Source organism: uncultured Brevundimonas sp., from assembly GCF_963977465.1.
Lineage (GTDB): Bacteria > Pseudomonadota > Alphaproteobacteria > Caulobacterales > Caulobacteraceae > Brevundimonas.
Window position 1 is genome coordinate 226,528 of record NZ_CAXBOQ010000002.1, and the last position, 55,688, is coordinate 282,215.

Annotated in this window: 57 protein-coding genes, 2 tRNA genes and 1 riboswitch (2 of these 60 only partly in view); of the genes, 14 read left to right on the forward strand and 45 right to left on the reverse strand. The window is 66.3% G+C overall.

Translation table 11 applies throughout. The features are described from left to right. The 12 genes in view from hemN to AAC067_RS05065 are tightly spaced (at most 31 nt apart) and all read right to left on the reverse strand, a layout consistent with a single transcriptional unit that may run on beyond the window. A protein-coding gene (gene hemN, locus AAC067_RS05010; protein WP_339930198.1) for an oxygen-independent coproporphyrinogen III oxidase crosses the window boundary here: on the reverse strand, positions 1–633 show its beginning. Its footprint begins 726 nt before the window's first position; 633 of the gene's 1,359 nt are visible here — the first part of the coding sequence; it begins with the start codon at positions 631–633; its stop codon lies off the left edge, out of view. Further along, entirely contained in the window at positions 630–1,211 is a 582-nt protein-coding gene (locus AAC067_RS05015) for a molybdenum cofactor guanylyltransferase (protein ID WP_339930200.1), read from the reverse strand. Before AAC067_RS05015 ends, hemN begins: the two co-directional genes overlap by 4 nt. Then, positions 1,208–1,879, reverse strand: coding sequence for a carbonic anhydrase (locus AAC067_RS05020; protein WP_339930202.1), 672 nt, complete (start codon positions 1,877–1,879; stop codon positions 1,208–1,210). The genes AAC067_RS05015 and AAC067_RS05020 overlap by 4 nt, the downstream gene beginning before the upstream one ends. Continuing rightward, positions 1,876–2,466, reverse strand: a complete 591-nt coding sequence (locus AAC067_RS05025) for a hemerythrin domain-containing protein (protein ID WP_339930204.1) — start codon at positions 2,464–2,466, stop codon at positions 1,876–1,878. The genes AAC067_RS05020 and AAC067_RS05025 overlap by 4 nt, the downstream gene beginning before the upstream one ends. Before the next feature lie 31 nt (positions 2,467–2,497). Then, on the reverse strand, positions 2,498–3,724 hold the full coding sequence (locus tag AAC067_RS05030) for a hypothetical protein (protein WP_339930206.1): 1,227 nt from the start codon (positions 3,722–3,724) through the stop codon (positions 2,498–2,500). Between the two features lies 1 nt (position 3,725). Next, positions 3,726–4,838: a peptidylprolyl isomerase gene (locus AAC067_RS05035; RefSeq protein WP_339930208.1), complete on the reverse strand. Its 1,113-nt coding sequence runs from the start codon at positions 4,836–4,838 to the stop codon at positions 3,726–3,728. After that, a complete protein-coding gene (gene narI / locus AAC067_RS05040; RefSeq protein WP_339930210.1) occupies positions 4,835–5,554 on the reverse strand; it encodes a respiratory nitrate reductase subunit gamma in 720 nt (239 codons plus the stop codon). Before narI ends, AAC067_RS05035 begins: the two co-directional genes overlap by 4 nt. A gap of 11 nt (positions 5,555–5,565) precedes the next feature. Continuing rightward, complete coding sequence (narJ, locus tag AAC067_RS05045; RefSeq protein WP_339930212.1) at positions 5,566–6,276, reverse strand: nitrate reductase molybdenum cofactor assembly chaperone; 711 nt, start codon at positions 6,274–6,276, stop codon at positions 5,566–5,568. Between the two features lie 2 nt (positions 6,277–6,278). Continuing rightward, positions 6,279–7,802 carry a nitrate reductase subunit beta gene (narH, locus tag AAC067_RS05050; protein WP_339930214.1) on the reverse strand — a complete coding sequence of 508 codons (1,524 nt, stop codon included), beginning with the start codon at positions 7,800–7,802 and terminating at the stop codon, positions 6,279–6,281. After that, positions 7,799–11,542 carry a nitrate reductase subunit alpha gene (locus AAC067_RS05055; protein WP_339930216.1) on the reverse strand — a complete coding sequence of 1,248 codons (3,744 nt, stop codon included), beginning with the start codon at positions 11,540–11,542 and terminating at the stop codon, positions 7,799–7,801. Before AAC067_RS05055 ends, narH begins: the two co-directional genes overlap by 4 nt. Before the next feature lie 2 nt (positions 11,543–11,544). Further along, positions 11,545–12,939 (reverse strand): MFS transporter, encoded by a 1,395-nt coding sequence (locus AAC067_RS05060; protein ID WP_339930218.1) that lies wholly within the window; start codon positions 12,937–12,939, stop codon positions 11,545–11,547. Positions 12,940–12,951: 12 nt separating this feature from the next. Beyond that, positions 12,952–14,292, reverse strand: coding sequence for a nitrate/nitrite transporter (locus tag AAC067_RS05065; protein ID WP_339930220.1), 1,341 nt, complete (start codon positions 14,290–14,292; stop codon positions 12,952–12,954). Positions 14,293–14,597: 305 nt separating this feature from the next. On the opposite strand from AAC067_RS05065, the gene AAC067_RS05070 reads away from it, so the two are divergent. Continuing rightward, complete coding sequence (locus AAC067_RS05070) at positions 14,598–15,377, forward strand: cyclic nucleotide-binding domain-containing protein (RefSeq protein ID WP_339930891.1); 780 nt, start codon at positions 14,598–14,600, stop codon at positions 15,375–15,377. Here the strand turns inward: AAC067_RS05070 and moaA are convergent, their stop codons facing one another. After that, positions 15,378–16,370, reverse strand: a complete 993-nt coding sequence (moaA, locus tag AAC067_RS05075; protein ID WP_339930222.1) for a GTP 3',8-cyclase MoaA — start codon at positions 16,368–16,370, stop codon at positions 15,378–15,380. Further along, positions 16,360–16,496, reverse strand: a riboswitch (molybdenum cofactor riboswitch). (Overlaps the previous gene by 11 nt.) 204 nt (positions 16,497–16,700) lie before the next feature. Here moaA and modA point away from each other — a divergent pair. The 3 genes from modA to modC are packed head-to-tail and all read left to right on the forward strand — an operon-like array spanning position 16,701 to position 19,238. Next, positions 16,701–17,468 (forward strand): molybdate ABC transporter substrate-binding protein, encoded by a 768-nt coding sequence (gene modA, locus AAC067_RS05080; protein ID WP_339930224.1) that lies wholly within the window; start codon positions 16,701–16,703, stop codon positions 17,466–17,468. Positions 17,469–17,478: 10 nt separating this feature from the next. Next, positions 17,479–18,174 carry a molybdate ABC transporter permease subunit gene (gene modB, locus AAC067_RS05085; RefSeq protein ID WP_339930226.1) on the forward strand — a complete coding sequence of 232 codons (696 nt, stop codon included), beginning with the start codon at positions 17,479–17,481 and terminating at the stop codon, positions 18,172–18,174. Further along, positions 18,171–19,238: a molybdenum ABC transporter ATP-binding protein gene (modC, locus tag AAC067_RS05090; protein WP_339930228.1), complete on the forward strand. Its 1,068-nt coding sequence runs from the start codon at positions 18,171–18,173 to the stop codon at positions 19,236–19,238. Before modB ends, modC begins: the two co-directional genes overlap by 4 nt. Before the next feature lie 7 nt (positions 19,239–19,245). Here the strand turns inward: modC and AAC067_RS05095 are convergent, their stop codons facing one another. From AAC067_RS05095 to AAC067_RS05120, 6 genes are read right to left on the reverse strand one after another with little or no spacing between them, the layout of a single operon-like run. Continuing rightward, positions 19,246–20,430: an NnrS family protein gene (locus AAC067_RS05095; RefSeq protein ID WP_339930230.1), complete on the reverse strand. Its 1,185-nt coding sequence runs from the start codon at positions 20,428–20,430 to the stop codon at positions 19,246–19,248. Continuing rightward, a complete protein-coding gene (locus AAC067_RS05100) occupies positions 20,427–20,819 on the reverse strand; it encodes a chorismate mutase (RefSeq protein WP_339930232.1) in 393 nt (130 codons plus the stop codon). The genes AAC067_RS05095 and AAC067_RS05100 overlap by 4 nt, the downstream gene beginning before the upstream one ends. Next, on the reverse strand, positions 20,816–21,718 hold the full coding sequence (locus AAC067_RS05105; protein WP_339930234.1) for a U32 family peptidase: 903 nt from the start codon (positions 21,716–21,718) through the stop codon (positions 20,816–20,818). Before AAC067_RS05105 ends, AAC067_RS05100 begins: the two co-directional genes overlap by 4 nt. A gap of 8 nt (positions 21,719–21,726) precedes the next feature. Beyond that, a complete protein-coding gene (locus AAC067_RS05110) occupies positions 21,727–22,740 on the reverse strand; it encodes a peptidase U32 family protein (RefSeq protein WP_339930236.1) in 1,014 nt (337 codons plus the stop codon). Next, on the reverse strand, positions 22,737–23,261 hold the full coding sequence (locus AAC067_RS05115; protein ID WP_339930238.1) for an SCP2 sterol-binding domain-containing protein: 525 nt from the start codon (positions 23,259–23,261) through the stop codon (positions 22,737–22,739). Before AAC067_RS05115 ends, AAC067_RS05110 begins: the two co-directional genes overlap by 4 nt. Beyond that, positions 23,252–25,498, reverse strand: coding sequence for an adenosylcobalamin-dependent ribonucleoside-diphosphate reductase (locus tag AAC067_RS05120; protein ID WP_339930240.1), 2,247 nt, complete (start codon positions 25,496–25,498; stop codon positions 23,252–23,254). The genes AAC067_RS05115 and AAC067_RS05120 overlap by 10 nt, the downstream gene beginning before the upstream one ends. A gap of 201 nt (positions 25,499–25,699) precedes the next feature. On the opposite strand from AAC067_RS05120, the gene ric reads away from it, so the two are divergent. Next, positions 25,700–26,344 (forward strand): iron-sulfur cluster repair di-iron protein, encoded by a 645-nt coding sequence (gene ric, locus AAC067_RS05125; RefSeq protein ID WP_339930242.1) that lies wholly within the window; start codon positions 25,700–25,702, stop codon positions 26,342–26,344. A gap of 5 nt (positions 26,345–26,349) precedes the next feature. Here ric and AAC067_RS05130 read toward each other — a convergent pair whose 3' ends face one another. From AAC067_RS05130 to AAC067_RS05190, 13 genes are all read right to left on the reverse strand, one after another. After that, complete coding sequence (locus AAC067_RS05130) at positions 26,350–27,537, reverse strand: molybdopterin molybdotransferase MoeA (protein ID WP_339930244.1); 1,188 nt, start codon at positions 27,535–27,537, stop codon at positions 26,350–26,352. Then, positions 27,534–28,025 (reverse strand): cyclic pyranopterin monophosphate synthase MoaC, encoded by a 492-nt coding sequence (gene moaC / locus AAC067_RS05135; RefSeq protein ID WP_339930246.1) that lies wholly within the window; start codon positions 28,023–28,025, stop codon positions 27,534–27,536. The genes AAC067_RS05130 and moaC overlap by 4 nt, the downstream gene beginning before the upstream one ends. Continuing rightward, positions 28,022–28,558, reverse strand: a complete 537-nt coding sequence (moaB, locus tag AAC067_RS05140; RefSeq protein ID WP_339930248.1) for a molybdenum cofactor biosynthesis protein B — start codon at positions 28,556–28,558, stop codon at positions 28,022–28,024. Before moaB ends, moaC begins: the two co-directional genes overlap by 4 nt. Then, positions 28,558–29,028, reverse strand: a complete 471-nt coding sequence (locus AAC067_RS05145; RefSeq protein ID WP_339930250.1) for a molybdenum cofactor biosynthesis protein MoaE — start codon at positions 29,026–29,028, stop codon at positions 28,558–28,560. The genes moaB and AAC067_RS05145 overlap by 1 nt, the downstream gene beginning before the upstream one ends. 1 nt (position 29,029) lies before the next feature. Beyond that, positions 29,030–29,317 carry a MoaD/ThiS family protein gene (locus AAC067_RS05150; protein ID WP_339930252.1) on the reverse strand — a complete coding sequence of 96 codons (288 nt, stop codon included), beginning with the start codon at positions 29,315–29,317 and terminating at the stop codon, positions 29,030–29,032. After that, complete coding sequence (locus AAC067_RS05155; protein WP_339930254.1) at positions 29,292–31,067, reverse strand: pyridoxal-dependent decarboxylase; 1,776 nt, start codon at positions 31,065–31,067, stop codon at positions 29,292–29,294. Before AAC067_RS05155 ends, AAC067_RS05150 begins: the two co-directional genes overlap by 26 nt. A 492-nt stretch (positions 31,068–31,559) precedes the next feature. Continuing rightward, a tRNA-Ser gene (locus tag AAC067_RS05160) sits at positions 31,560–31,649 on the reverse strand. A gap of 91 nt (positions 31,650–31,740) precedes the next feature. Beyond that, positions 31,741–32,679, reverse strand: coding sequence for an NAD regulator (locus tag AAC067_RS05165; RefSeq protein WP_339930256.1), 939 nt, complete (start codon positions 32,677–32,679; stop codon positions 31,741–31,743). A 4-nt stretch (positions 32,680–32,683) separates the two neighbouring features. After that, positions 32,684–33,277: an HD family hydrolase gene (locus AAC067_RS05170; RefSeq protein ID WP_339930893.1), complete on the reverse strand. Its 594-nt coding sequence runs from the start codon at positions 33,275–33,277 to the stop codon at positions 32,684–32,686. A gap of 250 nt (positions 33,278–33,527) precedes the next feature. Continuing rightward, positions 33,528–34,397 carry a methyltransferase type 11 gene (locus AAC067_RS05175; RefSeq protein WP_339930258.1) on the reverse strand — a complete coding sequence of 290 codons (870 nt, stop codon included), beginning with the start codon at positions 34,395–34,397 and terminating at the stop codon, positions 33,528–33,530. A gap of 92 nt (positions 34,398–34,489) precedes the next feature. Further along, positions 34,490–35,362 (reverse strand): MoxR family ATPase, encoded by an 873-nt coding sequence (locus AAC067_RS05180; RefSeq protein ID WP_339930260.1) that lies wholly within the window; start codon positions 35,360–35,362, stop codon positions 34,490–34,492. 79 nt (positions 35,363–35,441) lie between these two features. Then, positions 35,442–35,639 (reverse strand): hypothetical protein, encoded by a 198-nt coding sequence (locus AAC067_RS05185; protein WP_339930262.1) that lies wholly within the window; start codon positions 35,637–35,639, stop codon positions 35,442–35,444. Positions 35,640–35,651: 12 nt separating this feature from the next. Next, on the reverse strand, positions 35,652–36,098 hold the full coding sequence (locus tag AAC067_RS05190) for a hypothetical protein (RefSeq protein ID WP_339930264.1): 447 nt from the start codon (positions 36,096–36,098) through the stop codon (positions 35,652–35,654). A gap of 157 nt (positions 36,099–36,255) precedes the next feature. On the opposite strand from AAC067_RS05190, the gene flbT reads away from it, so the two are divergent. From flbT to AAC067_RS05205, 3 genes are all read left to right on the forward strand, one after another. Next, entirely contained in the window at positions 36,256–36,681 is a 426-nt protein-coding gene (gene flbT / locus AAC067_RS05195) for a flagellar biosynthesis repressor FlbT (RefSeq protein WP_339930266.1), read from the forward strand. Beyond that, a complete protein-coding gene (gene flaF / locus AAC067_RS05200) occupies positions 36,641–37,006 on the forward strand; it encodes a flagellar biosynthesis regulator FlaF (RefSeq protein ID WP_339930268.1) in 366 nt (121 codons plus the stop codon). The genes flbT and flaF overlap by 41 nt, the downstream gene beginning before the upstream one ends. Before the next feature lie 197 nt (positions 37,007–37,203). Beyond that, entirely contained in the window at positions 37,204–38,034 is an 831-nt protein-coding gene (locus tag AAC067_RS05205; protein WP_339930895.1) for a flagellin, read from the forward strand. A gap of 57 nt (positions 38,035–38,091) precedes the next feature. Here AAC067_RS05205 and AAC067_RS05210 read toward each other — a convergent pair whose 3' ends face one another. The 7 genes from AAC067_RS05210 to AAC067_RS05240 all read right to left on the reverse strand — a co-directional run bounded on the left by AAC067_RS05210 (position 38,092) and on the right by AAC067_RS05240 (position 43,795). Then, positions 38,092–38,733, reverse strand: coding sequence for an exopolysaccharide biosynthesis protein (locus AAC067_RS05210; RefSeq protein ID WP_339930270.1), 642 nt, complete (start codon positions 38,731–38,733; stop codon positions 38,092–38,094). Between the two features lie 102 nt (positions 38,734–38,835). After that, a complete protein-coding gene (locus tag AAC067_RS05215) occupies positions 38,836–39,024 on the reverse strand; it encodes a DUF3008 family protein (protein WP_339930272.1) in 189 nt (62 codons plus the stop codon). 48 nt (positions 39,025–39,072) lie between these two features. Further along, positions 39,073–40,236, reverse strand: a complete 1,164-nt coding sequence (locus AAC067_RS05220; protein ID WP_339930274.1) for an isovaleryl-CoA dehydrogenase — start codon at positions 40,234–40,236, stop codon at positions 39,073–39,075. Positions 40,237–40,275: 39 nt separating this feature from the next. Further along, positions 40,276–41,736, reverse strand: coding sequence for a glycoside hydrolase family protein (locus AAC067_RS05225; RefSeq protein ID WP_339930276.1), 1,461 nt, complete (start codon positions 41,734–41,736; stop codon positions 40,276–40,278). A gap of 100 nt (positions 41,737–41,836) precedes the next feature. After that, a complete protein-coding gene (gene mgtE, locus AAC067_RS05230; protein WP_339930278.1) occupies positions 41,837–43,258 on the reverse strand; it encodes a magnesium transporter in 1,422 nt (473 codons plus the stop codon). Positions 43,259–43,319: 61 nt separating this feature from the next. Next, a tRNA-Leu gene (locus AAC067_RS05235) sits at positions 43,320–43,404 on the reverse strand. A gap of 139 nt (positions 43,405–43,543) precedes the next feature. Beyond that, positions 43,544–43,795: a FliM/FliN family flagellar motor switch protein gene (locus AAC067_RS05240; RefSeq protein ID WP_300447895.1), complete on the reverse strand. Its 252-nt coding sequence runs from the start codon at positions 43,793–43,795 to the stop codon at positions 43,544–43,546. A 74-nt stretch (positions 43,796–43,869) separates the two neighbouring features. Here AAC067_RS05240 and lipB point away from each other — a divergent pair, with 74 nt between their 5' ends. Continuing rightward, positions 43,870–44,586, forward strand: coding sequence for a lipoyl(octanoyl) transferase LipB (lipB, locus tag AAC067_RS05245; protein WP_339930281.1), 717 nt, complete (start codon positions 43,870–43,872; stop codon positions 44,584–44,586). A gap of 204 nt (positions 44,587–44,790) precedes the next feature. Further along, the gene (locus AAC067_RS05250; protein WP_339930283.1) at positions 44,791–46,362 is read left to right on the forward strand and encodes an ATP-binding protein; all 1,572 of its coding nucleotides are present in this window, start codon (positions 44,791–44,793) and stop codon (positions 46,360–46,362) included. A 27-nt stretch (positions 46,363–46,389) separates the two neighbouring features. On the opposite strand, the gene AAC067_RS05255 is transcribed toward AAC067_RS05250, so the two are convergent. From AAC067_RS05255 to AAC067_RS05270, 4 genes are all read right to left on the reverse strand, one after another. Further along, positions 46,390–47,574 carry a patatin-like phospholipase family protein gene (locus tag AAC067_RS05255; RefSeq protein WP_339930285.1) on the reverse strand — a complete coding sequence of 395 codons (1,185 nt, stop codon included), beginning with the start codon at positions 47,572–47,574 and terminating at the stop codon, positions 46,390–46,392. Positions 47,575–47,638: 64 nt separating this feature from the next. Beyond that, positions 47,639–48,184 (reverse strand): DUF805 domain-containing protein, encoded by a 546-nt coding sequence (locus tag AAC067_RS05260; protein WP_339930287.1) that lies wholly within the window; start codon positions 48,182–48,184, stop codon positions 47,639–47,641. Between the two features lie 152 nt (positions 48,185–48,336). Beyond that, positions 48,337–48,894 (reverse strand): fasciclin domain-containing protein, encoded by a 558-nt coding sequence (locus AAC067_RS05265; protein WP_339930289.1) that lies wholly within the window; start codon positions 48,892–48,894, stop codon positions 48,337–48,339. Positions 48,895–48,917: 23 nt separating this feature from the next. Then, a complete protein-coding gene (locus AAC067_RS05270) occupies positions 48,918–49,844 on the reverse strand; it encodes a hypothetical protein (protein WP_339930291.1) in 927 nt (308 codons plus the stop codon). 240 nt (positions 49,845–50,084) lie between these two features. On the opposite strand from AAC067_RS05270, the gene AAC067_RS05275 reads away from it, so the two are divergent. Further along, positions 50,085–50,429, forward strand: coding sequence for a TraR/DksA C4-type zinc finger protein (locus AAC067_RS05275; RefSeq protein WP_339930293.1), 345 nt, complete (start codon positions 50,085–50,087; stop codon positions 50,427–50,429). 6 nt (positions 50,430–50,435) lie between these two features. Here the strand turns inward: AAC067_RS05275 and AAC067_RS05280 are convergent, their stop codons facing one another. Beyond that, entirely contained in the window at positions 50,436–52,430 is a 1,995-nt protein-coding gene (locus AAC067_RS05280) for an acetyl/propionyl/methylcrotonyl-CoA carboxylase subunit alpha (RefSeq protein ID WP_339930295.1), read from the reverse strand. Positions 52,431–52,620: 190 nt separating this feature from the next. On the opposite strand from AAC067_RS05280, the gene AAC067_RS05285 reads away from it, so the two are divergent. The 3 genes from AAC067_RS05285 to AAC067_RS05295 all read left to right on the forward strand — a co-directional run bounded on the left by AAC067_RS05285 (position 52,621) and on the right by AAC067_RS05295 (position 55,399). After that, positions 52,621–54,099 (forward strand): hypothetical protein, encoded by a 1,479-nt coding sequence (locus tag AAC067_RS05285; protein ID WP_339930297.1) that lies wholly within the window; start codon positions 52,621–52,623, stop codon positions 54,097–54,099. 157 nt (positions 54,100–54,256) lie between these two features. Then, positions 54,257–54,751 carry a peptide-methionine (R)-S-oxide reductase MsrB gene (msrB, locus tag AAC067_RS05290; protein WP_339930897.1) on the forward strand — a complete coding sequence of 165 codons (495 nt, stop codon included), beginning with the start codon at positions 54,257–54,259 and terminating at the stop codon, positions 54,749–54,751. Between the two features lie 51 nt (positions 54,752–54,802). After that, a complete protein-coding gene (locus tag AAC067_RS05295) occupies positions 54,803–55,399 on the forward strand; it encodes a hypothetical protein (RefSeq protein WP_339930299.1) in 597 nt (198 codons plus the stop codon). 91 nt (positions 55,400–55,490) lie between these two features. On the opposite strand, the gene AAC067_RS05300 is transcribed toward AAC067_RS05295, so the two are convergent. Then, positions 55,491–55,688: the 3' portion of a hypothetical protein gene (locus AAC067_RS05300; RefSeq protein ID WP_339930301.1), read on the reverse strand. 156 nt of this gene lie beyond the right edge of the window; 198 of the gene's 354 nt are visible here — the last part of the coding sequence; its start codon lies beyond the right edge, outside the window — the gene reads right to left on this strand; it ends in the stop codon at positions 55,491–55,493.

A 55,688-nucleotide genomic window follows, 5' to 3' on the forward strand; every position in this document is an offset into this window, starting at 1 on the left:
GCCGTACATCATGTCGAAATTGATGGCAGCGACACCGCCGCCGCGCAGGTCCTCGACCGCGGTGGCGACCTGTTCGACGGGCTGGATGCGGTTGACCAGACGCTGGACCCCGGGATCGAAGGTCTGCACGCCCAGACTGGCGCGGGTCGCGCCCGCCGCCCCCAGACCCCGGGCGAACTCGCGATCCAGATTGCCGGGATCGAGTTCGACCGCAACCTCGGCGCCCGGGCGCAACCGGAACCTCAGCGCCAGCAGCGCCAGCAGTTCGGCGAAGTCGCTCGTGTTCAGGCTGTTCGGGCTGCCACCGCCGAAATGCAGATGGGCCGTGCCGGCATGGTCGGGCAGGGCATCGCCCCACAGGTCGATCTCGCGCTTCAACTGGTCGAAGAACCGGGCGATCCGGGCGTAGCCGTTGGGCACACTGGTATGGCAGCCACAATACCAGCACAGCCGCTCACAGAAGGGGATGTGGGCATAGATCGACAGGGTGTCGTGTGACTGGATTTCGCCCAGCCAGCGACGGGTGTCTGCGTCATCGACCGCCGGCTGAAAAGCCAGGGCCGTTGGATAGCTGGTGTAACGCGGCAGAGCCCGGGTCGCGTAAGCCAGCAGGCGGTCGGACAGGGGGGTCATACCGCCAACCCTTCGGCGAGGGCGAGGTCATCGAGGGTGTTGATGTTGAGGAACGGATCCCGCTCGTCGATTGGCCAGTCCACGACGACCCGGCCCACCGCTTCGCTGAGACCGTTCAGGGACAGCTGTCCCCGGTTGGCCCGGTGGACGAGAACGGGCAGGGCAGACGTGCACCACAGGGCGCACACCGGATGCAGTCGCCCATCGCTGGCAGTGACGGCGACGCCTGCGTCGCGGGTCAGGGCCTGATCAAGGCGGACCCGCAGGTCGGCGGGCAGGAAGGGCATGTCGCACGGGATGGTCAGGACGCGGTCCGCGCCGTTGACGGCGGCCCAGGCCAGCGCCGAGGCGAGGCCGCCGAGGGGGCCCGGGATGCCTGGATCATCAAGGATCACCGGATCATGGACCTCGCTGACCTGCTTCGGGTCACGCAGGACCAGGACGGTCGGCGCTCCCCATCCATGGGCCGCGTTCAGCGCGTGGGTCACAAGGCGTGTCCCCGCCAGTTGCCGCTCAGGCTTGGCCCCGCCGATCCGCAGTCCGGCTCCACCGGCGAGAATTGCCGTGACGATACTCATGATAGGCGACCCCTGCCCGGGGTCCGCGGGCGCGAACGGGTTTGCGGGCGGACATGGTCAAGGCGGCGCACATCCTCGGGGCCGGTGATCGTGGTCTCCATATCCCGGACCAGACCGTCGCGAATGGAGTAGATCCAGCCGTGGATCTCCAGCGGCTGGCCCCGCTTCCAGGCATCGGTGATGAAGGGGTTGCGCGACAGGGCCCGGACCTGGGCCAGCACATTCTTCTCGCAGATAAAATTGACGCGCGCGTCAGGGTCGTGGATGGCCGCGAGCTCGCTGTCATGATCCTCGCACAGCCGCTGGACGCGCTGCATCCAGTGGTCGAGGATTCCATGGCGCTGTCCGTCGAGCACGGCGCGGACCCCGCCGCAGCCATAGTGGCCGCAGACGATGATGTGCCGAACCTTCAGCGATTCCAGGGCGAATTGCAGGACGGCCAGCAGGTTCATGTCCTGGGCCGGGGCCAGATTGGCGACGTTGCGGTGAACGAACAGTTCGCCCGGTTCCATGCCGACGATCTCGTTGGCCGGGACGCGACTGTCAGAACAGCCGATCCACAGGTATTCGGGTGACTGTTGCGCGGACAGACGCCGGAAATACTCGGGGTCGATCCGGGCCTTGGCTGCCGCCCATTTCAGATTGTTGCGAAGCAGTTCCTCGATCACGGCGCTCGTCCCGATGACGCCGGGCCATCCGCAGGCATTTCGTCCTCTGTCCTGTCCAGAACGACGCCCCGGCGTGCCGCCATCCGGGTGCTGAGCGCGCGCAGATCCCGCGGTGTCAGGCGCAGGCGGGCGATCGGCAGGATGATCGCATTCTCCAGCGCGATATGGCGACGCTCATGCAGCGCGAACTCCGTGAACAGGCGACGCGTTTCCAGATCATGCCCGGGGGGCTGCCCCTCGCTCAGGGCCCGCTCCAGCAGGGCGGTCAGCACCCGGGTCTGCTCCATGTCGTCGCGGTGCTCGGCGGACAATGACCCCAGCAACGGACCCAGTTCATCTTCCGGCAGGCAGCGGCGGCGGAGCAGGGGGAACAGGTCCTCTTCCTCGTCGATGATGTGCAGGGCCATGTCCTGACGCAGGAAGGTCAGGATCTCTTCTGCCTCTTCACGCAGCAGGACGGTCGCGGTGCCGACGCGTTCGATCAGGCGGCACAGCTGACGGTGGCGATAATGCTCGGCGAACAGCCAGTTCAGTGGCTCATGAACAAGACCCTGGGGTAGCGCTTCGATCTGCGGCTTCTGGCTCATCCGGGATGACCTTCCTGCCCTGCCATACGCTCTAGAACCGATAGTCCATGGCGACCCAGACCTTGGTGCGATCGGCGAACGCGACCTGCGCACCGTCGAACCGGGCTGCCTTGATCTCGATGGCCCGGCGCGGGTCCAGCACCAGACGGCCTGTCAGGTCCAGCTCACGGCCGTAACGGTTGGCTCCGTCGGCGTCACGAATGTCGCGCCACGAGGCGGCGAGCGTGGCGCTGCGTCCGACCGGCGGATGGGCGATCGCATAGCTGACCGTGGCGGAGACATCGCGCAGTCCGTCGCGGGGGGTGTTCAGAAAGATATCGGCCCAACCCTGAAAGGCGTGCAGGGTCGCCAGCGGCGTCTGGAAGGCTTGGGTTCCATTGCCGTCCAGCCGTTCCACGGCCAGGGTTCCGGTCAGAGGCCCGTGCTTCAGTCCTGCGGAGATCAGCCCGTAGTCCAGGTCGAAATTGGCCGGGTTGGCTCCGTATTCGGACTGGCGCGCATAGTCGACGGCGTACAGGGCTGACCAGTCAGGGGACAGGGCATGACTGCCCTCAAGCCGCGCGCCCCACGTGGATGAAGACTGGGCCGGGGCATTGGCGAAATCGAGCAGATAACCATAGGTCGTCAGCCGTCCCATCGGCGTCGGGATGTCGACATTGATCAGGTGGCTGTCGGAATTCCACTCCCCGACCGGACTGTCGTCGCCGAAGATCCGGTGGACCCGGTCGATCCAGACATAGGTCACCGTCACCGGTTTCAGGGCCCGGGTGGTCACCTTGACGGCGTCGAACGTCTGTTCGTTCTGGCGAAAGCCGACATTGCCGACGAAACGCGCGTTGCCGAGGATGATGCGCTGGCGGCCGAGGACGACCTCGGTTTCCGGCAGGCCGGTCCAGGTCAACTGCAGCCGGTTCAGCTCGACCCCTTCCGGGTCGGCCACCACCGGATATCGGGCCGGGCCGTGGATGGTGTCGTTGTAGTCGTCGACCAGGGCCACGACGCCCTCACCCTCGACCAGCAGACGGAAACCGGACCAGTCCGGGCTCTGCCAGCCCAGACGGGCACGCAGGGTCACCGCCGTCGCATCGTCCAGTCCGTCCTGGTTGACGCCTTCATAGCGCAGGCGGCTGTCGAACAGGACGTCGCCCGCCGTCGTCGACGCCGCGGCCGGACCGGGAGGCGTCGACTGGGCGAAGGCCGTGACGGGGGCCACCGTCAGCGCAAGGGCCAGCAAGGTGGAAGGGGTGAGGGGCTTCATCTCAGTTCCTGCGAATGAGGGTGAACGTCTTCTTCTGAGACGTCAGTTTCGACTTCAGGATCGCCTGAACGCAGGCCAGGGCCGGATCGCCGGAGCCCTGGGCGGCCGAGATCAACCGGGTCCAGCTTTCGTCGCCCGCACCCAGCGCAAAGTTGGAGATTTCCCGCTGCACGAAGGCGGCGAAACCGATGCCTGCGGCTTCAGCGACCTCACGGGCCCGGGTGGCCAGGGCGGGGTCAGCCTCGTCCAGCCAGGTTTCAAGGCGGGCCGCGACAGCAGACTGGTTGTTCAGCAGGTCGCCCAGCGACAGGGCCCCGTTGGACACGGTGCCGTCGATGGTGACGGTGAGGGCCACACCGCGCTCACGCGCCTCCGCCGCCAGCCCGGACACATAGCGGGTGGCCGCCGCGGTCCAGGCGCGGCTCTCCAGATGCAGGGCGATCTGCGGCTGGACATGTTCGAACGGCAGCCGCTGACCGTCGATCCGTCGGTCGAGACGCAGGATGTGCCAGCCGAAGCGGGACCGGACCGGCTCGGAGGCGGTCTCTCCGGCCTGAAGCCTGTCGAGTCCGGCCTCGACCTCGGGCGCGAGGTCGCCGGGCGACAGCTGGCCGAGGGAGCCACCGACGCCCTTGGACGGGCAGTCCGAGAGCGTTGCCGCCAGAGCGGCGAACCGGGACGGGTGGTCCGCCAACTCGGCGATGGCCGCCATGGCCACGGCGTGGGCCGAGGCCCATGCCGTGTCGTCGTCACCCTTGGGGGCGCACAGAATATGCGAGGCCTGGGTCAGGCGAGGTGTGCGGAACCGATCCGGCGCACCATCGTAGACCCGGCGGCATTCGCTCTCGTCGGGGCGTTCAATCGAGATCTCGGCGTCGAGCACCGCGCGGACGAGCGCTTCCTCCGGCGTCTCTTCACGACCGTCCTCGTCCAGCTCCGGCTCGGCGATCAGGCCCATCTGGTGGGCACGATCCAGAAGCAGGGCCTTGATGGCCAGGGCGTGGCCCGCGGCATTCCGGGCCGCCTCGATCGTCGGACCGGGATGGTTCTGGGCCTCTTCGGCAACGAGACTTTCCGGCAGTTCAACGCCGTCGACAACGATGACGGCACTCATTTTGTCCGCTCCACGGTGCGGCGCGTTGGCGGCATCGGGCGCTTGCTGCGCACTAGCTGCCAGCCGCGGCGGTTCAGGTACCAGATCGGTGCCGACAACATGTGCACCAGCCGGGTGAACGGGAAGATCAGCAGGATGGTCAGGCCGAGGGTGATGTGGGCCTTGAAGACCCAGCTGACGTCGGTGATGTAGCTGGCGCTGTACGGGTTGAAGGTGAAGATGCCCTGGGCCCAGTTCATGAATTTGATCATTTCACTGCCGTCGCGATGTCCCAGGGACAGCGGGATGGTCGCCAGGCCGAGGCCCAGCTGGACCAGCAGGATCACCAGGATGGCGATATCGCCGAAGCTGGAGGTGTTGCGGATGCGCGCGTCGAACAGTCTCCGGTGCAGTAGCAGCAGGCCGCCGGCCAGGCAGAAGATCCCGGCGACGCCGCCCGCGACGATGGCCAGCATCTGCTTGAAACCGTGGGTAACCATGAAGAAGTCCCACACGATAACGGGCGTCAGCAGGCCGACGAAATGACCGGCGAAGATGGCCAGGATGCCGAGGTGAAACAGGATCGACCCGAGCACGAGTTGCTTGCGCCGCAACAGCTGGGAGGAGCCGGTCCGCCAGGTGTATTGCTCACGGTCGAACCGCACGATCGATCCGATCGCCAGCACGGCCAGGGCGATATAGGGGTAAACCCCGAACGCGATGAAATTCAGGTCCATAGCGGAATTCCTCAGGCGGCCGCGCCGGAGCGACGGCTTTTTTCGGGGGGCGGGGCGGCGTTCATCGCGGAGAGCATTGAGTCCGCCTTGGGACAGCCGGCCTCGCCGGGTCCGAAGGTGACGGCGGTCTCTTCCCACGACTTGTCGAGGGCCTCGAGATCGTCGGGGTCCTCGTCCGGCTCCTCCAGCAGGGCCGCCACGGCGTCGGTATCGGGTGCGGCATCGGCCAGGTTCGACAACGCCCCGAAGACGGCGCGATAGGGACTGTCCCGCTTGTGCAACCGCTCGGTCAGGGCGGCCAGAACATGGGCCCCCTCACCGAGCAGTGAGGCTGCCTCAGCGTCCGGCAGGGTCGACAGGAAGTCGAGGAAGACCGGCAGGTGGTCCGGCAACTCCTTGGCCGACAACTCCAGCCCGTAGGAGGCATAGAGCTCGATCAGGGCGGCCATGGCCTGACCCCGGTCCCGGCTTTCGCCATGGATATGCTCGTACAGGTTCAGCGACAACGACCGGGTCCGGTCGAACAACTGCACAAAGCCCTCCTGCAGTTCATAGAGGTCGTCGTGTTCCAGCATGCCGGCCAGCTTCTCCAGCGACCGGACGATCGGCTCGGGGATCAGACCTTCCGAGCGGATGGCGTCCATGGCCGCCGGGGCGGCTTCCTGGATATCCGCCGTCGGATAGCTGAGCATCAGGGCCAGGGCGCGATAGGTGAGGGCCATGATCAAGCCACCTCTGCTGTGGGTTTTGCGGTTGAGCGCTTGTTGGGCCCGAACAGGCCCAGTTCGGTGCGGCCGCCGGAGCAGCCGTTGCCGAAGGTGAAACCGCAGCCGCCCCGGATGTCGAAGGCGTCCTCGGCGGTCTCGCGGTGGACCGAGGGGATGACGAACCGGTCCTCGTAATCGGCGATGGCCATGATCTTGTACATGTCGTCGATCTGGGCCGCGGTCAGGCCGACCTTGGCCGCAAGGGCGTGGTCGATGCGGCCGTCGATGGTCTTGGCGCGCATGTAGGCGCGCATGGCCAGCATGCGCTGCAGCGCCAGGGTCACCGGGGCCTCGACGCCCGCCGTCAGCAGGTTGGCGAGGTATTTGACCGGGATGCGCAGCGCGTTCACGTCCGGCATCTCGCCGTCCATCTCCAGCGCCCCGACAGCCGCCGCGTTCTGGATCGGCGACAGCGGCGGGACGTACCAGACCATCGGCAGGGTCCGGTATTCGGGATGGAGCGGGAAGGCGATCTTCCAGTCCATGGCCATCTTGTAGACCGGACTGCGCTTGGCTCCTTCGATCCAGGCGTGGGGAACGCCGTCGGCCATGGCCTGGGCGACCACCGCCGGATCATGCGGATCCAGGAAGACGTCGAGCTGGGCCTGGTAGAGGTCCTTCTCGTCGACGCTGGCGGCCTCGCTGATGCGGTCGGCGTCATAGAGCAGCACGCCGAGATAGCGGATGCGACCGACGCAGGTCTCGGAACAGACCGTCGGCTGGCCCACCTCGATACGCGGGTAGCAGAAGGTGCATTTCTCGGACTTGCCCGAGTCCCAGTTGTAATAGATTTTCTTGTAGGGGCAGGCCGAGACGCACATCCGCCAACCGCGGCACTTGTCCTGATCGATCAGGACAATGCCGTCCTCTTCCCGCTTGTAGATCGCGCCCGAAGGACAGGCCGCGACGCAGGTCGGGTTCAGGCAGTGCTCGCACAGCCTGGGCAGGTACATCATGAAGGTGTTTTCGTACTCGCCGTAGAGGTCCTTTTCGATGTTGGCGAAGTTGTAGTCCTTCGACCGTTTGGCGAACTCACCGCCGAGGATTTCCTCCCAGTTCGGACCCCACTCGATCTTCTCCATCCGCTGGCCGGTGATCGCCGAGCGCGGACGCGCCGTGGGGAAATGCTTCATTTCCGGCGCGGTCTGGAGGTGGGCATAGTCGAAGTCGAACGGCTCGTAATAGTCGTCGATCTCCGGCAGGTCGGGGTTGGCGAAAATCTTGGCCAGGATGCGCCATTTCGCGCCCATCCGGGGTTCGATGTCGCCATTCTTCTTGCGCCGCCAGCCGCCGTTCCAGCGTTTCTGGTTCTCCCAGTCCTTGGGATAGCCGATGCCGGGTTTGGTCTCGACGTTGTTGAACCAGGCGTATTCGACGCCCTTGCGGCTGGTCCAGACGTTCTTGCAGGTGACGGAGCAAGTGTGACAGCCGATGCACTTATCGAGATTTAACACCATGCCGATCTGGGCGCGGACCTTCATCGGACAGGCTCCTTGGCTTGAGAAAAGTCACCGAGCGGCTCGTCGAGCCAGTCGACCTTGGTCATCTTGCGGATGACCACGAACTCATCGCGGTTGGAGCCGACGGTGCCGTAGTAGTTGAAGCCGTAGGACAGCTGGGCGTAGCCGCCGACCATGTGCGTCGGCTTGGGCACAATCCGGGTGACCGAGTTGTGGATGCCGCCGCGCCGGCCGGTGATCTGGGACCCCGGCGTGTTCACGATCTTTTCCTGGGCGTGATACATGAAGGTGGTGCCTTCACGGATGCGCTGGGATACCACCGCCCGGGCGGTGATCGCGCCGTTGGCGTTGAACAGCTCGACCCAGTCGTTATCGACCACGCCGATGCGGCGGGCGTCGGTTTCCGAGATCCAGATGACGGGGCCGCCCCGGTTGAGGGTCAGCATCATCAGGTTGTCGGAATAGGTCGAGTGGATGCCCCATTTCTGGTGCGGGGTGATGAAGTTCAGCGCGATCTCGGGCTCGCCGTTCGGTTTGCGGCCCTGGACCCACAGGGTCTTCATGTCGAGCGGCGGACGATAGACGCACAGCGCCTCGCCGAAGGCCCGCATCCACAGGTGGTCCTGATACAGCTGCTGACGACCGGTCAGGGTGCGCCACGGAATCCGCTCGTGCACATTGGTGTAGTTGGCCGTGTAGCAGACGTGCTCGGACTCCAGGCCTGACCAGATCGGCGAGGAGATGATCTTGCGCGGCTGGGCGACCAGATCGCGGAAGCGGATCTTCTCGTCCTCCTTGGGCAGGGCCAGATGGGTGTGGTCGCGGCCGGTCTGTTTGGACAGGGCGGCCCACGCCTTGACGGCGACCTCACCGTTGGTTTCCGGGGCCATCATCAGCACAGCCTCGCAGGCGTCGACCACGTCGTGGATCGAGGCCCGGCCCTCGGAAACGCCCTCATCGAGGACCTTACCGTTCAGGGCGCGGAGCAGCTCGACCTCGTTCTCGGTGTTCCAGGCCAGGCCCTTGCCGCCATTTCCGATCTTTTCCATCAACGGACCGATGGAGGTGAACTGCTTGTAGAGGTTGGGATAGTCGCGCTCGACCACCGTGATCTGCGGCATGGTGACGTTGGGCACCGGCTCGCACTCACCCTTCCACCAGTCCTTGACCTCGAACGGCTGGGCCATCTCGGCGGGACTGTCGTGCTGGATCGGGGTCAGGACGACGTCCTTTTCGACGCCGAGGACCTCGGGGCAGATCTCCGAGAAGGTCTTGGCCAGACCGCGGAAGATGTCCCAGTCGCTGCGGGCTTCCCACGCCGGATCCACCGCCGCGGTCAGCGGGTGGATAAACGGGTGCATGTCCGAGGTGTTGAGGTCGTTCTTCTCGTACCAGGTGGCCGTCGGCAGGACGATGTCGGAATAGACCGCCGTCGTCGACATGCGGAAGTCGAGCGTGACCAGCAGGTCCAGCTTGCCCTCCGGGGCCTCCTCGCGCCACGTCACTTCGGTCGGCTTCACGCCGCCACTTTCGCCCAGGTCAACGCCCTGGACGCCATGGCTCGCACCCAACAGGTGTTTGAGGAAATACTCATGTCCCTTGCCGGACGAGCCGAGCAGGTTTGAGCGCCAGACGAACATGTTGCGCGGCCAGTTGGCCGGGGCGTCCGGGTCCATGCAGGACATTTCCAGCGACCGGTCCTTGAGCGCCTTGACCGTATATTCCTTCGGGTCGACCCCGGCTGCCTCGGCGGCGCGGGCCACCTCGAGCGGATTGGTCTTCAGGGCCGGTGAGGACGGCAGCCAGCCCATCCGCTCGGCGCGGGCGTTGAAGTCGATCAGAGAGCCTGACCAGTCGCCGTCCGGCGCCGTCGGCGACAGCAGTTCGGAAGGAGTCACGGTCTCGTAGCGCCACTGATCCGTGTGGGCGTAGAAATAGGAGGTGGCGTTCTGCTGACGCGGCGGGCGGTACCAGTCGAGGCTGAAGGCGATCGGGGCCCAGCCCGATTGAGGTCGCAGCTTCTCCTGACCGACATAGTGGGCCCAGCCGCCGCCCGACTGACCCACGCAACCGCACATCACCAGCATGTTGATGACCGAGCGATAGTTCATGTCCATGTGGAACCAGTGGTTCATCGCCGCACCGATGATGACCATGGACTTGCCATTGGTCTTTTCGGCATTGCCGGCGAAGCCCCGCGCCACGGCGATGATCTGGTCCCGCGGCACGCTGGTCATGCCTTCGGCCCAGGCGGGGGAGTAGGGCTCCGGATCGTCGAAGTCCCTGGGCATGTGGTCGCCGCCGAAGCCCTGGTCGACGCCGTAGTTGGCCAGGAACAGGTCGTAGACGCAGGCCACGAGGGCCTCGCCGTCCTTAAGCTTCATGCGCTTGACCGGCACATTGCGGACCAGAACGTCGGGGTGGTCGCTGGAGGCGAAGCCGTTGGTGGCGGTGTTGGCGAAATAGGGGAAGCGCACGCCCACGACCTCGTCGTGGTTGTCCTTGAGACCCAGGGTCGGACGAATGTCCTTACCCGCGGCGTCCTTCTCCTCGAGGTTCCACTTGCCGTCCTCGCCCCAGCGGAAGCCGATCGAGCCGTTGGGCACGACGACCTTGCCACTGATCTCGTCGATGACGACGGTCTTCCAGTCCGGATTGTTCTTCTGACCGAGCGACTTGTCAAAATCGGAGGCGCGCAGCTGGCGTTCGGCCACGAGGCCGCCGTCCTGGGGAACCAGTCGAACCAGCATCGGCAGGTCCGAATACTGACGCAAATAGTCGCGGAAATACGGGACCTGACGGTCGACGTGGAATTCCTTGAGGATCACATGACCGAAAGCCATGCCCAGGGCCGCGTCCGTGCCCTGTTTGACCGACAGCCACAGGTCGGCGAATTTTGAGGCTTCGGAATAGTCGGGGCAGATCACCGCCGACTTGGCTCCCCGATAGCGGGCCTCGGTGTAGAAGTGGGCGTCCGGCGTCCGCGTCTGCGGCACGTTCGAGCCCCAGAGCAGCAGGAAGCCGGAGTTGAACCAGTCCGCCGATTCCGGAACGTCGGTCTGCTCGCCCCAGGTCTGCGGCGAGGCCGGCGGCAGGTCGCAGTACCAGTCATAGAAGGACCCGGAGGTCCCGCCCATCAGCTGCAGGTAACGAGCGCCGGCGGCGTAGGACAGCATCGACATGGCCGGAATTGGCGAGAAGCCGAACACCCGGTCCGGTCCCCAACGCTTGATCGTGTGGGCGTTGGCGGCGGCGATGATCTCGTTGACCTCGTCCCACTCGGCGCGGACGAAGCCGCCCGATCCGCGCATTTGGATGTAGTCGGTCCGTGCGGCCGGATCGTCCTGGATCGAGGCCCAGGCGGCGACCGGCGGCAGGGTCGCCCGCGCCGCGCGCCAGTGCTTCAGCAAGCGCGAGCGGATCAGCGGGTATTTCACCCGGTTGGCCGAATACAGGTACCAGCTGTAGCTGGCCCCACGGGCGCAGCCGCGCGGCTCGTGGTTGGGCAGGTCGGGACGGGTGCGCGGATAGTCGGTCTGCTGGGTCTCCCAGGTGACGATCCCGCCCTTGACGTAGATCTTCCAGGAGCATGACCCGGTGCAGTTCACGCCATGGGTCGAGCGCACGATCTTGTCGTGACGCCAGCGGTTTCGATAGGCCTCCTCCCAGGTGCGGTCGTCGTCATTCATGACGCCGTGCTTGTCGGAGAACAGCTCGGTCTTGCGCGTGAAGAAGGCAAGGCGGTCGAGGGTATGGCTCATGATCAGACTGCCGCTTTGAGGGAGAGGTTCAGGGGCGAGCGCGGCCGGGCGTAGTAGACCCAGTTGACGACCGCGCAGGTCGCGTAGAAGGCGCAGAAGATGTAGAGGGCCGTGACCGGGCCTCCGGTCGCCTTCATCGAGTTGGCGAAGGCCAGTGGGATGAAGAATCCGCCGTAGGCGCCGAGGGCCGACGAGAAGCCGACGATGGCCGCGGATTCCAGCTCCGACTGTTTCCGGCGTTCATCCGGCGAACCATCGGGCATCAGCCGCGGCATTTCGGTTCGCACCAGGGCCGGGATCATCTGGAAGGTCGAGGCATTGCCGACCCCGGTCCAGAAGAACAGCCAGATGAAGCTGGCGAAGAACAGGCTGAAGACCGGCTCACCGCCGAAGGCACCGACGCTGTAGAGCACCGCCAGCACACCGACGATCAGGGCGTAGAAGACGATCTGTGTGACGTTCTGACCGCCCCAGCGGTCCGAGACCCAGCCGGTCAACGCCCGCGAAGCCGCGCCGACCAGGGGGCCGAGGAAGGCGATCTGCAGGATGTTGACGTCGGGAAACAGGGTCCTGCCCAGCAGCGGAAACGCCGCCGAAAAGCCGATGAACGAACCGAATGTGCCGACGTAGAGGTAGCACATCAGCCAGTTGTTCTTGCGTTTGAAGATCACCGACTGGGTCTGGAACGAGGCCTTGGCTGACGTGATGTCGTTCATCCCGAACCACGCCGCAGCAGCCGATGCCAGCAGGAAGGGGATCCAGACGAAGCCGGCGTTCTGCAGCCAGATCTGGCTCTCGACTCCCTTGTCGACGGCGATCTGGGGGGCACCAACGACGGGCGCGAACAGACCGAGCGTGATCACCAGGGGAACGGCGAACTGCATGACGCTGACGCCGAGATTGCCGAACCCCGCATTCAGCGCGAGGGCATTGCCCTTTTCAGCCTTCGGATAGAAGAAGCCGATGTTGGACATGGATGAGGCGAAATTGCCGCCCCCCAGTCCGCAGAGCAGGGCGAGCGTGACGAACACCCAGTACGGCGTGTCGGGGTTCTGGACCGCCAGCCCGATCCCCAGAGCCGGGATGACGAGGGACAGGGTCGACAGGGCCGTCCAGCGTCGACCGCCGAAGATCGGCACCATGAAACTGTAGAAGATGCGCAGTGTCGCGCCCGAGAGAGCGGGGAGGGCTGCCAGCCAGAACAGCTGGGACGTTTCGAACTTGAAGCCGATCAGACCGAGCTTGGCCACGACCATGGACCAGACCATCCAGAGCGAGAAGGCCAGCAGGAGGTTGGGCACCGAAATCCAGAGATTCCGGGCGGCGATCCGCTTGCCGGAAAAGGCCCAGAATTCGGGGTCTTCAGGATGCCAGTCGTTCAGAACATGACGAGACATGGGTGTCTTTCTCTAGCTCGAGCGTGAGGAGGCGAGGGCGGCCCTGTCGGGTCCGACGCCGGCCAGTTCCGGAAATTCGGGGAGGGTCGCCAGGTCGGGGGCGCGTCTGTGTTCCATCCGGCTCACGGCCAGGTGCATCCAGATCAGGGCACCGAAGACCAGCAGGAACAGCAGCATGAAACAGCTGGTCCAGACGCCGGTCAGATCGTTCAGAGCTCCGAAGGCGATTGGCATGATGAAGCCGCCGAGTCCGCCGATCATACCGACCAGACCGCCGACCGCGCCGACGTGGTCGGGGTAGTAGACGGGGATGTGCTTGTAGACCGCGGCCTTGCCCAGGCTCATGGCGAAGCCCAGCACGAAGACCAGGACCGTGAAGGCCGGCAGGCTCAGCGCCAGTTTGAACTGGATCGGACCTTCGATGCCGTCGATCACATAGGTCGTGGCGGGATAGGCCAGGATGAAGGCGCAGACGGCGCTGATGGTGAAGGTCAGATACATGACCTTGCGCGCGCCGATCCGGTCCGACAGCCAGCCGCCGAACACCCGGAACAGGGAGCCGGGGACCGAATAGGCGATAGCCAGCATGCCGGCCGCGCCGATACCGAGGCCGTAGGCTCCGGTCAGGTAGTGCGGCAACCATAGGGCCAGCGCCACGAACCCGCCGAAAACAAAGAAGTAATAGAGCGAGAAGCGCCAGACCCTGATGTCCTTCAGCGGTGTCAGCTGCATCCAGGCGGTGACCGGCTTTTCGCCGGTCCGGCGGCGCTCGGCCACATCAGGCTCATCCCGGGTCAGCAGGAAGGAGAGGACCGCGATGACCAGCAGCACGATGGCCCAGACCTGCGCCACGGCCTCCCAGCCCAGAGCCAGCATCAGGAACGGTGCCGCGAACTTGGTTACGGCAGCGCCGACGTTGCCGGCCCCGAAAATGCCGAGTGCTGTTCCCTGTTGGCCCGCAGGGTAGAATTTCGAGACATAGGCGACGCCGACCGCGAACGCCCCGCCCGCCAGGCCGACACCGAGTGCCGCGACCAAAAACTGGGTGTAGGTCTCGGCGTAGGACAGCAGGAAGGTCGCTGCGGCGGCCAGGACCATCACGATCAGGTTGACGATGCGGCCGCCGAACTGGCCGGTCCAGACGCCCAGGAATATCCGTGAAAGCGATCCGGTCAGGATCGGCGTGCCGACCAGCAGGCCGAACTGGGCCTCGCTCAGGTTGAGGTCGGCTTTGATCTGAACCCCGATGATCGAGAAGATTGTCCAGACAGCGAAACAGGCGGTGAAGGCGAAGGTACTGACCCAGAGCGCAGCCTTGGCTCCCGGGGCAGGCACTTCGGAAACAGAGACCATTGCGGTCTACTCCATCGATCTGGACCGTGCTCCGGCCCGTCTGCGATGTTCATTATCTGCGGTGCGGGGCTCGAAGATTGATCCTGATCAATTCGAGGCGGTCAAAGGTACCATATTTTGTGTATTTGATTGATAAACGTAAGCAAACTTACCCTGTTTGTGTCCGCGATTGTTGAAACTGCCCGTTGCCTTTGACAAAGATCAAATGGTAGGTCGCACTGGATAGGGAGGCGTGAGCTTTTTGGTCTTAATTCCTGTAGGCGAGGCCACGACATCCTGACTCAGATTCGGAGCCAATCATGACCATGCGCGAGTCCGACATCGAACGGGTCAAGGCCCTGCCGCTGTTCTCTCGAGCCTCACCCGAGGTCTTCCGGGACGTGACCGGGGGGGCGTTTCTTCAGCGCTTCCCGGCCGGGACCACCCTGCTGATGGAAGGCGATACGGTCGACTTTCTCTACGTGCTGCTGGACGGAATGGTGGAACTGCAGGGGTCGTGGAAGGAGAAGGAGACGACGCTGGCGCTGCTGCGCCCGGTGTCGACCTTTATCCTCGCTGCCGTGGTTCTGGATGCCGACGCCCTGATGTCGGCGCGAACCCTCGAACGGTCCGAGATCCTGATGCTGTCCGGCGAGGCCCTGCGCCGCGTGATGCGACAGGATGCCGATTTCAGCTTTGCCGTGGCCCAGGAACTGTCCGGCTGCTATCGCGGCCTGGTCCGGGCCGTGAAGAACCAGAAACTGCGCGGCGGCGTCGAACGTCTGGCTAACTATCTGGTCACCCAGCGTATTCGCCAGAACTCGGTCGAGACGATGGTCCTGCCCCATGAGAAGCGCGTGCTGGCCTCCCTGCTGGGCATGACGCCGGAAAACCTGTCCCGGGCCTTCGCCAGTCTGGCCAAATACGGCGTGGTCGTGCGGGGGGGCGAGGTCACTCTGAGCCGGCCCGAGGCGCTGGAGCGACTGGCCCGTCCGTCGCCGCTGATCGACAACCACATGCCACCTCCAACCGGCGTCGTCGGCAAGGCCGAGAGCGAACGCTGGAGTTCGGTGACCGGGCGCAGCTGCGGCTACGTCTCGAGCTGATCAGCCGCCGAGCTGGGCCAGGTTTTTCAGGTCGCCTGACAGACCCTGGGCCAGTTGATGGCCCCAGGTCTTGCCGGTCAGGCCAGAGACGATGCGGGCGTTCAGAAGGTCGCGATCATCGTCATCCTGAAGCAGGTCGCGCAGATCGACGCCGCCGTCACCGAACAGGCACAGCCGCAGCTTGCCCCGTGACGTCACCCGCAACCGGTTGCAGCTGTCGCAGAAGCCGGGCGAATAGGGCGCGATCAGACCGATGGACCCGGCATAATCAGGGTGACGATATTCGAGCGCCGGGCCGGCATCGACGGCCCGCGGCCCCGCTGTCCAGCCATTGCGATCCAGCCAGTCACGCAGGCCCTGGGCCTTTACATGATGCGTGGCGAAATAGTCGTGGTTGTCGGTGGTCTTCATCAGTTCGATGAAACGAACGGTGACGGGTCGGTCCCGCACGAAACGGGCCCAGCCGTCAAAGCCGGCCTCCGCCGTCTGGCGTAGCAGCACGGCATTGACCTTCACGGCCGAGAAGCCTTCGGCCAGGGCCATGTCCAGCCCGGTCAGGACCTGGTTCAGCTTGTCGTGGCCGGTGATCTGCCGAAACACCTCGGGGTCGATCGAGTCGATGCTGACGTTGATGTGGCTAAGACCCGAGGCGCGCCAGTCGGTGACGTGACGGGCGAGATTCCAGCCATTGGTGGTTACGGCGACCTTGGAGACGCCGGGCGAGGCCGCGACGGTGCTGATGATGTCGTTGAAGTCCTTGCGCACCGTCGGCTCACCGCCGGTTAGCCGGACCTTGCTGAGCCCGAGGTCCGAAAAGCCCGCGACCAGACGTCGGATCTCGTCGACGGTCAGGAAGGACAGCGGGCCGCTCTTCTTCCAGCCATTCGGCAGGCAGTAGGTGCAGCTGAAATTGCAGACCTCCGTCACGGACAGACGGAGGTAGTGAAACCGACGCCCGAAGGTGTCGGCCGCGGGGGCGGCATCGAGTGCCATGGAAGCTCCTTTCCAAATGCGGGAGGCGAAGGGATTTCTCCCGTCGCCCTCGATCCTTACGGATCCGGCGACCGGGCCATGGCGTGGATGCGCTGTAGGCCGGGGCACTCGGAGCGAACTCACCATGAGGCATAGGCCTTCATCCCGCCATTCACTTTGATGCGGGGCTCCTGGAGGCTTGATGAAAATCAAGATTGACCGCATTGCCGTTGCGCCGTGGGCCGGCGCGGCCATGCTAGACAACAGGACGACGGGCCGACTGATCCGGCATTGGGGAGCCGCAGAGCGATGAGGCAGGCAGGGACAGGCATGGGACGGCGAGAGGGGCTGATGCTGCTCGCCGCCACGGTCCTGACTGGCTGTGCGCCCCGGGAGGCAGCAGGGCCGCCACCGATCGATCTGTTCGCGGCGGCCAGCTTGCGTGAGGTTCTGGATGCCCTCGCCGCGGAGCATCTGCAGCAGACCGACCGGACCGTCCGGATCACCTATGCCGGCAGCGCCCAGCTGGCCCGCCAGATCGACCTGGGGGCCCCGGCTGGTCTGTTCGTCTCGGCCGATGAGGCGTGGATGGACTGGCTGGATGCGCGCGGTCTGGTCGAGACCGCGACCCGGCGGAGGGTGGCCGGAAATGCTCTGGTGCTGATCGCCCCGATCGGGACCGCCGACGCTATTGTGGACCTGACCTCGGCAGCCGCGCTGACGCACCGCCTCGGGGACGGCCGGCTGGCCATGGCCGATGCCGGCGTTCCGGCCGGCCGCTATGGGCAGGAGGCCCTGACCCGGCTGGGTCTGTGGTCGAGCGTCGAAAACCGGCTGGCACCGGGGGACAGCGTCCGCGCGGCCCTGGCCCTGGTCGCGCGGGGCGAGACCCCGTTGGGCATCGTGTATGCGACCGATGCCCGCGCCGAGCCCCGGGTCCGGGTCGTCGCGACCTTTCCGGCCAACAGTCATGCGCCGATCGTCTATCCGGTCGCGCGGCTGCGGAGGTCGCAGGGTGGTGGTGATGCCGTGGCAGCCCAGGCGTTTCTCGATCTGATGACGAGCGCTCAGGGGCAGGCCGTGTTCCAGCGTTTCGGCTTCACCCGGCCGACGGTCTGAGCGCGCCCGCATGACCCCGCTCAGTCCTGAAGAACTGCAGATCATCGGCTTGTCGTTGAAGGTCGCGCTGACCGCGACGGCGTTCAGCCTGCCGCCGGGGATCGCGCTGGCCTATCTGCTGTCGCGCCATAATTTTCCCGGCAAGGCGCTGCTGTCGGGCTTGACCCATTTGCCGTTGATCCTGCCGCCGGTGGTGACCGGCTATGCCCTGTTGCTGCTGTTTGGACGCAGCGGACCGCTCGGCAACTGGCTCGAACCCATGGGGATCGTGTTTGCCTTCGACTGGACCGGGGCGGCGCTGGCGGCTGCGGTCATGGGCTTCCCCCTGCTGGTGCGGGCCGTCAGCCTGTCGTTCGACATGATCGACCCCCGGATCGAACGGGCAGCGGAGACCCTCGGGGCCACGCCTTTCATCCGGTTCGTGACCATCACCCTGCCGCTGGCCCTGCCCGGGATCGTGGCTGGTGCCGTACTGGCCTTCGCCAAGGCGCTCGGCGAGTTCGGAGCCACGATCACCTTCGTGTCGAGCATACCGGGCGAAACCCGCACCCTGCCGCTGGCGATCTACAGCCTGACCCAGGTGCCGGGCGGCGAGGCGGCGGCGCTGCGACTGGTTCTGATTTCGGTCGGGGTATCGATCGGGGCGCTGCTGGTCTCGGAATGGGTCGCCCGGACGGCGGCGCGTCGGGTCGGAAGGGCTGCATGATGCTCGAGGTCACGGCCCATATTGCCCGCGACGACTTCTCGCTCGAGGTCGAGTTTGCCAGCGACGCCCGCATCACCTGTCTGTTCGGCCGCTCCGGCTCGGGCAAGACCAGCGTGGCCGAACTGGTCGCCGGTCTGATCCGGCCGAGCCGGGGCCGGGTGGTTCTGGCCGGAGAGCCGCTGTTCGACGGTGATGCCGGTGTATCGGTTCCGTCGTGGAAACGGCGCATCGGCTATGTGTTTCAGGACGTCCGCCTGTTCCCGCACATGATGGTGCGGGACAATCTGCTGTATGGCGCGCGCCGGTCCGGCGAGGCCAGTCCGGAGCTGGAACAGACCGCGTCCCTGCTGGGTCTCGAGGGATTGCTCGAGCGTCGTCCGGGCTCGTTGTCGGGCGGTGAGGCGCGTCGCGTGGCGATCGGGCGGGCCCTGTTGACCCGGCCACGGCTGTTGATACTGGACGAACCGCTGGCCGGGCTGGACGGGGCGCGACGCGGCGATCTGCTGCCCTATCTCGACCGTCTGGCCCAGGACGGCCCGCCCATCCTCTATGTCAGCCATGCCGTCGATGAGGTCGCGCGTCTGGCCGACCGGGTGGTGCTGGTCGGCGAAGGGCGGGCGCTTGAGGCGGGGCCGCCGGATGAGGCGTTTGATCGTCCGGAGGCCGAGGCGGCTGCGGGGCTGAGCGCGCCGCTGTCGATCCTGAACGGGCACGTGATCGCGCATGATCCGGCGGGCAATGCCACCCGTATAGACCTGGCCGGCACCGCGTTTCTGTCGCCGCTTCTGGACGTCGCGCCGGGCGAACGGGTGCGGGTCATCGTTGACGCGCGCGACGTCGCTCTGGCCCTGGTCGACCCGGTCGAGGCCAGCTTTCAGAACCGGCTGTCGATGCGGATCGCGGCGCTGGAGGATCGCGCTGACGGGGTGCTGGTTCGGCTTGAAGAAGGGGACCTGAGGCTGAAGGCCCTGATCACCCGGCAGGCCAGCGACCAGCTGGCGCTGGTTCCGGGACGACGGGTGATCGCCCTGGTCAAGGCCACGGCCTCGGCACGTTACGCCTGAGTCCCGATCAGCCCCGGCCCAACCGGGGGGTCAGCAGGATCGGGGCGTAGCTGATGACGAAGGCGAGGAAGGCCGCGGACCAGAGCCCGACCGACACGATCAGCAGGGCATTGTAGGCACCCGGCAGCAGACCACCGACCACGCGGGTCAGGGCCGCAAGGTTGACCAGTCCATAGATCAGGATCTCGGCCTTGCCGGCGGTCAGCGACCGTCCCGTATGACCGCGGCTGGAGCGGGTCATGATGGCCAGGGTCATCACGCCAACGGCTCCGGCCGTCAGGGCATGGACGCCCACCGAGGGAAGGACGAGGGCCGGGGCCACGACCGACAGCCCCAGCAGCACAAAGCCCGCAGCCAGCCACAGATAGCCGAGGTGGAGGATCAGCACGAGCGGCTCGGCCATAGTCGCCTCGCCGCGCCAACGGGCCAGCCGGATCAGGTTCAGGACCCCCGCCAGCAGCAGGGCCGCTCCGGTCGCCGGATGGGATGGGACGAAGCTCCAGGCCGCCAGCCCCGCCGCCGTGACGATCAATGTCATCGTGTCGAACCGACCGGCGACGGCTGGAAGCGGCCCGCCGCGCTTGAGCTGCCAGTTGCGGGTGAAACTGGGTGTGACGCGACCACCGATCAGGGCGATCAGCAGGGACACGACCGACAGGCCAAGACGGGTGGACAGATTGTCGACACCGCCGGCTCCGGCTTCCAGATGAAAGCCGATATTGGCGAGGGCGAGCACGGTGACGATCATCGCGACGGGGAGGTTGCGCCAGTTGCGTCCCGCCAGAACCTCGCGCCAGATCACGCCGGCTACGGCGACCAGGAACAGGCTGTCGATGATCGTCGGCCAGGCCGCTGCGGCGATGTCCGTATTCAGCGCCATGGCCAGCATGGCGCCTCGCCCTGCCACCCACAGGCCGAACAACAGGGCCAGAGGCCAACCGACCACCGGCAGTCGACCGGTCCAGTTGGGCACGGCGGTCAGCAGAAAGCCGACGATGATCCCGCCCGCGTAGCCGAACAGCATCTCATGGACATGCCAGCCCAGTCCCACCGGTCCGCCATTCAGGAAGGCGTAGATCCAGAGCGGCGCGGCGATCGCGGACCACAGGGCAGCGAACAGGAAAAAGGGACGCAGACCGATGCTGAAGAGGGCAGGCCCGCGATAGGCGCGGATGGCGGCGGCTGTGCTCATGATGGGTTCCGTACGGCAGACCCGCTCTGCATAGGGGATGCGTCGCGCGACGACCTTGACCGACTTCCGGCCGAGTCCTGCTTATGGTCAAGTCGGGTCCGGGGCTGGGTTCCCCGGCGTAACTGGGCCTGCTGGGCCTGAGCCGAACGTTCCAGCAGTTCGCGCCACACCGGTGCGGCGACGGCCTCGTCCAGCCCATAGCGTTGCGCAGCGGCGCGAATGCGGGCGAGGATGACGGCGATCCGCTGCGGATCCCGGATCGCGTCCGGATCCCGTTTGAGGCGGGCAATGTGCATGACCTCGCGTTGCCGCGCGGCCATGAGCCGCACCAGGACGGTGTCGATCCGGTCAATGCGGGCCCGCCGCGCCGCCAGTTCGCCCGTACTCACAGCGCCGGCCGCTCGCCGATGGCGCGGGCTCCGGCTGCGCCATGCAGATAGCCACTGACCAGCGGGCCGGGTGGCCCCAGTGCGTCGATACGATCGGCCATCTCGTCTGCGGCGATGTGGCCATCTGCGTAGGCCCGGAAGGCCTCGGCCACGGCGACCATGTCGAGCGTGTGCGGGGACAGACGCAGGGCTGAAATTCCGGCTGCACGAAGGGTTTCGACCGGGACGTCCACGAGCTGGCAGCCGTGGGACAGGGTCTGCAAACCGTTCACCGCGAGGAAGGGCTGGCCCTCGACCGTGGCCACATCCATGCCGTCGGGATGGCGGTCGCAGACATAGCGACAGGCGTCGCGGTGCAGGCCTTCCATCCGGGCCTGGGCGCAGCGGCTCGACAGGGCCAGTGGCAAGCGACCGAAGGCAAACAGTTCCAGCGTCAGGTCGGGGCAGGCGCGGGCGATCTCGGCGACTGAGGCCAGCGGGAGTTCGACATTGGCGCACAGGCGCACGCAGCCAAGTCGCATCAATTCGGCCGCTGCCGGGGCGCTGTAGATGTTCAGCAACGGCCCGGCGACGAAGGGCGCGGGGGCCCGACTCCAGACCGCCGACATGTCCCCGGCCTCAATCAGGTGATCGGGATCGGCGGCCAGGTCCGTCGCCAGCCGGCGCTCCCTCGGCGTGGCCGGCAGGGCCAGCGTCGACCAGACCACCGTCTTGCCGGCGTCTTCCAGTCGCCCGGCCGACCGGGCCAGGGCGTTCTGGAGCAGGGGCTGACGCTTCCCGCAGACGACCTCGCCCAGGTAGACGGTCGTGACCGGGGCCTCGTCGGCAATCCGGGCGTAGAAGGTTTCGACCCGGTCTGCGGCCCAGTTGAACAGCAGGGGCCCGATCGCCAGTTCCATCGCGCCGCTCATCGCCAGCGCTTTCGATAGGCACCGGTCGTCTCGCGTGCGCCTTCGGCGAGGTCGTTCAACAGGGATTCATAGGGGGCCGGGGATTCGCCGCGGCCGAGGGCATCGATGGCGGCGCGGAAGGCGGCGGTGACCCGCGCCACATAGGCTCTCCCCCTCTGGCGGCCTTCGATCTTGACGGCGGTGACTCCCGCCCCGGCCAGACCGGCCAGCAGGCTCATGGCGTTCAGACTGACCGGATCCTCGAACAGATAGCCGGCCTCATCTGATACGCCACCGCGGAACCGGCCCTTGCACAGGGTTGGATAGCCGCCGGCCTCGCCCGCGGGCAGACGGTCGATGGCGAACCCAGAAAGCCGTGTGGTGCGTTCGCCGTCCGCCTCGCTGAAGCTGACGGCCTCTGGCGGGGAACAGACTCCCGACAGGTTGGGCGAGCGACCCGAGGCATAGGAGGACAGGGCACAACGGCCCTCGGCCATTACGCACAGCCCCCCGTAGACGAAGGCTTCGGTCTCGACGGTGATCTCGCGGCACAGGGCCTTGATCTCCTCGACACTGAGCACGCGTGGCAGGACGACGCGCTTCACGCCGTACTCACGCGCATAGAAGGCGATGGCTTCCGGGGTACCCGCCGCGGCCTGGACCGACAGGTGCAGCCGGGTATCGGGATGGTTGCTGTGCATGTGCGACAGCACGGCCAGGTCCGCCGCGATGATGGCATCGACGCCCGCCACCGCCGCCGCGTCGGCCGAGGCGCGCCAAAGATCGGTGGCGTCCGCCCGCGCAAAGGTGTTGAGCGCCAGCAAGACCCGGGCCCCGCGTTCATGGGCCCAGTCGGTCGCCGTTCGCAGTTCTTCGGGCGAGAAATTCAGGCCCGGGAAATTGCGCGCATTGGTCTCGTCGCGGAAACCGCAATAGACACTGTCGGCACCGGCCTCGACCGCGGCCTTCAGCATGGCCGGCGATCCAGCCGGGCAGACTAGTTCAAGGGTCGGGACCGTCGTGGCGATCATCTCCGCTCCTCCGGTTCGCGCCAGCGACGGGCGATGGACAGCACCGTCTGCAGCGGTGGGTCGAACCGTCGTGGCAGACCCAGGATGTCCGCCATCGTCAACTCCGAAGCCTCCAGCGCATTGTGCAGGGCCAGGATGGCGGCGGTGTCGCCGTCGACATTGATACAGCGCTGGAAGAAGGCCCCGTCGGCGTCCCCGCGTCCGTCGAACAGGGCCAGAAGCGTCAGTAACGGGCCGCTGATCCGCGCCGAGGCATCGCCGGCATCGTCGCCGGGACGCACCACGCGGATGGACCCGCTTTCACCGTCCGGGCGCATCTCGAAGGCGACGGGCAGGTCCACGGGGCTGATCCGGATGGTGGCATGGCGAACATGACCCAGCCGGTCGAAGGCGTCTGGCTGGCGGCGTGCGATGCTGCGCAGCGAGGCCGTCAGCAGGATCTCGACCGGTCGCCGGGCCCGATAGAAGACATCCGTCCAGGGCCGGGCCGCGTGTGGACGGCGCAGCGGCGCTATCCGCATCGGGAGTAGCCGCAGTCGAGACAACTGTCGCAGCCCTCCTTGCGCACCAGTCCGGGCGTCCCGCAGCGGGGGCAGGTCGAGGGGGAAGGGGCGGCTGCGGTGGCCGTCGTCGGCTCAGGTTCTGCAACCGTCGCGTCGTCGCCGGCCGTCAGGCCGAGATGGCGCTCGATCACCGCCCCGATGGCCGCCGGGAGGGAGGGTGTATAGCGCCCCTCCATCCAGGCTCCGCCGCCGGGATCGAACACGGCCTTCAGCTCTTCCGCCACGAAGGAGACATCGCCACCGCGCCGGAACACGGCCGAGATCATGCGCGTCAGGGCCAGGGTCCAGGCGTAGTGGGCCATGTTCTTGGAGTTGACGAAGATCTCGAACGGCCGCTGTTTGCCGCCGTCCTCGTCTTCGGAGTCGTTGATGGTGACGTAGACAGCATGGGCGTCCAGCGGCCAGCGTACCTTGTAGGTCGCCCCCTCCAGTCTGGCGGGCCGCGGGGTCAGGACCGGCGCATCCGGAGCCGCCGCCGCCGGGGACGACGGTTCGACACTGAGCACCGAGCCGGTGATGGCATTGGGCCGATAGGTCGTCAGCCCCTTGCAGCCCAGACGGTACCCCTGGCGATAGACATGGGAGAAGGCGTCGAAGGGGATGTCTTCGGGACAGTTGATGGTCTTGGAGATCGAGCTGTCGATCTGTTTCTGTGCTGCCGCCTGCATGCGCAGATGGTGTTCGGGGGTCAGGGTCTGGGCGCTGACGAAGGCGTTGCCGGGAGCACCCTCCAGCGGCGCATCCGCCCCTTTGAGCCGGTGCCACAGGGACAGGGCATAATCCTCGACCGCCTCTTCGCGCTTGCTGCCGTCCGGCTGCAGGACCTTGCGATTGTAGGCAAAGGCGAACACCGGTTCGATGCCCGAAGAAACGTTCCCGGCCAGCAGGGATGTCGTCCCGGTCGGCGCAATCGAGGTCAGGCAGCCGTTGCGCAGACCGTGGCGGGCGATCAGCTCACGGGTCTCGGCGTCAAGTCCGGCGAGGTTGGGCTGCTCCAGCATGATCGAGTCGTAGAGCGGGAAGGGGCCCTTTTCGGCGGCCAGTTCGGCCGAGGCGCGATAGGCTTCGCGCCGGATCACGCCCAGCCAGCGTTCGGTCAGGGCCACGGCCTGGTCCTCGCCGTAGCGGGCCCCGCAGAAAATCAGGGCGTCGGCCAGCCCGGTCACGCCTAGACCGATGCGGCGCTTGGCCTTGGCCTCGGCGTCCTGGGCGGGCAGGGGGAAGCGCGAGATGTCGATGACATTGTCCAGCATGCGGACCGCTGTGCGGGTCAGGGCCCCCAGTTCTTCCTCGTCCATGGCCGCGCCGGCTTCGAACGGCGTGGTGACCAGCCGGGCCAGGTTGATCGATCCCAGCAGGCAGGCTCCGTAAGGCGGCAACATCTGTTCGCCGCAGGGGTTGGAGGCCGAGATCACCTCGCAATGAGCCAGGTTGTTGGCGGCGTTGACGCGGTCAATGAAGATCACCCCGGGCTCGGCGGCGTCATAGGTGGCGCGCATCAACCGGTCCCACAGGTCCGCCGCGCGCACGGTGCGCCGGACCTCGCCGTTGAACACCAGCGGCCAGTCCGCGCCCTCGTCGAGGGCCGCCATGAAGGTGTCCGGAACCAGCACTGAGAGATTGAAGTTCCGGAACCGGGTCGCGTCGCGCTTGGCGTTGATGAAGGCTTCGATGTCCGGGTGATCGATCTTCAGGCAGCCCATCATCGCACCGCGCCTCTGACCGGCAGACATGATGGTGCGGCACATGGAGTCCCAGACGTCCATGAAGCTGAGCGGTCCCGAGGCCTCGGCACCCACGCCACGGACCGGGGCACCGGCCGGTCGTACGGTCGAGAAGTCCATGCCGACGCCGCCACCCTGCTGCATGGTCACGGCCGCTTCGCGCAGGTGCTGGAAGATGCCGTCCAGATCGTCGGGCACCGTGCCCATGACGAAGCAGTTGAACAGGGTCACGGATCGGCCGGTGCCCGCCCCGGCGAGAATCCGGCCGGCGGGCAGGAAGCGGTATCCTTCCAGGGCCTCGCGGAACCGGGTCCGCCAGCGTCCGCGCGATTTGGCGGGCTCGGCCTCGGCCAGGGCTGTGGCGACCCGGTCCCAGGTGGCTTCGACGGTCTTGTCGCCCTCGCCGTCGACCGGCCGAAAGCGGTATTTGCTGCTCCAGATTTCTCCGGCCAGCGGACTGTCGAACGCCATGTCTGATCCCCTTGGAAATGAAGGTCAGAGTCGGTGATTCCCTGCGGCGTGCGGAAGCCGCGCGAAGCTGTCGCAGGTCGAGACCCCCATCAATGCAAGGCTTGATGGGGATCAAGAGGCGGGTGGGGCGAACGGTCTAGGAAGGCGCTGTCACCTGCGGTCGACGCCGGTGGGCGAAACACCGAACCGGAGACTCGATCGATGACCCTTCAACATCTGTCCGTCGGCGACATCGCGGTCATCCTGCCCGGCGCGACCACGGTCTTCCGTCGACACAAGATCGATTTCTGCTGCAACGGCGGCGCGCTGCTGTCGTCCGAAGCCGAGCGCCGCGGTCTGGATCTGACGGCTCTGGAGACGGAACTGCGCAGTCTGGACACACCGGGAACCGCAGCACCGGCCGAGACGGCCGACCTGATCGCCCACATCATCGAACGCTACCACAAGGTCCATCGGGTCGAGTTTCCGGAAGCCATCCGCCTCGCGCGCCGGGTCGAGACCGTGCATCAGGCGAAGGCCGATTGTCCGCGTGGTCTCGCCGAGCTTCTGACCCTGATGTTCGATGATCTGGAGGACCATCAGCACAAGGAGGAGGCCGTCCTGTTTCCGGCGATGGTGCACGGTGGAACACCGACCCTGCGCTATCCGATTGCCCAGATGATGCAGGAGCATGTGGAGCTGGGCGAGCAGCTGGCCTTCATGGCTGACCTGACCGACGACTTCACGCCACCTGAAGGGGCCTGCAACACGTGGCGGGCGCTCTATGCCGCCTGCAGCAAGCTGGATACGGACCTGCGCGAGCACGTCCATCTGGAGAACAACATCCTGTTCCAACGCTTTCTCTGACGGCGTCAGAAATCCAGAATATCGGCCGTGTCTCCCGCCGCCAGACCGGGCGCACCGGGACGCCGCCGGATCAGGACATCGGCCGTCGCCAGGGTTTTCTGGGACCCGGAGTCCTGGGTATTTAGGATAGCGACGCTGCCGCTGACCCGCTGGCCCCGCTCGAACGTCTCCCGATCACCGCACGGCTTCAGCGGTGTGGTCAGGGTTGCGTCCCGCCAGCCCAGCACCGCGGCCGCATCCCGACCCGCCAGCCCTGCGATCAGCGGTGCGAGGAACAGGCGGGCGGTCACGATCGCTGACGTCGGGTTGCCGGGCAGGCCGACGATCCATTTGTCCCTGGCCCGACCGAACCAGACCGGCTTGCCGGGCTTGATGGCGACCTTGGAGAAAATCAGTTCCAGTCCGAAGGGGGCGAACATCGCGCGGGCGAAATCCTTCTCGCCCACGGAGGCTCCGCCGGTGACCACGATCAGGTCGCCATCGTCGAGCGCCTGACGGGCGGCGGCTTCCAGTGTCTCCGGCGTGTCGGCCAGACGACGGCGGGCGATCACCTCGGCCCCGTATTGTCGCGCCAGGGCGGCCACACCGAACGAGACGCTTTCCGGGATACTGCCGGGCGTCTCCAGCGCCTGGCCGGGTTCGGCCAGCTCATCGCCCGTGCCCAGGATGACGACGCGGGGACGGCGAACCACGGACAGGGTCGCGACGTCGGCGGCGGCGGCGGCGACCATGGCGCGGAAACCCAGAACGGTCCCGGCGGGCAGCAGGACATCGCCGGTCGCGAAGTCCGACCCGGCCGCGCGGATGTGGCGGCCATCGCCCGGTCGGGTTTCGAACAGGGCGTCGTTGCCGTCACGGCCGACGATCTCCTGGACCACGATCCGGTCCGCTCCGTGGGGGACCGGCCCTCCGGTGAAGACGCGGGCGCAACTCTGCGGGGGGAGGGAGGGCACATCAGCCCGGCCGGCAAAGGCGACCTCGACGATCGGCAGCCGCGCCGGCAGGGTCGCCAGATCGGCGTCCCGCACGGCATAGCCGTCCATGGCGGAAACCGCTGTGCGCGGCGCGTCGCCGCGGGCCTTAAGGTCGGCCGCCAGCACCCGTTCACCGGCGGCTTCCAGCGCGACCGTCTCGGCCTCGAGTGGGTGGGCCGCGTCCAGGATCAGGCGGACGGCCTCGTCGAAATCGATCACGCCCCGGCCCCGTTCCCGGCGGACCAGTCGCCCGAACGCCCGCCAGACTTGGACAACAGCCGGACCTCACTGATGACCATGCCGCGGTCGGCGGCCTTGAGCATGTCGTAGAGGGTCAGGCAGGCAACCGAGACGGCGGTCAGGGCCTCCATCTCGACGCCGGTTGGTCCGCTGACACGGGCTTCGGCAGTGACGATGAAGCCCGGCAGGGTGTCATCCATGACGACCGTCACCGAGACCTTGTCCAGACCCAGGGGATGGCACAGGGGAATAAGGTCGGCGGTGCGTTTGGCCCCCATGATCCCGGCCAGTTCGGCGGTGGTGATCACTGCGCCCTTGGGGGCCCGGTCATCGCGGACCAGCGCCAGGGTTTCGGGGGCGCAGACCAGACGTCCTTCGGCCACGGCCCGGCGGGTCGTGGCGGCCTTGTCCCCGACGTCGACCATATGCACGCGGCCGCCGCTATCCAGATGGGTCAGGGCGCTCACGGGCAGATGCCCCGGTAACGCGGAATCTGGCCGACCAGCGAACAGGGCCGGAAGCGGCTGTCCAGTTCCTCGGCCAGCACCAGATCCCAGGCGTCGCGACAGGCCCCGGTCGAGCCCGGGACGCAGAAGATGAAGGTGTCTTCGGCCTGTCCGGCCAGGGCCCGAGACTGCAGCGTCGCCACCCCGACCGTACCGAGACTTTTGAGATGGAAAACGACAGAGAACCCGTCCAGCTCACGCCGGAACAGAGGCTTGACCGCCTCGGGGGTCACGTCGCGCGGCGCGAAGCCGGTGCCGCCGGTGGTCAGGACCACGTCGATATCCGGGTCGGCGATCCAGATCCTGAGCTGGGCCCGGATGGCCTCGACCTCGTCGTGAACGATGGCCTTGCCCTTCAGGACGTGGCCGGCCGTGGTCAGGCGCTCGACCAGCAGGCCGCCCGAGGTGTCGGTGGCCTCGTCGCGCGTGTCCGAAATGGTCAGCACCGCGATGTTCAGCGGGTAGAACGGCAGATCTTCGTTGATTCCGGCCATCAGGGCGTCTTGTCCTTCCAGCGCGCCAGGGCGGCGCGGTCTTCGTCTACGGGTTCGATCCAGCGGGTTCCGGCGGGACCGGATTCGCGCTTCCAGAACGCCGCCTCGGTCTTGAGTCTGTCCATCAGATAGTCAGCGGCTTCGAACGCCACGCGTCGGTGCGGTGCGGCCGCGGCGACGAAGACGATGGTCTCGCCCGGGACGATATCGCCGCAGCGATGGACCACGACCAGATCGCTGACCGGGAAACGCGCCGCCGCGGCCTCGGCGATGTCCAGCATCGACCGCTCGGTCATGCCCGGATACCAGTCGAGCGTCAGGGATTCGACGGTCGCGCCGTCCTTGCCGACGCCTCGGGCCAGGCCGGTAAAGGTCACGACCGCGCCGTCGCCGGTGCGGCCGGCGAGAAAGCGCTCCAGCTCTGCCGGTGCCGACAGCGTTTCGGTCGCCAGCCTGACGTCGAGTGCCAACTCAGCCTCCCGAAAAGATCGAGAAGAAGGCGATTTCCTGATCCGGTCGGGCCTGCACATCGTCGCCGGCGACCACCTGATCCAGAGAGGCCCGCACGTCCGTGCGCAGCAGGGCGTCAGCGGCGGCCTCGTCCCGGGCTGCCAGAAGGTGACGGATCTCACCCAGACTGGCTCCGGCTGCGGGCAGGTCCAGGGTGCACTCGGCCCCCAGCCGTTCCGCGACGCGGCCGAAAAACAGAATCCGGGTCATCATCGCCTCCATCTCACGCGACCTGCGCCAGATCGGCATCGGTCAACGCCTGGCGCAGTTCCTTGATAAAGCGCGGCAGCAGGTCCTGTCGAACCGAAGGTTCGGACCAGTAGGGATTCATGAAGACGCAGCGGATCACCAGCATCCCGCTATGGCCGTCGGGCGCGTCGTCATAACCCCCGTGTCCGGCCAGAACGGACGCCATCAGGGCGGCATTGTCCCGGCCCAGGGTGGTCTTCGAGACGGCGAAGTCAGGCGATGTCTGGAAATGGTCGAACACCGCCCCGGTCCGGGCATTGGAATAACTCAGCGCCTCGCCGGAACGCGCCAGGGAGAAGCAGGCAATGTTACTGTCGGCGGGCAGGAAACGGGCCTCCGGGACGGCGTCCCGGACCGCGGCCTGGAAGGCCCGGCGAGCGTCGACTGTGGCGGCCATCAGGGCACCGAAGCCGTCAGCGTCGAAGCCAATGGTCTCCGCGGTCAACCAGGTCGCCGCCGCCCCGGCCGCCGAGCGCGAGCCCTCGAGGGTCGAGGTCCATTTGCCCTCGCCCAGTTCCGGCCGGTCCAGATAGGGGGCGTCAAAGGCCGAGACCGCATAGCGACCGGCGTCGGGCGTCAGAAAGGCCCCGCAGGCATAGGGAACATAGCCCAGCTTGTGCGGGTCGATGGTGATCGAGTCCGACCGCCGCATGGCGCGCAGGGCCGCGGCGTTGGTCGGAGTCAGGGCCGCCTCGGAAGGCCCGTCCAGCATGGCCGCGAGAAACCCGCCGTAGGCCGCATCCGCATGCCGCCAGATGCGCCAGCCCCGTTCGGCCCTCCACTCGTCCATCCGGTCATAGAGGCGGTCCAGCGGGTCCACCGCCCCGGTCTCGGTCGCGCCGGCCACCGCGACGGCCATCAGAATGGGGCGGCCCTCGGCTTCGGCGCGGGCCACCAGACGCTCGAAATCGTCCAGGTCGAGGCGACCAGACGCATCAAGGGCGATGCTCCAGATCGCTTCTCCCCCAAGACCGAAGACATTGGCCGACTTGCTCCAGGAATAGTGACGGTTGCCCGGGACTAGCATCACCGGTCCCATATAGTCCTGCCCCGAAGCCCGGCTGATCCGACGCCAGATGTCGCCGGGATTGGACGCCGCCGCGCTGCAGGCTTTCAGAACATCGTCCGGCACCTTGTGCGTGGCGACCAGTTTGTGAAACCGGGTCCAGCCCATATGGGCGGCGGCAAAGGGATCGAGGGGCGTGCCTGTCATCTCGGCGATGTGCAGGGCCAGGGCCAGCCAGTGATCCAGCCGGTAGCGCGCGCGCCAGACAGCTTCAAAATTAGCGACCGTGCCGCCCGAGGTGAAATGGCCCTGCGCCCGGGTTGGATCATAGCCCAGCATTTTGGCCAGCGCGGCGATGGCCTGGGTCTCGATGACGCTGCCGGCGCGGCTGGCGTCGCGGGAGCTGTTGTTGGGGTTGTGCAACATGGCGGCGAACCAGCCGAGCAGGCCGGGCAGCGACAGGTCGGACTTCATGTGGGCGATGTAGCGGGGCGAGAAGGTCGGCGTCTCGGCGGTCATGGCGTCGCAAAGGGCCAGCAGCCGGTCCCCGAGCCGGTCGTCGGCGCGCGCGGCACTCTCAACAGGCTGCGGATCGACCGGGGCGCTGTCCTCGAACCGGCCAGAGCGCCAGCGAAACCAGTGGTCGAGGGTGGCGTCCATCTCGCCGCGCAGGCGGCTCTCGTTCTCGGAGCGTGCGCCGGGAAAATACGTCCGGGCGATCTCCCGGGCCAGGTCAGTGGTCATCGCGACGTCGGTTGCCTCAGGACCCCGAAAGCGGGCCTGCCGTTGGCCATACAGGCTGCACCCGCGAACCGGATTGCCAACTGTCAATCGGCGTCGCGACTCCCGTCAATGCGAGGCGGCCGCCCACTGCAGCATCCCGGCGAAACGAGGTGAGGTTCTGAAGCGCATGGCGCTTGCCCCAGCCACGTATGTGAGCGCCCGCGAACCGGGGAGATCGGGCGGTTCGGCCGGGCACCGCGCTCCGGCAGCGGTCTGCTCCAGCGGGATCGGGCGTGGACTCCGGGTCCACAAAATCTGTTGCCAGGAAAACCCCCAGGCCGGGAGACCACGACCCGCGCAAGGTGAACCCGGCCGACGGTGGAAGGAGTCATTCCGTGCAGGCAACAGGCCGCGATCAGAGCCGGGTTGGCGGTCTTCCGCTCCGACGAAGTCGCGGAATCATCGTGCAATTTTCTCGAAAATACAGGATCCGGACGCTGTCGAGGAAGTGTGTGGCGGAGAGGGTGGGATTCGAACCCACGGTACCCTCTCGGGCACGCCGCATTTCGAGTGCGGTACATTCGACCACTCTGCCACCTCTCCGCGAGGTCGATAGTCGCTTGGTCGAGCGAGGGGCTTCTCTAATGGGCGCGGAGCCGGGCTGCAAGCGGGCAGGGCAAGAAAAGCGTCGCGGTCAGCGTTGGGCGGGGAGCGGCAGGCCCATGGCCTCACCGCCCTGGGCCTCGGCGCTGGAAACACGGAACAATTCGGCCGGGCGGCCGCCGGTGCCGGTCGACAGCCGGCCGGTCGCCTCAACCAGGCCGGTGCGTTCGACGCCGCGGCGGAAATTCTGCTTGTGCAGGGTCAGGCCGGCGATGGCCTCGGCGGCGGTCTGGAGCCCGGACAGGGTGAACAGTGGCGGCATCAGGTCGAACAGCACCGGGCGGTATTTCAGCTTGCTGCGCAGGCGGCCGAGGCCGGTGGCGAGGATACGGCGGTGATCGGAGACCATGGCCCTTCCCGGGGCCAACGGCGGGGCCGGTCGTTCCTGGTCGCGGGCCGCCTCGGCCACCAGTCCGGCTTCATAGAGCAGTTCATAGCGTTCCAGCACCCGCCCTTCGTTCCAGCGATGGGCCGGGGTCAGGGCGAACAGGCGCTCGCTGCGGGCCAGGCGGCGGGCGTCGTCACCGGCCCAGGCGCGCAGGCCGGCGATCAGCGTGTCGGCGGCGGCCGGACAGCCCTGACGCCGGTCCTCCCACGGGAAGAAGTCCAGCACGGGCGTCCAGCGGGCGTCGGCGGCCGGCGCGGCGGTGGCATCGGCAGTCAGGGCCAGGTAGCCGATCGAAATCTCGCGGCGATGATCGGGCCCCGGCGTAGCGCGGGGCGAGTCCCGCCCGGCGTCACCGAAGGTGTAGAGCTGTTCGACAAAGCCCAGGTGGAAGCCGGTCTGGGCCGTGACGAAGGCCCGTAGCGCCAGTTCGAAGGTCCGGTCGCGGGCCGGGGCGAACGGGCCGAACGGCAGGGCCGTGGCGCCGTCCTCGCTCTCGGTGGTCAGGACGCAGGCCTGACGATCGCGCAGCGCGATGACGACGGCGGAAAGGCTGATTCGTACGCCCTGTTCGCCGACCGGCATCTGCCTACTCCGTATGCCAGGCATCAGGGGCCGGCAGGATGCCGACCGCCTCGGCCAGGACGCGGTAGCGCTCGAGGTAGCGGGCCTGGGCCACCGCCGCGGGCAGGGGGTCAATGATCAGGTCGTAGCCCGGGGGCGGGGTGCCGAACAGGCGCAGGGACTCGGCCCGTTCGAAGCCGGCCAGCTGGGTCGCCTCGAAGAAGGCGCAGGCGCGGTCGGCTTTCTTGATCAGGGTCTTGATGGCCACGGGACTTTTCGGCGGCAGACCGAAACGGACGTGGATGGCGCTCTCCAGCCGGGCCTCGAAGGCCTTGTAGTTGACGCCCAGGGCGGATTTGAACGGGGAGATCATGTCGCCGATCACATATTCCGAGGCGTCATGCAGCAGGGCCGCCAGTCGCCATTTCGGCTCGAGGCCCGGCTTGATGTGGGCCGCGATCTCCTCGACGACACAGGAGTGCTGCGCCACGGAGAAGGCATGCTCGCCGATGGTCTGGCCGTTCCAGCGCGCGACCCGGGCCAGGCCGTGGGCGATGTCCTCGATCTCGATATCAAACGGTGACGGATCCAGCAGGTCGAGGCGACGCCCGGACAGCATCCGCTGCCAGGCACGGGGGGGCTTGCTGGAGGGGGTGGCTCTGGGGCGCTCGGCCAAGGTCGGGAATCCTGCTCGGTTGGGCAGGGTCAGGTGACCCATCCGCGCCGAACGATCAAGGGTGCGCGTCGAAAACTCGTCCTGGGCGAAATCTGTTGAGTGGGACGAAGTCCAGCCCGGTCCGGATTTCGCTCCAGTTCAAATCTGGACCATTTTTTGGATTCTGGTCGAGTCGACCTGAAACAAAAAGGGTCTAACGGCCGACGTTCAGCGTGACCAGGTCGCGGGCATCGGCGAAAACGCGGCCGCGTTCGCTGTCGCGGGAGCGAACGGTGGCGACCACGATCGGACCGCCCTTGGGGCCGCGCGCCTCATAGCCGACCAGACGCCAACCGGATTCGGACGCCTCGGGGTCGTTCAGGATCCAGGTGATCCGGGTCGCGTCACCGCCGGTGCTGGTCCGGACCTCGGTACTGTCGGCGTGGGACTGGATGCTGACACGATCCTCGCCCGACTGGATATTGACCTGTCCCGAGCCGTCACTGGACTGGATGTTGATCCCGCCGATCCGCACGTGGGACCGGTCCCCCCGGGCTTCGATGTTGATGCCGGGCAGTTTGACGTCGGCGTTATCGCCATGGGTCTCAATGTGGACGCCCGGCATCTGCACCGTGGTGGATTGCGCTGCGGCATCAGCGTCGGCGCGGGCGGCATCGGCGTCGGCCCGGGCCGCCTCCACATCGGCATTGGCGGCTTCCGCGGCGGCGGTTTCCTCGGCGGCGCGCAGACGGGCGACGGTTAGCGGCATTTCCCGGGACAGCCGGGTCTGGAAGGCCTGCAGCATCGCGTCGACCGAGGTATCCTCCATCTGGATCAGATGCAGGCTGACCTCAGCCCCCTTGGCCCCGACATAGGTGCAGACGCTGCCGCCCGCGTGGGCCGAACCCTTACGGGTCAGGCTGCCCATGGTCTGGGGGCATTGCAGGGCATCGACGACCTTGAGCACGCCGTGCGGGCCGTCCGCCCCGGTGTGGGTGCTCGAGATCCGGATCGTGCGCTCGCCGTCGCAGGCCGCGGTGAGGGCGGCCAGCGCACAGATCATGACGAAGAGCGGACGTGTCATTGTCGCCGGTTCCTGTTCATGCCGCTATCGTGGCCTGTTTTCGGCGGCAATCCAGTGAAATCGCGGTAATTTCTCTGCGGGGCCGGGCCTGATCAGGTCCCGGGGCGGACACCTTCGCGGCGGTTGAGGAAGGCGAGACGCTCGAACAGATGGACGTCCTGCTCATTCTTCAGCAGGGCACCGTGCAGCGGCGGGATCAGCTTGTTGGGCGACGTCTCGCGCAGGGTACTGGGATCGACGTCGTCGACCAGCAGCAGTTTGAGCCAGTCCAGCAGTTCCGACGTCGAAGGCTTCTTCTTGAGGCCCGGGGTGTCGCGGATCTCGTAGAAGGTCTTGAGCGCCTCGGAGACCAGCCGCGACTTGATGCCCGGAAAATGGACGTCGACGATGGCCTTCATCGTCTGATCATCGGGGAAGCGGATGAAGTGGAAGAAGCATCGACGCAGGAAGGCGTCCGGAAGCTCCTTTTCATTGTTCGAGGTGATGACCACGACCGGGCGAACTTCGGCGCGGATGGTCTCACCGGTCTCGTGGACGAAGAACTCCATCCGATCGAGCTCCTGGAGCAGGTCGTTGGGGAATTCGATGTCGGCCTTGTCGATCTCGTCGATCAGCAGCACGGGGCGGACGGGGCTGGTGAAGGCCTCCCACAGCTTGCCCGGCTTCAGATAGTTGCGGACATCATGGACGCGTTCCTCGCCCAGCTGACTGTCGCGCAGTCGGGACACGGCGTCGTATTCATAGAGGCCGTTGTGCGCCTTGGTCGTGGACTTGATGTGCCAGGTGATCAGGGGGGCGTTGAGGGCTGCGGCCATCTCATAGGCCAGGACGGTCTTGCCCGTGCCCGGTTCGCCCTTGATCAGAAGCGGTCGTTCGAGAGCGACGGCGGCATTGACCGCGATCTTCAGGTCGTCGGTGGCGATATAGTTCGACGTGCCTTCGAACCGCTCGGTGGGCCGCTTCATCGGATGCTCCGCTCAATCTGGAGAGAGAGGCCTAGCCGATCCGCCCCCGGGTTAACAACGATCAGTTTGAACCCTGCGCTCAGGTGATGTGCTTGGGGGCCGGCGGATCGCTGGCGGGAAAGGTCTCTTCGACGGCCTCATCGATCAGGGCCTCCTGACGGTTTTCGGCCTTGCGTTGCTCTTCGCACAGCTGATCGGGCTTGCCGTGCTGGCGTTGAGCCGGGCGGCTGGAGGGCGCGTCGACGTCGGTATCGCTACGGTCGCGTGGGTTGGTCATGGACGGTCTCCTTTATGCGGCTGGGTCGGCATCGTTGGCGTCGGGGCCATAGCCGAGGTCGGCGATATCATCATCGGACAGACGTTTGGCCTCCCAGTGGGCGGCACTGGCCTGGGCTCCGCGCACCTCGCGCATGAGGCCGGTGTAAACCAGTTCGATTTCGCCGGGACCGGGCGGATCTTCGGCATCCTCGTCCACATCTGGGGACCGGGCCGGACGACCCAGCAGCACGTCGGCCTCGGCCTCGATCACGTCCGACGCATAACGCCGCTCGGAATCGCCGACGTCCGACCCGGGCGGCCGGTCATGGGGCGGACCATCACCGTTGGCGCGGGTCACGTCGAGCACCGGGCCGGCCTCATCGAGCAGCAAATCGCCTTCGCCCTCATCGTCGATATGGGTTTCGTCAAAAACCTCGGACTGATCCTGGGCGTCGGGTTCAAATGTGGGGCCTGTCATCGTCGCCTCCTGTTCAGGAAATCAACGCGCGGCGGCCCGGTCACGTTCCGGAACTGTTTGGCGGTTTCACAAGGGATGGTTAACCACGGCTGTTTAACGTCTGTTGTTATCCGTGCCCCTAGCGTCTTCATGCGGGCCAGTAGGAGATTTCCCGGAAATGCCGCTCAAACTGTCGCTCAAGCCCGGCGAGAAGTTCGTGCTCAACGGGGCCGTCGTCCAGAACGGTGATCGTCGGGGGGTGCTGATCCTCCAGAACAAGGCCAGCGTCCTTCGCGAAAAGGACATCATGCAGTCCAGTGAGGTCACCACACCGGCAAAACGCATCTATTTCCCGGTCATGATGATGTACCTGGACGAAATATCCGCACCCAAATTCTTCGATGAGTTCGCCCAGCGACTGTCGGAGTTCATGAGTGCCACCCAAAATCCGGACGTCATGTCGGACTGTATCGCGGCGTCGCGGCACGTGCTGGCCCGGGAATACTACAAGGCCCTTATGGCGACCCGAAAACTGGTTGATTACGAAGAGCAGAGGCTGGGCAATGTCCCTTCAGGCGTACAAGACAGCCTCGACGAGGGCTGAGTCCCCCCGGGCGATGGAATACCGGCTGTTCGGCCAGGTGACGCGTGCCCTGATGCACGCGGCGACGGTTGACGCCTCGGATATAAAGACGCGGATCGACGCTCTCGACTGGAACCGCCGACTCTGGTCGACGCTGGCGACGGACTGCAGCGATCCCGGCAATGCGATGGCCAAACCGCTGCGGGCACAGATCATCTCGATCAGCCTGTTCGTTGGCCGGCATTCTTCGCTGATTATGCGGGGCGATGACGATTTCCAGACGCTGATCGATATCAATCGCATGGTCATGCAGGGTCTGGCGGGGCCCGAGCAGGCGGCCGCCTGATCGCTCTGGGCGACTAGGCAAACAGGAACACCGGAGCCGGGTCGGAGTTGCCGGGCCGGGTGACGCTGTTCTACAAGTTATTGAAATTCAACAAGGTCGGTGCCGTTGGTGTCGGCCCTTTTCTTGCGTTGGACCTTCCCGAACCAGAACAGGTTCGCCGGCCAGAAGGCCGTTTTCCACCTCCAGAATGGAAGGAGTTGCCGATGACGTCGGTGAACACCAACGTGGGCGCAATGATTGCGCTCCAGAACCTGAACGCGACCAACGCCCAGCTGGAAATTACCCAGAGCCGGATCAACACCGGCAAAAGGGTCTCCAGCGCCAAGGATAACGGGGCCATCTGGGCGATTGCCCAGGGTCAACGGGCCGACATCGGTGCGTTGGGCGCGGTGAAACAGTCGCTCGATCGTGGTGTAGCCGCGGTCGATGTGGCGCTGGCGGCGGGCGAGACGGTCTCCGACCTCTTGCTCCAGATGAAGGAGAAGGCTCTGGCAGCGACGGATTCGTCGCTGAAGACTGCGGCACGGTCCGCGTTGAACGAGGATTTCAAGGCCCTTCGCGACCAGATCGCCAGTGTAACTTCAAACGCCGAATTCAACGGGGTCAACCTGTTGGAGACCGGTGCCACCGGTTTCGCGGCCCTGGCCAATGTGAGCGGCACATCCACCCTGACCGTGGCCGCCGAGGTCATGGCTCTGGGATCGACCAACGTTTCCGTCTCGACCACACAGGCGATTGACACACAGTCGACCGCCGCGGCTTCCCTCACCGCCGTGAACGATTCCATCGATGCTGTTTCCGGCGCGCTCGCGCGTCTGGGGACCTCCTCGAAAGCGCTCACGACCCACAATACGTTCGTTGGCAAGCTGACGGACGCGCTGGAAGCGGGGGTGGGAAATCTGGTCGATGCCGACCTGGCGAAGGAAAGTGCCAAGCTCCAGGCGCTGCAGACAAAGCAGCAACTCGGAGTACAGGCCCTGAGCATCGCCAATCAGTCGCCGCAGCTGATTCTGTCGCTGTTTCAGTAAAGTTCAGGTCCAAACAAGCGCCGGAGGGGGAAACCTCTCCGGCGCTTCCGCTTGGGGTCAGAGCAGGTGGTTGAACCAGTTCAGCAGGCCTGTCACGACCGCAACCACCGTCGCCCAGACCAGAACCAGATAGACGCCACAGATCACGGTGCCGATGGCACCGATCAGGACGGCCAGACCGTCGCGCTGGGTAATGGCCAGTCCGAAGACGGCAATGGTCAGGGCCGGAAGCAGGTCGCCCAGCGGGACCGGCAGGGCCAGCATCACGGCCAGGACAAAACAGACGATTCCGGTGATCATATCCGCCACCTCACCGGTTAGCATGGGCAGACGCGGGCGGGTCAGTCGCTCTATGGCGCGAATGGCCCGCAGTACCCGACCGCCGCTGGCCTTGCGATAGGCCTCCCGGCTGACCGAGACACGCAACAGCCAGCGTGGCAGCCATACGGTCTGCCGCTGGATCGCCAGTTCGAGCGACAGCAGCATGATCGGCACGCTGAACACCGCCTTGCCACCTGGAGGCCAGGGGAGCAGCGACATCAGGGCCAGCATCAGTATCAGGGCCCCGAACGCCCGTTCGCCGAACGCCTCGACAACCTCGGCGAGCGTCAGTTTGGGGTTGTCCCCATGGGCCAGACTCTCGATCACCTCGGAAAACGTCCGCTTGGCCTCAGGTGACAGGATCGGAAGGGACGTCATGGTCAAGCGAAGGGTCCTGGCCGGGAGGGCTGGTGCAACAGGTAGGGGGGGCGAGCCTCCGGCGCTACAGGCCGACCCGACGAATCGACGGGAACCGGCGGATCAATCGCGATCCGTGTGCTCCGGCAGTCCCTGGCGCGAGGTTCCGGCCAGATCCTCAAGCGCCTGTTCGCTCATCGTCTCGAACATTTCCAGGGCCGCGCCGCGCAACTCAGAGCGTGGTGTGTCACCGCGTTTGGCTGAGAGGGCGGCACCGGCAGCCTTCTGCTGGGCGGCGGATCGTGCGGGCATCGCGAGGTTCCTTCAGTGAAGGAAACCGGTGAAGCGCTGGCAGGTTCCTCAGCTCCCGAGCAACTCGCGCCCGATCAGGAAGCGGCGGATCTCGTTGGTGCCCGCCCCGATGTCGTACAGCTTGGCGTCGCGGACCAGCCGCTCGACCGGCCATTCCTTGGTGTAACCGGCTCCGCCGAGGGCCTGGACGGCCTCCAGCGACACCTTCACCGCGTTCTCGCTGGCCAGCAGGATGGCGCCGGCAGCATCGTAGCGGGTGGTCTTGCCCTGGTCACAGGCGCGGGCCACCGCATAGACATAGGCCCGGGCCGAATTGAGCGCGACGTACATGTCGGCGACCTTGGCCTGCATCAGCTGGAACGATCCGATCGGCTTGCCGAACTGTTTGCGCTCGCGGACATAGGGCAGGACCACGTCCAGCGCTGCCTGCATGATGCCCAGCGGACCGGCCGAGAGCACGGTGCGCTCATAGTCGAGGCCGCTCATCAGCACGCCGGCACCGCCGCCGACGGGACCCATGACGTTTTCTTCCGGGATCTCGCAATCCTCGAACACGAGCTCGGCCGTGTCCGAGCCGCGCATGCCCATTTTGTCCAGTTTCTTCGAGACCGAAAAACCCTTCATGCCGCGTTCGATCAGGAAGGCGGTGACGCCGCCGTTGCCGTCGCCGGTGCGGGCATAGACCACCAGGGTGTCGGCCGAGGGGGCATTGGTGATCCAGAATTTGGTGCCGTTCAGGACGTAGCGGTCGCCGGTCTTCGCCGCCTGGGTGCGCATCGACATGACGTCGGAGCCGGAACCGGCCTCGGACATGGCCAGCGAGCCGACGTGTTCGCCGGAAATCAGCTTGGGCAGATATTTGCGTTTCTGCTCTTCTGTGCCCCAGCGGCGGATCTGGTTGACGCACAGGTTGGAGTGGGCCCCGTAGCTCAGACCGACCGAAGCCGAGGCGCGCGAGACTTCCTCCATGGCGACGACATGTTCGAGGTAGCCCAGGCCGAGGCCGCCGTACTCTTCCTCGACGGTGATGCCGTGCAGGCCCAACTCGCCCATTTCGGGCCACAGCTGGCGGGGGAAGGTGTTGGTCTCGTCGATTTCAGCGGCCATCGGGGCGAGTCGGTCACCGGCCCAGCGGGCCGTGGTGTCACGAATGGCGTCGGCGGTCTCGCCAAGGCCGAATTCCATCGATTGGGGGGCGTTCGGGATGCTCATGAGGCGGGCGTAGCACCGGCGGGGAGCCGGTGCAAAACCCTAACTGGGCTCGGTTCCATCCTGCTGGGCGCGACCCCAGCGCATATAGAGATTCAGCGACGATACGACGACACAGACACCACCGATCACGGCCAGGGTCCAGGCGACGACGGTCGTCTCGCCCATTGGCGACGGCTCTTGGAGGGCGAGTCGAAAGGCTGCGGCGGAGAAGGCGCTGGCCAGCAGGCCGACCCCACCCATGATCAGAAAGGCACCGGTCTGGCTCTTTTCGAACCGGGCCGGTGTGTCGGGCTCGACCTCATGGCGCAGGACCGACACGGCCGGCTCCTCCACGAACAGTGGTTCCTGGTTCGGGGGCGAATCCTGGCGCTGGGCGTCAGGCCAGGCGGGCCGATCCTCGGCCGGAGCCGGGTCGGTGGATGCGGGCGTCAGCACCAGCGCCGGGGCCGTGGCCGGAACGGCTGCAGCGGTCGCGAATGGCGTTACCAGGGTGTCGCCGGTCGCCGGGCCCGTTTCCATGATTTCCGTCGACGGAGCCGGTGACGGGGCAGCCGCGAGCGCGGCCGGTTCCACGGACGGTTCAGCGACGATTAGCGTTTCCGGAGTCGAGATCTCCGGTTCGACGGCCGCCGCCATCTCGACGTTCATGGCGACCGGTTCCGCTGCGGCGTGATCAACAGCCGGCGCGGCCGGCTCCGCCGCGGCGGTCGGAGTCGCGGGCACGGTTGTCACGCCCGGCAGGGGGCCGACGATCCCCGCCGCATAGGGCAGGTAGCGCTGAAGATGCAGACTGCCCGGGGCCGAGATGGAGACCGGAGCCTCTGTCGCGACCGGGGCCGGCGAGGGCGTGGAGGGAACGGTCGTCGTTTCGGGCTCGGGTGCCACGGGTTCCGCGGTCTCAGCCGGTGCCTCGGTGGCGACCGGGGGGGCTTCGGCCTCGGTGGGCTCGCCCAGCAGGGTGGCGACGGCGGCGGCGCGGGCGGCGACGGCGGCGACGGGGGGGGCAATCGTTTCCGGTTCCGTGGTCGGCGGAGCCAGGGGTGCGATCAACAGATCGGCCAGATGAACCGGTTGGTCCGGATCAGCGTTGAACAGCGCCCGTTCGGCGATCCGGCGACGCGTGGCGGCATCCAGAGGCACCGGGGCCGGCCAGCCGATCAGGGCATCGGCGGCCTGGGTCGGCAGACCGTCGTTCAGGCGCTGCAGTACGTCCGAACCCAGAAAGCGGTCGACGCCAATGGACAGGGCGAAGCTGGCGAGGGCGTCGAACTGGTGCTGGTTGACCGGTCGGCCGATCCCGCGATTGAGGTTCTTCACCACCGGCAGAAGATCGTACTGCAACAGCAGTTCGGCGTCGGCTTCAGCGACCACCAACCCTTCGCGGGCCGAGGCGGTATGGCCGTAGCCGATGACCCAGCGGCCATCCTCGCTGCGAACCGCCCTGGAACGGAAGCCGGCAAAACTCTTGATGAGGACGACGCCCTCACGGGAGACCTTCATGTGTTTCGTGGTCACTTCGGACAACAGACTGACCCAAATCGAGACGAGCGCATTCGCCCAACCGGGGAACCAGCAAGCGGCGGGCCGCGCATCACTGGTTCTAGATCAGGACCAGGGCGGCGAGGCCGAGGAAGACGAAAAAGCCCACAGTATCGGTGATCCAGCTGACGAAAACGGGGGACGAAACGGCGGGGTCGCGGTCGAGCTTGTCGAGTGCCAGCGGGATCAGGGTGCCGGCGAGGGACGCGGCGAACAGGTTCACGATGACCGACAGGCCGATGACCAGCGACAGCAAGGGTTTGCCGAACCAGATGGCGGCGATCCCGGCCAGCAGGACCGCGAGGGTGACGCCATTGGTCAGGCCGACCACGACCTCCCGGCGAACGATGCGCAGGGCATTGGCGGCCGTAAGCTCGCGGGCCGCCAGTGACCGCACGGCGACCGTCAGGGCCTGGGTGCCGGCATTGCCGCCGATCGAGGCGACGATCGGCATCAGCACGGCCAGCGCCACCAGAGTCTCGATCTGACGCTGAAACAGGCCGATCACCGAGGAGGCGACGACGGCGGTGCCCAGGTTGATGATCAGCCAGGGAATGCGCGAGCGCACGATGTCCATCACGCTGCCGTCGCGGCCTTCGTCACTGACACCGGCCAGGCGCAGGATGTCCTCGCGGTTCTCTTCCTGGATGATGTTGACGATGTCATCGACGGTGATCTGGCCGACCAGCCGTCCGGCATCATCGATGACCGGGGCCGAAATCAGGTGATATTTCTCGAAGATATAGGCGACTTCTTCCTGGTCGGTACCGACGGCGATCTCGTTGATCGGCTCCATCAATTCCGACAGCTTCACATTGCGTTTGGCCCGCAGCAGCCAGCTGATCGGCACACCGCCTATCGGACGGTTCGACGGGTCAACGACATAGATGTCGAAAAACAGCTCAGGCAGCTCTTCAGTCTGGCCGCGGACGTGATCGATGGTGTCGCCGACGGTCCAGAACTGGGGCGCGGCCATCACCTCGCGCTGCATCAGGCGGCCGGCGGAATCCTCGGCATAGCCAAGCGAGGATTCGATCGCTGCCCGTTCATTTTCGGGCATGGCGGCCAGGACGCGTTCGCGCTGGTCGTCCTCGAGGTCTTCGACCACGGCCGCGGCGTCATCGGAATCGAGTTCCTGCAGGGCCTCGGCCAGGATCAGGTGCGGGACGCGTTCCAGCACCTCCTCGCGGATGCCGTCGTCCAGTTCGGGGAGAGTCTCGGCCAGCAGCTCCGCCGGCAGCCACAACACCACGACCCCGCGGTGTTCGGACGTCAGGAATCCCATCAGGTCGGCCACGTCGGCCGGATGAAGGTCTTCAAGCAGGGAGCGTAGTCGCTGGCCGTCGCCGTCATCAGCGGCGTCGACGACCTTCTCGACGAATGTGGCCGTCAGGACGTAGTCCTCGTCGAGGGCCGCATGGTCCTCGACGAGGGGGTCACTGCCCTTGATCCGGCTCAAGGTGGCGGAGTCCGTGTTTTTCACGTGTCTGCCTCCCTGATTGGTACAGCCTGATCCAGCCGGTGACTCGTCCTGTCTAGCCAGATGGTGCGGTCGAGAAGACTCGAACTTCCACGGGTTGCCCCACAGCGACCTCAACGCTGCGCGTCTACCAATTCCGCCACGACCGCTCGCATCGGAGCGGGGGCAATAGCGGAGAGATCAGCGAAAGGGAAGAGGACAATCCACCTGACGGCTCACAGCCTGGATTTCCGCGGTATCGCGCGCGTCAGGCTGAAAAGGGGCAGGCATTTGAATGCCAGCCGTAGATCAGGCGGCCCCGGCCATGAAATCATAGACGTCGGCGGTGCGGGTCACGGTGATGGCGATGCGATCCTCACGGATCTCGATCTCGCCCCGGGCGACCGGATGGTTGTTGGCGAGGATCCAGACCTCGTCATGTTCCGAGGCGTCGAGCGGGATCACGGCCCCACGGCCCATGCGCAGCAGCTGGCTCATCGGCAGGACCGACCGGCCCAGAACGACGGAAATCTCGACATCGACAGCTTCGATCTGGCTCACAACGCACTCTGATACTGGGGTCTGCGCGGACGGTTCATCTTGCATGGGGCCCTCAGGACCCACATTGAAGCGTCATGCTTTCCCACACGTTAAATCCTGAGGCTTCCGGCCTGATTCGTTCCGACGGCCTTCCGGTCGGCTGGGCAGTCTCGACGGTGCCGGTCGACTATCTCGCCGCGGTGCAGGCAATGGAGGCCCGGGTGGCGGCGATCGCGGCGGGCGAGGCCTCTGAGCTGATCTGGCTGCTGGAGCATCCGCCGCTCTATACGGCGGGGGTCTCCAGCCGGGAGTCCGACCTGCTGGACGTAAGCCGCTTTCCCGTGCACCGGACCGGGCGGGGTGGGCAGTTCACCTATCATGGTCCCGGACAGCGGGTGGCCTATGTGATGCTGGACCTGAACCAGCGCGGCCGGGACGTTCGGGCATTCGTGCGAAGTCTGGAAGCCTGGCTGATCGGAGCCCTGGCCGGGTTCGGGGTCGAGGCCGGGGTACGCGACGGCCGGGTAGGAGTCTGGGTCGAGCGGCGCGGCGCGGGCTGGAGCCGCGAGGACAAGATCGCCGCCATCGGGGTCAAGGTCCGAAAATGGATCAGCTTTCACGGTGTCAGTTTGAATGTTGAGCCCGATCTGACCCATTTCAGCGGCATCGTGCCGTGCGGGATAGCGGAACACGGGGTTACCAGCCTGGTCGATCTGGGTGTGCTGGCGACGATGGACGAGGCGGATGCGCTGCTGAAGGCGTCGGCCCTGGAAATCTTCGGTGCCCTGGCTCCGGAACGCCCACCGATCTGAGCCGTGTGGGAACAAATTCGGAAAATCCCTTGGCCGGAAGGGTCAGGTTAACCGTCATGGCTGCAGGATGACTCGTCCCTAACCCGAGTCGCCGGAGTAGTTCCCTTGAGTCACAGGATGCCGTCGACCGATTCCGCCACCGACAGACCGGTGGACGACAAGGTCCCGGCTTCGCCGGATGTCGGGGACGGACTGTCGACGGATATGGCGTCTTTTTTCGACGTGTCGCTGGACCTGCTGTGCATTCGCGATCTGTCCGGCCAGTTCGTCAAACTGAACCGGTCCTGGGAGGCTATGCTCGGCTATCCTCTGGACCAGCTGGAAGGTCGCCCGTTGCTGCCGCTGGTTCATCCAGCGGATGTCGAGGCGACGGTGGCTCATATGGAGCGGCTGGACCGGCAGGAGCCGCAGGGCGAGGTCATCGGCTTCGTCAATCGCTATCGCCACGCTGACGGCAGCTATCGTCAGCTGGAGTGGCGAGCGCGTCGCGCCGGCGAACGGGTCTTCGCTGTGGCGCGCGACGTGACCGAACGCCAGGTCATCGAGCGGGAGATGGCCACCGCGCGCGAAGCGGCCGAGGCGGCCAACCTCGCAAAAAGCGAATTCCTGGCCAATATGAGCCATGAAATCCGCACGCCGTTGAACGGGATCATCGGCATTGCCGCGGCCCTGGAGCGCACGGGTCTGACAGAGGGTCAGCGCGAGATGGTCGGGCTGATCGAACAGTCCGGCGTGACGCTGGAGCGGCTGGTGTCGGACATTCTGGATGTCTCCAAGGTCGAGGCCGGTCAGCTGGATATCGAGATCCACGAGATGGATCTGGGGACCGAGGTCGACGTGGTCGTTGATCTGATGCGGAGTCGTGCCGAGGCCAAGGGGCTGGATTTCGTCGTCGAGCGCGGCACCACGGCGCGCGGAGACTTCCTCGGTGACAGCACCCGGATCAAACAGGTGTTGGGCAATCTGTTGTCGAACGCCGTGAAATTCACCGAGACGGGGCGGGTCCGGGTCGGCATGGACATTCAGGATGATCATCCTTGGGACGGTACCGCGCTGTTGACGCTTGAGGTCGAGGATAGCGGCGTCGGCTTCGGACCCGAATTCGCGGACAGCCTGTTCAAGCGCTTCAGCCAGGCCGACGGCACCATCACCCGGCGCTTCGGGGGTACGGGCCTGGGCCTGTCGATCTGTCAGTCACTGGTCGAGCTGATGGGCGGCGACATTGAGGCTCGCTCGGAGTCTGGCCAGGGCAGCCTGTTCCGCGTGACCCTGCCGATGTCGCGCATCCGTTCGCTGGAAGAGTACGACGCACGTCAGGGGTTGGCCGGAAACCTCCCGCAGTCCCCCGAAGCCATGCCGGTCACCGCCGAGGGACCTCGGGTCCTGCTGGCCGAGGACCATCCCGTCAATCAGCGGGTGGTGCAACTGATCCTGGCCGGACGGGTCGCCACTCTGGTCACGGTCGAGAACGGTGCCGAGGCGGTCGCGGCCTTCGAACGCGAGGATTTCGACGTGGTGTTGATGGACATGCAGATGCCGGTGATGGACGGGCTGGCGGCGACGCGGGCCATCCGGGCGCTGGAACAGGGCCGGCCGGCCGCGCCGCGGGCGGCGCTGATCATGCTGAGCGCCAATGCCATGGTTCGGCACCGCCAGGACTCGCTGGCGGCCGGTGCCGACCTGCACCTGCCCAAGCCGATCACCGCCCTGTCGCTGCTGGAAGGCATCGACGCGGCCCTGACTGCCGCGGCCGAGCCGGCGCGCGAGGTCGGCTAGCCCCGGCTTGTTCCGCGTGCTCCCGGTCTATTTGCGACCGTCTTCGTCATCCTCTCCGCCGAAGGGCCAGGTCAGCAGATCGGCCAGGCTCAGAGGGGAGGGGGTTGCGGCGACCCAGACGTCCGGATCGGCGGCGCTCTCCACCGCATCGTCGAAGGTGGCGCGCATGGTCGCGGTGTCAAAGCTCAGGCCGTTGCCGATGGTCGAACGGGCTGGCACCGAAGCGACGTCCAGCGGCAAACCGGCTCCGGCGCAGAAGGCGGCCGCCGCGCTGATGGCCTGTCGGTAGGAAAAGCGCAGCATGGTGTCGAAGCTACGGATGGCGACGGCTGCGGCCTTGTCCGGCGTCGACTGGGGCGCGGGGGCCAGCACCATGTTGACGATAATATAGACGCGACCGCCACGCAGCCGCCGCCCGACCTGTTTCCAGCGCAGCAGGGCGTCGGGCAGGACAAACAGCGGCGTGGCGACGCCACCGTCGACATGCATCTCGTGATAGATTTCGCCGTCGCTCTCGCACGCGATCAGCCGGGGCGGAAACAGACCCGGCAGACTGGACGACGCGGCCAGGACGGTGCGGAACAGGGCCAGGGCAGCCTCACCCTTGCCCTCGACCTGCCCCTGACTGGCGATCGCACCCATGTCCCAGATGCTGGCCTGCTGGCGATCGAGGTCAGTGGTGCCGACGAACAGCCGCCGTCCGGCGGCATGGGCCTCGGCGACCGCCTTCAGCAGGTCCGCGTCGATGAAGGGTTCGATCAGTCCGTCGAGCGCCGCGACCGGATACAGGCCCGCGCGCCGCCCGGGCAGGAGTCCGAACAGGCTCAGTCGACGCTGTGCCAGACCGCCGGTGAAGGCGTCGGCCAGACGGTCGTCCCAGTCCGGACCCAGGAAGGCGAAGGGGGCGATCAGCGCCCCGGTGCTGATCCCGGTGACCACGGCAAAGGCCGGCCGTCGTCCAACCCTGGTCAGGCCGACCAGCAGCCCGGCCCCGAAGGCCCCGCCGGCGGCACCGCCGGACACGGCCAGGATGTTGATCGGATCGCGCGCCCACGGCCTGCGGGGCGGGGCGATACGGTCGGCGGCCCGGGTCAGGGCCTCATGCGCCTGGGAGGTGCTCAGTCGTACCCCTGTGAAGCCGACCGGCTCGCCGCGCACCGCGGGCGGCGGCGAGGCGAGCGAGCGGGGGCGGGTCGGCGGGTGCGAAGGCATGGCGGAGTCATGCCCCGGTGGAGGCCGGACGGGAAGGGGAAGGTTCGAACGCCCGGCGGTCAGATCAGCGCAGCGGGGCGGGTTCGTCCGTGATCACCGGCTCGCCGGGAAGATCCATGAGCGGCGTGCGATAGTTCTGATGGCGACTGTGTGGTGCGTGACCGAAGCGGTTGCGACCGGGCGTTCCCGGCAGGAAACCGAGCACGATCAGGAAGATGAGGCCGACCGCCCATAACGCCATCGCCAGCGCGTTCATAACACCCACTGGCGCTCCCCCAACAGAGATCGTTGGCGTTAGCGCGGCGAGCGACCAGATCTCCAGACCGAACCCGGCGATGATGTAGGCCCCGTACCACCAGCCCGACAGGTTCCTGTCATGCGAGCGTCGAACGGCGACGGCGGTGATCGGCCAGAGGAAGGCCAGGCGCATGACGAGGCCCACAATGGCGGCAACAGGAACCGTCTGGCCGGGGACGGTGGCCGAGACCAGTAGCGGCAGGACCGAGAAGACAAGCATGACGCTGATCAGCGATTGCACGAACCACAGGCCGATACTGACCAGCCAGAAGTCCATCCGCCTGGCCCGTCCGGAAAAGCTGAGAATATCCATGACCCCTCACAATCCAGACGTGAGCGTGACACGGACTTCCCGCGGCGGCAATGTCGGGAGCAGGCTAAAGCCGCTGGCTGTTCGGGCAGGGCGTGCTGGCCGGTCCCGGGACCCCCGCCGGGGGTCCCGTATCTGATCAGCTCAGGTTCGGATCAGGTCGCCGGAGCGGGCTTGATCAGCAGGGCGTCGATCGGCTGGACCACGCCATTCTTTACCAGTTCCTCGCTGCCGGTCAGATGAGCGCGGGCTCCGTCAGGGGCGGTCACGACAATGGCGTCGCCATCGCGCGTGAAGCTCAGCAGGGTGTCGGCCATGGTGCGCATCTGGATGGTGCCGGTGCCACCGCCGTCGATGGCCGCGCCGATGTCCGCCCGGGTCAGGGCACCGGGCACGATATGGGCCCGCAGCAGGGCCGCAGCGGGAGCGCGCATGGCCTCGGTGGTGAAATCAGCGTCGCTGCCGGCGGTGGTGAAGGCGGCGTCGGCCGGGGCGAACACCGTATAGGGCCCCGTGCCTTCAAGCACCTCGATCAGGCCCGCATTGGTCAGCACCTGTTCGAGGGTGCCGAACGACCGGTCGCCCTTGAGCGTGGCGGCCAGGGTCGCGGAAGAGGGTTCGGCCGCGCCGTCCGACTTGCCATCGTCGCCCCCGCAGGCGGCCAGGCTCAGAACCGCGAGGGGGGCCAGGGCCCAGCTCAGATATCGTTTCATTGTCGATGTCTCCGGTCGCGGGATCAGGTGAGAAGCTGGATGGCGGCCTGGACCAGGCGGGTCTTGGGGTCGACCTGATAGACGTAGCCGTCATTGTATCGGTACTGGCTGGCGGCTGAATCGACGTACTGCCCCCGGTAGGCATTGGGAACATTGTAGATGTCATAGCCGGCCGGCATCGGCTGGCCGACCGTCGGGCTCTGACCGGTCAGAAGGGCGACGACCTGGCTAATGGCCTGGGTCCTGGAATCCAGGCCGTAGACGGTGCCGTCCGCATAGCGGTAGTCGTTGCGGTCGTTCAGCCCGTAGTAGTTGGCCAGATAGGTGGGTACCGGCTGGTAGTCATACTGTGCCGGCCACGGGCTGCCGCGTGACAGGGCCCCGCCCAGCACAGGGATATAGCCCAGCAGCGAGCCCTGACGGTTGCTACGATACAGATAGCCGTCCTCATAGCGGTAGGTGAATTCGTCGTTGCGGGCGTTCCACAGCGAATCGAACCGGGTTTGGGTTGCCATTCGACGCGCCTGACCCGGCGGCAGGCAGCCATTGTCCTTACGGGCCAGTCCCGGCGGGCAGCCGTTGATCAGGCCGCGATTGCTATCCCGGCGTAGCAGGACAACAGGCCGACCATCCTCATTGGCGATGACGACCCGGCGGTCGTCACGGCGCTCTGTGTTACGTTCGCGTCGGTCATTGTCGCGATCATCCTTGCGATCCTCGCGGTCCTCGCGGCGCGCCTCGACACGGACGTTTCGGCCGTCTTCACGGCGCTCGGCCCGACGCTCGCCTCGGTCATCGCCGCGATCGCTGCGGTCCTGTTGACCGCGCTCGGAGCCCCGGTCGCCCTTGTCGCGATTACCGTTGCCGTTGCCGTTGTTCTGGGCGGCAGCAACCTGGGGCAGGCCCAGGGTCAGGACGAGGGCAGTTGTAAGAGGAAGAAGCCTGTTCATCGGAAGCTCACTGGTAGACTATCGACGATACAATCGATCAGAGGCCCAACGACTTCGTGGCGCTACCGGTTCCGTAACCGCAGGCTCAGACAGTCACTCCTGGTCCAGCCACACACCGTCCGTCTCGCACGCGCCGTCCCGTAGCCGGCCGTGCCTGATCGCTTGTCATTTGCCGCTCCAGGTGTCGGTGTCGCGGATCAGGGGTTAGGCTGTCCGGGGCCGCGGACAGGAGCACGATCCATGGACGATCTTCCCGCTGCGACAGTGGAAGCGCTGAAGCAGGGCCTGCTGCGCCGGCTGGCCGAGCTTGAGGCGGCGGAAGTCCTGTCCGACGACGACCGCAAGCCGGTCGAACTGGATCAGCAGAGCGTCGGCCGGCTGTCGCGCGTCGACGCCATGCAACGTCAGGCGATGAGCTTTGCCGCCCAGGCCCGACGACAGCACGAGGCGCGGATGATCACGGCCGCCCTTGAACGGATCGCGACAGACGACTTCGGCTATTGCGGGGGCTGCGGCGAGCCGATCCCCCTGCCGAGGCTGAGCCTGGACGCCACGGTCACCAGCTGTATCGAGTGCGCGCGCTGAGGGTCGCTATTCGAACTCGACCAGCACATCATCCGCCGCGACCGGGTCGCCGGCCTTGGCACTGACGGTTTTGACCACGCCGTCGTGTTCGGCCTTGAGGATGTTCTGCATCTTCATGGCCTCGATGATGGCCACGGTCTCGCCGGCCTTGACCTCCTGGCCGGGGACGACGGCGATGGAGACGACCAGACCGGGCATCGGCGACAGCACCAGTTTGGATGTGTCGGCGGCGAGCTTTTCCGGCAGGCGAGCATACAGGTCGGCGATGCGTGGAGTCATGACCCGGACGCGGGCCCGGGTGGCGCGGGTGCGGATGTCCCAGCCGTCGGCGACGCGCTTGATCTCGGCGGTAAAGGGGGCGTCGTCCAGCACGGCGCGGAACTGGGCCAGACCCGGTCGCCAGTCGATTTCACTGAGACGCAGCAGGCGATCGCCGTTCTCGACATCAAGAACCAGGGCCTCGTCATCGTCATAGCCGAGGCTTACGGGGACGGGTTCGCGGTCCAGCTGGACGATCCAGTCGGTCCGGTCGGACGGGTCGCCGGACTGGTCAGAGACGATCTCGTGCAGGGCCATGCCGGTGGCGACCAGGATGTCGCGCTGCAGCGGTCCGGCCGGGACGCCGTGGAAGCCGTCGGGGAATTCGTCGTTGATATAGGCCGTCGACAGTTCGCCTGAGCGGAACCGGTCCTGGTCCATCACCGCGGCGAGGAAGGGGACATTGTGGCCAACGCCGGCCAGATGGGTGTCCTCTAGCGCGCGCGACATGCCGGCCACGGCCCCGGCCCGGGTCGGGGCCCAGGCACATAGCTTGGCGATCATCGGATCGTAGAACATCGAGATTTCGTCGCCTTCGCGGACGCCGGAATCGTTGCGCACCACATAGGGCCCCTCGGGCCCCTCCTGCGGGCCTTCCTCGGGCTGCTCGTAGCGGATCAGCCGGCCGATCGACGGCAGGAAGCCGCGATAGGGGTCCTCGGCATAGATGCGGCTCTCGATGGCCCAACCGTTGATTTTCAGGTCGTCCTGATCGAACGCCAGCTTCTCGCCGGCGGCCGAGCGGATCATCTGCTCGACCAGATCGACGCCGGTGATCAGTTCTGTGACCGGATGCTCGACCTGAAGCCGGGTGTTCATCTCGAGGAAGAAGAAGGATTTATCCTGACCGGCGACGAATTCGACGGTGCCGGCGCTGTCATAGTTGACGGCCCGGGCCAGCGCGATGGCCTGTTCGCCCATGGCGCGGCGGGTCTTTTTGTCGAGCAGGGGGGAGGGGGCCTCCTCGATGACCTTCTGGTTGCGGCGCTGGATCGAACATTCGCGCTCGAACAGGTGGACCAGGCCGCCGTGCTTGTCGCCCAGCACCTGAATCTCGATGTGGCGCGGATTGACGATGAATTTCTCGATGAAGACGCGGTCGTCGCCAAAGGCGTTCAGGGCCTCGGCCTTCACCGCGGCGAAACCCTCGGCCATGTCGTCATCGGAATGGGCGACGCGGATACCCTTGCCACCACCGCCGGCCGACGCCTTGATCATCACCGGATAGCCGATCTCGTTGGCGATCTGAACGGCATGGTCCGTGGTGTCGATCAGCCCCATGTGACCCGGCACGGTCGAGACCCCGGCCTCGGCCGCGAATTTCTTTGAGGTGATCTTGTCGCCCATCGCCTCGATGGCGTGGGGATTGGGGCCGATGAAGGTGATGTTTTCGGCTTCAAGGCGGCGGGCGAAGCCGGCATTTTCCGACAGGAAGCCGAATCCGGGGTGAACCGCTTCAGCCCCCGACTGGCGCACCGCGTCGACGATCTTGTCTTCCAGAAGATAGGACTGGGCCGCCGGTGCGGGGCCGATCAGGATGGCTTCGTCGGCCATTTCGACCGCCAGGGAGCCCGCGTCTGCCTCGGAATAGACCTGCACGGTGCGTATGCTCATGCGTTTAGCGGTCTTGATAATGCGGACGGCGATCTCGCCACGATTGGCGATCAATATCTTTGAAAACATGCGTAAGCCCGAAGCGCGTTCTGAACTGAACGTGATCTGTGCGTGAAGCGACCGCCCCGATTAGGCCGCGTTCGCTTGGGAGTAAACAAGGGCGGGATGTTCGTTTCGTCCGGGTTCGGGCTTGGCAAGCCTGCCCCGGATCGGCTTTAACTCGCTTACCTTCCTGTGACGGTTCCTGGAGTTCTTATTGATGCAACGCCTACTCACCGCCTCGGCCGCTGGTCTTGCGCTCGTCCTTAGCGCCGGTGCCGCCGTGGCCCAGGATTTCCGCGCTCTGGCTCGCCAGGACCTGACCGCCGCCCATGATGCCCTGCGCGACAACCACCCCGCAGCCGTGTTGCCGGGGGCTGCCAGCCAGTCCTTCCGTGACTGGCTTGACGCCGGTCTCGCCGATTCCGTGGCCAAGGCCGCACAGGTCAACAGCGGCGACGCCCACGCCTATCTGATGCGCTACTACGGGGCAGGCTTCCGCGATTCCAACATTGATATCACCCCGACCTTTGAGGGGCTGGGTCCCTATTTCGTGACCGGCTGGCCCGGATTCACGACGGGCTGGCGTAACGGTGCCTATGAGGTGACCTATGTGAAGCCGGGCGTGCGCGGCTTGCCGCCGGTCGGGGCTGTGCTGGTCGAATGTCAGGGCAAGACCGCCGAGGAAATGGCCATGGCGCGTCTGGACCGTTGGGAAGGCGACCTGACCACTGAAGCCGGACGTGTTCGCAGCGCCCCCTATCTCCTGTGGAATCGCAACAACCAGTGGACCGGCGGCGTTCCGGGATCCTGCAAGTTCAAGAACGGCCGTCGTTCGCGCGACTATGATCTGCGTCCGCAGACGATCGAACCGGGCACCATCGAAGAGGCCTATCGCGCAACGGTCTATATGCCCGGCGCGACGCCGCTGGCGGTCGAACAGGTCAATGGACGGCCGTGGGTCCATGTTCATTCGTTCGCCGATAGCGCCGGCTGGGACGCCTTCAACGCCCAGATCGAGGGTGACATCGCCTCGCTGCACGGACCGCAGGGTTTCGTGCTGGATCTGCGTGGGGCCTCGGGCCAGTCGTACCGCTCGACCACCCGCGGCTATGGCCTGGCCAACCGCATCTGGACCCCCGAGTTCACGGTCAGCCGTCAGCCGGCGGCTGGCGAGATCACCTATCGCGCTACCGCCGGCAACCGTCAGTGGTTCGTCGAGACGCTGGCCCGGATGGAAGCCGATCCGCGCTTCGTCCAGGAAAGCGGTCCCGTGATCGAGGAGACCCGGGCCATCATCGCGGCCTTCGACGCCGCACTTGCAGCCAACCAGCCCCTGTTCACCCTGGCCGGTCGTCCGGCGGTGCAGGACACAGGCGCGCCGAACCCGGTTCAGGGCCAGGTCGTGGTTCTGGTCGACAGTGGTTGCTCGGGCGGTTGCCTGGACACGCTGGACCTGCTCACGCGCCTGCCGAATGTACGGCTGGTCGGGGCCACCACGGCCACCGATTCGATCTTCATCGAACGCACCGATGTGCGACTGCCGTCGAACTATTCGGACCTGAGCTATGGCCACAAGGCCTGGACCTCGCGCCAGCGCCCCAGCCATCAGCCCTTCACCCCGGCCGAGGGCCTGACCTTCACCGGCAATCCGGCGGATGAGGTTGCGGTTCGGACCTGGGTCGGAACGCTTTTCTAGGGCGCTATCGCGCTTTCCCGAGGCGCTACCGCGCTGCGCGCTGCTTGAGCGCGGTCTTCGGGGCGCTACCGCGCTTCGCGCTACTTGAGCGCAGGTGTTTACGAAAGTCGGGCCGGACGGGGTGGAAGCCCTGTCCGGCCCTTCCCATGTGTGGGGCATGACCCAGACCCCGTCCCCTGCCGATTCACCCCGTTCTGCTTCCGGATTTGACCTGACGCCGCCCGACGTGGCCGAGCGCGCCCGACTGGAAGCCGATCTGTCGCCTGAAGAAAAGCGGGTGCTGCTGGCCCACGGCACGGAAGCTCCGTTCTGCGGCACCCTGCTGGGCGAGACGCGGGCCGGGGTGTTCTGTTGCCGCGAATGCGGCCTGCCGCTGTTCCGCACCGGTACAAAATTCGAGAGCGGCACGGGCTGGCCCAGTTTTACCGAGCCGGTCGATCCCGACCATGTTCACGCCGTCCACGACACCGCCTACGGCATGGTACGCACCGAGACTCGCTGTGCTCGCTGTGACAGCCACCAGGGACATGTATTTCCGGACGGCCCGCCGCCGACCGGCGATCGCTATTGCATCAACTCGGTGGCCCTCACCTTTGTGGCCGCGGGTGAGCCGCTGCCGGACCCTCTGGGACGCGGCGACGGTATCGCCTGACCTTGGCCGCAATCAGGGCTAGGATGGTGTTTGCACTCGGGAGTATAGCCTATGTTGACGGTCAGCCTATTCGCCGTCGTTGCCCTGTTTGCAGGCGATGACCCGGACGGCGTCGTTGCGACCGCTCCGGCCACGACGGTCCAGCTGGACGCCACCGAAATGCCCGAGGCGGCATCTCCGGCGGCCGCGGCCCAGGCGGCCGCTCCCCACGGGCTGACCACCGACCAGCAGATCGCCCGCTGGATCGATGATCGCTCACCCGAGACCCTGCCGTTTGCGCAAGGACCCGGGTCCGGACCGGTCGACGACCGCCAGATGCACAGCCAGTTCAGCGTCGGCGTCGGTACCGGGGACTATCGCGACTATGGTGTCGCCGTCTCCGTACCCGTGGGCGAGACGGGGCGGCTGAGCCTGAGTTACCGCCAGGTCGAGAACGGCTATCCGATCTACGGCTACGGTCCCGGCTATGGAGCCCGTTATGGCTATGGGACGGGTTATGGCTACGGCGATCCGTATTTCAGCGATTTGCCCTATGCCGTTCCGGACAAACGTCGCGATGACGTGGACGAGACCGAGACCCGGAAACGGCATTCGACGATTCCGCCGTGGCGACAGCTCGATTTTTCGGCCCGATCAGGGCGCGACTGACGAAGACGACAGCACGAAAAAGGGCCGCGCCCGTAAGGCACGGCCCTTCTGATCTGGATCGATGACCCGGCTGTTCAGCCGGGATTTTCGATCAGCCGGCGGTGTAGCGGTATTCGCTGATCTGGCACACGTTGATGCGATAGCGTTCCAGCTCGTCGTCGTCGGCGAAACGGGCCTTGAAGTCATAGATGCAGGCACCCGAGCCGTCGTCGATGTTGACCTTCACCGAGGCTCCGTTGCGCAGCACGTCCTGGCCGAGGATGTCTTCCTGCCAGTCGTTCTCGCCCGA

Coding starts and splice junctions, on each gene's coding strand:
- AAC067_RS05015 (WP_339930200.1), bottom strand. CDS start 1,211: ATGAGTATCGTCACGGCAATTCTCGCCGGTGGAGCCGGACTGCGGATC.
- AAC067_RS05025 (WP_339930204.1), bottom strand. CDS start 2,466: ATGAGCCAGAAGCCGCAGATCGAAGCGCTACCCCAGGGTCTTGTTCAT.
- AAC067_RS05030 (WP_339930206.1), bottom strand. CDS start 3,724: ATGAAGCCCCTCACCCCTTCCACCTTGCTGGCCCTTGCGCTGACGGTG.
- AAC067_RS05035 (WP_339930208.1), bottom strand. CDS start 4,838: ATGAGTGCCGTCATCGTTGTCGACGGCGTTGAACTGCCGGAAAGTCTC.
- narI (WP_339930210.1), bottom strand. CDS start 5,554: ATGGACCTGAATTTCATCGCGTTCGGGGTTTACCCCTATATCGCCCTG.
- narJ (WP_339930212.1), bottom strand. CDS start 6,276: ATGGCCCTCACCTATCGCGCCCTGGCCCTGATGCTCAGCTATCCGACG.
- narH (WP_339930214.1), bottom strand. CDS start 7,802: ATGAAGGTCCGCGCCCAGATCGGCATGGTGTTAAATCTCGATAAGTGC.
- AAC067_RS05055 (WP_339930216.1), bottom strand. CDS start 11,542: ATGAGCCATACCCTCGACCGCCTTGCCTTCTTCACGCGCAAGACCGAG.
- AAC067_RS05060 (WP_339930218.1), bottom strand. CDS start 12,939: ATGTCTCGTCATGTTCTGAACGACTGGCATCCTGAAGACCCCGAATTC.
- AAC067_RS05065 (WP_339930220.1), bottom strand. CDS start 14,292: ATGGTCTCTGTTTCCGAAGTGCCTGCCCCGGGAGCCAAGGCTGCGCTC.
- AAC067_RS05070 (WP_339930891.1), top strand. CDS start 14,598: ATGCGCGAGTCCGACATCGAACGGGTCAAGGCCCTGCCGCTGTTCTCT.
- moaA (WP_339930222.1), bottom strand. CDS start 16,370: ATGGCACTCGATGCCGCCCCCGCGGCCGACACCTTCGGGCGTCGGTTT.
- modA (WP_339930224.1), top strand. CDS start 16,701: ATGCTGCTCGCCGCCACGGTCCTGACTGGCTGTGCGCCCCGGGAGGCA.
- modB (WP_339930226.1), top strand. CDS start 17,479: ATGACCCCGCTCAGTCCTGAAGAACTGCAGATCATCGGCTTGTCGTTG.
- modC (WP_339930228.1), top strand. CDS start 18,171: ATGATGCTCGAGGTCACGGCCCATATTGCCCGCGACGACTTCTCGCTC.
- AAC067_RS05095 (WP_339930230.1), bottom strand. CDS start 20,430: ATGAGCACAGCCGCCGCCATCCGCGCCTATCGCGGGCCTGCCCTCTTC.
- AAC067_RS05105 (WP_339930234.1), bottom strand. CDS start 21,718: ATGGAACTGGCGATCGGGCCCCTGCTGTTCAACTGGGCCGCAGACCGG.
- AAC067_RS05110 (WP_339930236.1), bottom strand. CDS start 22,740: ATGATCGCCACGACGGTCCCGACCCTTGAACTAGTCTGCCCGGCTGGA.
- AAC067_RS05115 (WP_339930238.1), bottom strand. CDS start 23,261: ATGCGGATAGCGCCGCTGCGCCGTCCACACGCGGCCCGGCCCTGGACG.
- AAC067_RS05120 (WP_339930240.1), bottom strand. CDS start 25,498: ATGGCGTTCGACAGTCCGCTGGCCGGAGAAATCTGGAGCAGCAAATAC.
- ric (WP_339930242.1), top strand. CDS start 25,700: ATGACCCTTCAACATCTGTCCGTCGGCGACATCGCGGTCATCCTGCCC.
- moaB (WP_339930248.1), bottom strand. CDS start 28,558: ATGGCCGGAATCAACGAAGATCTGCCGTTCTACCCGCTGAACATCGCG.
- AAC067_RS05150 (WP_339930252.1), bottom strand. CDS start 29,317: ATGCCGATCTGGCGCAGGTCGCGTGAGATGGAGGCGATGATGACCCGG.
- AAC067_RS05155 (WP_339930254.1), bottom strand. CDS start 31,067: ATGACCACTGACCTGGCCCGGGAGATCGCCCGGACGTATTTTCCCGGC.
- AAC067_RS05165 (WP_339930256.1), bottom strand. CDS start 32,679: ATGCCGGTCGGCGAACAGGGCGTACGAATCAGCCTTTCCGCCGTCGTC.
- AAC067_RS05170 (WP_339930893.1), bottom strand. CDS start 33,277: ATGCTGTCCGGGCGTCGCCTCGACCTGCTGGATCCGTCACCGTTTGAT.
- AAC067_RS05175 (WP_339930258.1), bottom strand. CDS start 34,397: ATGACACGTCCGCTCTTCGTCATGATCTGTGCGCTGGCCGCCCTCACC.
- AAC067_RS05180 (WP_339930260.1), bottom strand. CDS start 35,362: ATGAAGCGGCCCACCGAGCGGTTCGAAGGCACGTCGAACTATATCGCC.
- AAC067_RS05185 (WP_339930262.1), bottom strand. CDS start 35,639: ATGACCAACCCACGCGACCGTAGCGATACCGACGTCGACGCGCCCTCC.
- AAC067_RS05190 (WP_339930264.1), bottom strand. CDS start 36,098: ATGACAGGCCCCACATTTGAACCCGACGCCCAGGATCAGTCCGAGGTT.
- flbT (WP_339930266.1), top strand. CDS start 36,256: ATGCCGCTCAAACTGTCGCTCAAGCCCGGCGAGAAGTTCGTGCTCAAC.
- flaF (WP_339930268.1), top strand. CDS start 36,641: ATGTCCCTTCAGGCGTACAAGACAGCCTCGACGAGGGCTGAGTCCCCC.
- AAC067_RS05210 (WP_339930270.1), bottom strand. CDS start 38,733: ATGACGTCCCTTCCGATCCTGTCACCTGAGGCCAAGCGGACGTTTTCC.
- AAC067_RS05215 (WP_339930272.1), bottom strand. CDS start 39,024: ATGCCCGCACGATCCGCCGCCCAGCAGAAGGCTGCCGGTGCCGCCCTC.
- AAC067_RS05220 (WP_339930274.1), bottom strand. CDS start 40,236: ATGAGCATCCCGAACGCCCCCCAATCGATGGAATTCGGCCTTGGCGAG.
- AAC067_RS05225 (WP_339930276.1), bottom strand. CDS start 41,736: ATGAAGGTCTCCCGTGAGGGCGTCGTCCTCATCAAGAGTTTTGCCGGC.
- lipB (WP_339930281.1), top strand. CDS start 43,870: ATGCTTTCCCACACGTTAAATCCTGAGGCTTCCGGCCTGATTCGTTCC.
- AAC067_RS05250 (WP_339930283.1), top strand. CDS start 44,791: ATGGCGTCTTTTTTCGACGTGTCGCTGGACCTGCTGTGCATTCGCGAT.
- AAC067_RS05255 (WP_339930285.1), bottom strand. CDS start 47,574: ATGCCTTCGCACCCGCCGACCCGCCCCCGCTCGCTCGCCTCGCCGCCG.
- AAC067_RS05260 (WP_339930287.1), bottom strand. CDS start 48,184: ATGGATATTCTCAGCTTTTCCGGACGGGCCAGGCGGATGGACTTCTGG.
- AAC067_RS05265 (WP_339930289.1), bottom strand. CDS start 48,894: ATGAAACGATATCTGAGCTGGGCCCTGGCCCCCCTCGCGGTTCTGAGC.
- AAC067_RS05270 (WP_339930291.1), bottom strand. CDS start 49,844: ATGAACAGGCTTCTTCCTCTTACAACTGCCCTCGTCCTGACCCTGGGC.
- AAC067_RS05275 (WP_339930293.1), top strand. CDS start 50,085: ATGGACGATCTTCCCGCTGCGACAGTGGAAGCGCTGAAGCAGGGCCTG.
- AAC067_RS05280 (WP_339930295.1), bottom strand. CDS start 52,430: ATGTTTTCAAAGATATTGATCGCCAATCGTGGCGAGATCGCCGTCCGC.
- AAC067_RS05285 (WP_339930297.1), top strand. CDS start 52,621: ATGCAACGCCTACTCACCGCCTCGGCCGCTGGTCTTGCGCTCGTCCTT.
- msrB (WP_339930897.1), top strand. CDS start 54,257: ATGACCCAGACCCCGTCCCCTGCCGATTCACCCCGTTCTGCTTCCGGA.
- AAC067_RS05295 (WP_339930299.1), top strand. CDS start 54,803: ATGTTGACGGTCAGCCTATTCGCCGTCGTTGCCCTGTTTGCAGGCGAT.